At 59.4% G+C, this 52,296-nt stretch carries 61 protein-coding genes, 1 tRNA gene and 3 pseudogenes; 11 read left to right on the top strand and 54 right to left on the bottom strand.

The window, feature by feature from the left end:
- The first annotated feature begins 186 nt into the window (after positions 1-186).
- The 3 genes from ACR652_RS26185 (at position 187) to ACR652_RS26175 (ending at position 1,492) form a co-directional block, all read left to right on the top strand.
- On the top strand, positions 187-609 hold the full coding sequence (locus ACR652_RS26185; RefSeq protein WP_434509411.1) for a hypothetical protein: 423 nt from the start codon (positions 187-189) through the stop codon (positions 607-609).
- Positions 610-840: 231 nt separating this feature from the next.
- Entirely contained in the window at positions 841-1,092 is a 252-nt protein-coding gene (locus ACR652_RS26180) for a hypothetical protein (protein ID WP_434509410.1), read from the top strand.
- 79 nt (positions 1,093-1,171) lie between these two features.
- Positions 1,172-1,492, top strand: a complete 321-nt coding sequence (locus tag ACR652_RS26175; RefSeq protein WP_434509409.1) for a hypothetical protein — start codon at positions 1,172-1,174, stop codon at positions 1,490-1,492.
- 105 nt (positions 1,493-1,597) lie between these two features.
- Here ACR652_RS26175 and ACR652_RS26170 read toward each other — a convergent pair whose 3' ends face one another.
- Complete coding sequence (locus ACR652_RS26170; protein WP_434509408.1) at positions 1,598-2,626, bottom strand: tyrosine-type recombinase/integrase; 1,029 nt, start codon at positions 2,624-2,626, stop codon at positions 1,598-1,600.
- 587 nt (positions 2,627-3,213) lie between these two features.
- On the opposite strand from ACR652_RS26170, the gene ACR652_RS26165 reads away from it, so the two are divergent.
- Positions 3,214-4,056, top strand: a complete 843-nt coding sequence (locus tag ACR652_RS26165) for a Hint domain-containing protein (RefSeq protein ID WP_434509407.1) — start codon at positions 3,214-3,216, stop codon at positions 4,054-4,056.
- A gap of 253 nt (positions 4,057-4,309) precedes the next feature.
- On the opposite strand, the gene ACR652_RS26160 is transcribed toward ACR652_RS26165, so the two are convergent.
- Complete coding sequence (locus ACR652_RS26160; RefSeq protein ID WP_434509406.1) at positions 4,310-5,353, bottom strand: linear amide C-N hydrolase; 1,044 nt, start codon at positions 5,351-5,353, stop codon at positions 4,310-4,312.
- A gap of 380 nt (positions 5,354-5,733) precedes the next feature.
- Here ACR652_RS26160 and ACR652_RS26155 point away from each other — a divergent pair.
- A pseudogene (locus ACR652_RS26155) lies at positions 5,734-5,820 on the top strand (transposase); the annotation flags it as partial.
- A gap of 524 nt (positions 5,821-6,344) precedes the next feature.
- On the top strand, positions 6,345-6,533 hold the full coding sequence (locus tag ACR652_RS26150; RefSeq protein ID WP_434509405.1) for a hypothetical protein: 189 nt from the start codon (positions 6,345-6,347) through the stop codon (positions 6,531-6,533).
- Between the two features lie 829 nt (positions 6,534-7,362).
- Here the strand turns inward: ACR652_RS26150 and ACR652_RS26145 are convergent.
- The 7 genes from ACR652_RS26145 to ACR652_RS26115 form a co-directional block, all read right to left on the bottom strand.
- On the bottom strand, positions 7,363-7,584 hold the full coding sequence (locus ACR652_RS26145; protein WP_434509404.1) for a hypothetical protein: 222 nt from the start codon (positions 7,582-7,584) through the stop codon (positions 7,363-7,365).
- Entirely contained in the window at positions 7,581-7,949 is a 369-nt protein-coding gene (locus ACR652_RS26140; RefSeq protein WP_434509403.1) for a hypothetical protein, read from the bottom strand. The genes ACR652_RS26145 and ACR652_RS26140 overlap by 4 nt, the downstream gene beginning before the upstream one ends.
- 2,561 nt (positions 7,950-10,510) lie before the next feature.
- Positions 10,511-11,938, bottom strand: coding sequence for a PASTA domain-containing protein (locus ACR652_RS26135; RefSeq protein ID WP_434509402.1), 1,428 nt, complete (start codon positions 11,936-11,938; stop codon positions 10,511-10,513).
- A gap of 27 nt (positions 11,939-11,965) precedes the next feature.
- Positions 11,966-12,295 carry a hypothetical protein gene (locus tag ACR652_RS26130; protein ID WP_434509401.1) on the bottom strand — a complete coding sequence of 110 codons (330 nt, stop codon included), beginning with the start codon at positions 12,293-12,295 and terminating at the stop codon, positions 11,966-11,968.
- Positions 12,296-12,586: 291 nt separating this feature from the next.
- On the bottom strand, positions 12,587-13,081 hold the full coding sequence (locus tag ACR652_RS26125) for a nuclear transport factor 2 family protein (RefSeq protein ID WP_434509400.1): 495 nt from the start codon (positions 13,079-13,081) through the stop codon (positions 12,587-12,589).
- Between the two features lie 506 nt (positions 13,082-13,587).
- The gene (locus ACR652_RS26120; RefSeq protein ID WP_434509399.1) at positions 13,588-14,667 is read right to left on the bottom strand and encodes a GlxA family transcriptional regulator; all 1,080 of its coding nucleotides are present in this window, start codon (positions 14,665-14,667) and stop codon (positions 13,588-13,590) included.
- A 586-nt stretch (positions 14,668-15,253) separates the two neighbouring features.
- Positions 15,254-16,798, bottom strand: a complete 1,545-nt coding sequence (locus tag ACR652_RS26115) for a PAS domain-containing sensor histidine kinase (RefSeq protein WP_434509398.1) — start codon at positions 16,796-16,798, stop codon at positions 15,254-15,256.
- A gap of 820 nt (positions 16,799-17,618) precedes the next feature.
- Here ACR652_RS26115 and ACR652_RS26110 point away from each other — a divergent pair.
- On the top strand, positions 17,619-18,137 hold the full coding sequence (locus ACR652_RS26110) for a hypothetical protein (protein WP_434509397.1): 519 nt from the start codon (positions 17,619-17,621) through the stop codon (positions 18,135-18,137).
- 173 nt (positions 18,138-18,310) lie between these two features.
- Here ACR652_RS26110 and ACR652_RS26105 read toward each other — a convergent pair whose 3' ends face one another.
- Positions 18,311-19,348, bottom strand: a complete 1,038-nt coding sequence (locus ACR652_RS26105) for a medium chain dehydrogenase/reductase family protein (protein ID WP_434509396.1) — start codon at positions 19,346-19,348, stop codon at positions 18,311-18,313.
- Positions 19,349-19,787: 439 nt separating this feature from the next.
- Positions 19,788-20,411, bottom strand: coding sequence for a hypothetical protein (locus tag ACR652_RS26100; protein ID WP_434509395.1), 624 nt, complete (start codon positions 20,409-20,411; stop codon positions 19,788-19,790).
- Between the two features lie 330 nt (positions 20,412-20,741).
- Here ACR652_RS26100 and ACR652_RS26095 point away from each other — a divergent pair, with 330 nt between their 5' ends.
- Positions 20,742-20,951 (top strand): hypothetical protein, encoded by a 210-nt coding sequence (locus ACR652_RS26095; RefSeq protein WP_434509394.1) that lies wholly within the window; start codon positions 20,742-20,744, stop codon positions 20,949-20,951.
- A gap of 121 nt (positions 20,952-21,072) precedes the next feature.
- Here ACR652_RS26095 and ACR652_RS26090 read toward each other — a convergent pair whose 3' ends face one another.
- Together ACR652_RS26090 and ACR652_RS26085 are read right to left on the bottom strand one after the other, a co-directional pair.
- Positions 21,073-21,342 (bottom strand): hypothetical protein, encoded by a 270-nt coding sequence (locus tag ACR652_RS26090; protein WP_434509393.1) that lies wholly within the window; start codon positions 21,340-21,342, stop codon positions 21,073-21,075.
- A gap of 575 nt (positions 21,343-21,917) precedes the next feature.
- Positions 21,918-22,172, bottom strand: coding sequence for a hypothetical protein (locus ACR652_RS26085; RefSeq protein WP_434509392.1), 255 nt, complete (start codon positions 22,170-22,172; stop codon positions 21,918-21,920).
- A gap of 192 nt (positions 22,173-22,364) precedes the next feature.
- Between ACR652_RS26085 and ACR652_RS26080 the strand changes: the two genes are divergently transcribed.
- On the top strand, positions 22,365-23,309 hold the full coding sequence (locus tag ACR652_RS26080; protein WP_434509391.1) for a hypothetical protein: 945 nt from the start codon (positions 22,365-22,367) through the stop codon (positions 23,307-23,309).
- Positions 23,310-23,418: 109 nt separating this feature from the next.
- Here ACR652_RS26080 and tnpA read toward each other — a convergent pair.
- Both tnpA and ACR652_RS26070 read right to left on the bottom strand, forming a co-directional pair.
- Positions 23,419-23,852: pseudogene (gene tnpA, locus ACR652_RS26075) on the bottom strand (IS200/IS605 family transposase).
- A 293-nt stretch (positions 23,853-24,145) separates the two neighbouring features.
- Entirely contained in the window at positions 24,146-26,239 is a 2,094-nt protein-coding gene (locus ACR652_RS26070) for a DEAD/DEAH box helicase (protein WP_434509413.1), read from the bottom strand.
- Positions 26,240-26,465: 226 nt separating this feature from the next.
- On the opposite strand from ACR652_RS26070, the gene ACR652_RS26065 reads away from it, so the two are divergent.
- A complete protein-coding gene (locus ACR652_RS26065) occupies positions 26,466-26,684 on the top strand; it encodes a hypothetical protein (RefSeq protein ID WP_434509390.1) in 219 nt (72 codons plus the stop codon).
- 377 nt (positions 26,685-27,061) lie between these two features.
- On the opposite strand, the gene ACR652_RS26060 is transcribed toward ACR652_RS26065, so the two are convergent.
- Complete coding sequence (locus ACR652_RS26060; protein ID WP_434509389.1) at positions 27,062-28,423, bottom strand: hypothetical protein; 1,362 nt, start codon at positions 28,421-28,423, stop codon at positions 27,062-27,064.
- Between the two features lie 343 nt (positions 28,424-28,766).
- Between ACR652_RS26060 and ACR652_RS26055 the strand changes: the two genes are divergently transcribed.
- On the top strand, positions 28,767-29,357 hold the full coding sequence (locus ACR652_RS26055) for a tyrosine-type recombinase/integrase (RefSeq protein WP_434509388.1): 591 nt from the start codon (positions 28,767-28,769) through the stop codon (positions 29,355-29,357).
- 14 nt (positions 29,358-29,371) lie between these two features.
- On the opposite strand, the gene ACR652_RS26050 is transcribed toward ACR652_RS26055, so the two are convergent.
- The 38 genes and pseudogenes from ACR652_RS26050 to tuf all read right to left on the bottom strand — a co-directional run.
- A complete protein-coding gene (locus tag ACR652_RS26050) occupies positions 29,372-29,548 on the bottom strand; it encodes a hypothetical protein (protein ID WP_434509387.1) in 177 nt (58 codons plus the stop codon).
- Between the two features lie 45 nt (positions 29,549-29,593).
- Complete coding sequence (locus ACR652_RS26045) at positions 29,594-30,364, bottom strand: hypothetical protein (protein ID WP_434509386.1); 771 nt, start codon at positions 30,362-30,364, stop codon at positions 29,594-29,596.
- 19 nt (positions 30,365-30,383) lie between these two features.
- A complete protein-coding gene (locus ACR652_RS26040; protein ID WP_434509385.1) occupies positions 30,384-31,652 on the bottom strand; it encodes a tyrosine-type recombinase/integrase in 1,269 nt (422 codons plus the stop codon).
- 149 nt (positions 31,653-31,801) lie between these two features.
- Positions 31,802-31,877 (bottom strand) — tRNA-Thr (locus ACR652_RS26035).
- Between the two features lie 99 nt (positions 31,878-31,976).
- On the bottom strand, positions 31,977-32,324 hold the full coding sequence (locus tag ACR652_RS26030) for a LapA family protein (protein WP_434509384.1): 348 nt from the start codon (positions 32,322-32,324) through the stop codon (positions 31,977-31,979).
- Positions 32,325-32,439: 115 nt separating this feature from the next.
- A complete protein-coding gene (gene ihfB / locus ACR652_RS26025; RefSeq protein WP_434509412.1) occupies positions 32,440-32,730 on the bottom strand; it encodes an integration host factor subunit beta in 291 nt (96 codons plus the stop codon).
- 47 nt (positions 32,731-32,777) lie between these two features.
- Entirely contained in the window at positions 32,778-33,749 is a 972-nt protein-coding gene (gene sppA / locus ACR652_RS26020) for a signal peptide peptidase SppA (protein WP_434509383.1), read from the bottom strand.
- Between the two features lie 89 nt (positions 33,750-33,838).
- Positions 33,839-34,159 carry a divalent-cation tolerance protein CutA gene (cutA, locus tag ACR652_RS26015; RefSeq protein WP_434509382.1) on the bottom strand — a complete coding sequence of 107 codons (321 nt, stop codon included), beginning with the start codon at positions 34,157-34,159 and terminating at the stop codon, positions 33,839-33,841.
- 2 nt (positions 34,160-34,161) lie between these two features.
- Positions 34,162-35,625 (bottom strand): DegQ family serine endoprotease, encoded by a 1,464-nt coding sequence (locus ACR652_RS26010; protein WP_434509381.1) that lies wholly within the window; start codon positions 35,623-35,625, stop codon positions 34,162-34,164.
- Positions 35,626-35,752: 127 nt separating this feature from the next.
- Complete coding sequence (gene rplQ, locus ACR652_RS26005) at positions 35,753-36,166, bottom strand: 50S ribosomal protein L17 (protein ID WP_434509380.1); 414 nt, start codon at positions 36,164-36,166, stop codon at positions 35,753-35,755.
- Between the two features lie 261 nt (positions 36,167-36,427).
- Complete coding sequence (locus ACR652_RS26000; protein WP_434509379.1) at positions 36,428-37,447, bottom strand: DNA-directed RNA polymerase subunit alpha; 1,020 nt, start codon at positions 37,445-37,447, stop codon at positions 36,428-36,430.
- Positions 37,448-37,547: 100 nt separating this feature from the next.
- A complete protein-coding gene (gene rpsK, locus ACR652_RS25995; RefSeq protein ID WP_003609316.1) occupies positions 37,548-37,937 on the bottom strand; it encodes a 30S ribosomal protein S11 in 390 nt (129 codons plus the stop codon).
- 127 nt (positions 37,938-38,064) lie between these two features.
- Entirely contained in the window at positions 38,065-38,433 is a 369-nt protein-coding gene (gene rpsM, locus ACR652_RS25990; RefSeq protein WP_165055022.1) for a 30S ribosomal protein S13, read from the bottom strand.
- A gap of 223 nt (positions 38,434-38,656) precedes the next feature.
- A complete protein-coding gene (locus tag ACR652_RS25985; RefSeq protein ID WP_434509378.1) occupies positions 38,657-39,952 on the bottom strand; it encodes an Hsp70 family protein in 1,296 nt (431 codons plus the stop codon).
- Between the two features lie 75 nt (positions 39,953-40,027).
- Positions 40,028-40,609, bottom strand: coding sequence for an adenylate kinase (locus ACR652_RS25980; RefSeq protein ID WP_434509377.1), 582 nt, complete (start codon positions 40,607-40,609; stop codon positions 40,028-40,030).
- Positions 40,606-41,940, bottom strand: coding sequence for a preprotein translocase subunit SecY (gene secY, locus ACR652_RS25975; RefSeq protein WP_434509376.1), 1,335 nt, complete (start codon positions 41,938-41,940; stop codon positions 40,606-40,608). The genes ACR652_RS25980 and secY overlap by 4 nt, the downstream gene beginning before the upstream one ends.
- A gap of 158 nt (positions 41,941-42,098) precedes the next feature.
- Positions 42,099-42,578 carry a 50S ribosomal protein L15 gene (gene rplO, locus ACR652_RS25970; RefSeq protein ID WP_434509375.1) on the bottom strand — a complete coding sequence of 160 codons (480 nt, stop codon included), beginning with the start codon at positions 42,576-42,578 and terminating at the stop codon, positions 42,099-42,101.
- A 10-nt stretch (positions 42,579-42,588) separates the two neighbouring features.
- Entirely contained in the window at positions 42,589-42,780 is a 192-nt protein-coding gene (rpmD, locus tag ACR652_RS25965) for a 50S ribosomal protein L30 (RefSeq protein WP_434509374.1), read from the bottom strand.
- A gap of 14 nt (positions 42,781-42,794) precedes the next feature.
- A complete protein-coding gene (rpsE, locus tag ACR652_RS25960; RefSeq protein ID WP_434509373.1) occupies positions 42,795-43,367 on the bottom strand; it encodes a 30S ribosomal protein S5 in 573 nt (190 codons plus the stop codon).
- Between the two features lie 213 nt (positions 43,368-43,580).
- On the bottom strand, positions 43,581-43,943 hold the full coding sequence (gene rplR, locus ACR652_RS25955) for a 50S ribosomal protein L18 (protein WP_434509372.1): 363 nt from the start codon (positions 43,941-43,943) through the stop codon (positions 43,581-43,583).
- Between the two features lie 12 nt (positions 43,944-43,955).
- A complete protein-coding gene (rplF, locus tag ACR652_RS25950; RefSeq protein WP_434509371.1) occupies positions 43,956-44,489 on the bottom strand; it encodes a 50S ribosomal protein L6 in 534 nt (177 codons plus the stop codon).
- 39 nt (positions 44,490-44,528) lie between these two features.
- Entirely contained in the window at positions 44,529-44,927 is a 399-nt protein-coding gene (gene rpsH / locus ACR652_RS25945) for a 30S ribosomal protein S8 (protein ID WP_434509370.1), read from the bottom strand.
- A gap of 13 nt (positions 44,928-44,940) precedes the next feature.
- Entirely contained in the window at positions 44,941-45,246 is a 306-nt protein-coding gene (gene rpsN, locus ACR652_RS25940) for a 30S ribosomal protein S14 (RefSeq protein WP_434509369.1), read from the bottom strand.
- 47 nt (positions 45,247-45,293) lie between these two features.
- Positions 45,294-45,932, bottom strand: a complete 639-nt coding sequence (gene rplE, locus ACR652_RS25935) for a 50S ribosomal protein L5 (protein WP_434509368.1) — start codon at positions 45,930-45,932, stop codon at positions 45,294-45,296.
- The gene (gene rplX, locus ACR652_RS25930; RefSeq protein ID WP_434509367.1) at positions 45,925-46,242 is read right to left on the bottom strand and encodes a 50S ribosomal protein L24; all 318 of its coding nucleotides are present in this window, start codon (positions 46,240-46,242) and stop codon (positions 45,925-45,927) included. The genes rplE and rplX overlap by 8 nt, the downstream gene beginning before the upstream one ends.
- Complete coding sequence (gene rplN, locus ACR652_RS25925) at positions 46,242-46,610, bottom strand: 50S ribosomal protein L14 (protein ID WP_434509365.1); 369 nt, start codon at positions 46,608-46,610, stop codon at positions 46,242-46,244. Before rplN ends, rplX begins: the two co-directional genes overlap by 1 nt.
- A gap of 203 nt (positions 46,611-46,813) precedes the next feature.
- A complete protein-coding gene (gene rpsQ, locus ACR652_RS25920; RefSeq protein ID WP_434509363.1) occupies positions 46,814-47,056 on the bottom strand; it encodes a 30S ribosomal protein S17 in 243 nt (80 codons plus the stop codon).
- A gap of 13 nt (positions 47,057-47,069) precedes the next feature.
- Positions 47,070-47,276: a 50S ribosomal protein L29 gene (rpmC, locus tag ACR652_RS25915; RefSeq protein ID WP_434509361.1), complete on the bottom strand. Its 207-nt coding sequence runs from the start codon at positions 47,274-47,276 to the stop codon at positions 47,070-47,072.
- Between the two features lie 12 nt (positions 47,277-47,288).
- Complete coding sequence (gene rplP, locus ACR652_RS25910; RefSeq protein WP_434509359.1) at positions 47,289-47,702, bottom strand: 50S ribosomal protein L16; 414 nt, start codon at positions 47,700-47,702, stop codon at positions 47,289-47,291.
- Between the two features lie 34 nt (positions 47,703-47,736).
- Entirely contained in the window at positions 47,737-48,495 is a 759-nt protein-coding gene (rpsC, locus tag ACR652_RS25905; protein ID WP_434509357.1) for a 30S ribosomal protein S3, read from the bottom strand.
- A gap of 12 nt (positions 48,496-48,507) precedes the next feature.
- The gene (gene rplV, locus ACR652_RS25900) at positions 48,508-48,894 is read right to left on the bottom strand and encodes a 50S ribosomal protein L22 (protein WP_434509355.1); all 387 of its coding nucleotides are present in this window, start codon (positions 48,892-48,894) and stop codon (positions 48,508-48,510) included.
- Positions 48,895-48,900: 6 nt separating this feature from the next.
- Positions 48,901-49,179, bottom strand: coding sequence for a 30S ribosomal protein S19 (gene rpsS / locus ACR652_RS25895; RefSeq protein ID WP_332081193.1), 279 nt, complete (start codon positions 49,177-49,179; stop codon positions 48,901-48,903).
- Positions 49,180-49,182: 3 nt separating this feature from the next.
- The gene (rplB, locus tag ACR652_RS25890) at positions 49,183-50,022 is read right to left on the bottom strand and encodes a 50S ribosomal protein L2 (RefSeq protein WP_434509353.1); all 840 of its coding nucleotides are present in this window, start codon (positions 50,020-50,022) and stop codon (positions 49,183-49,185) included.
- Positions 50,023-50,044: 22 nt separating this feature from the next.
- Positions 50,045-50,341, bottom strand: coding sequence for a 50S ribosomal protein L23 (locus ACR652_RS25885; RefSeq protein WP_434509351.1), 297 nt, complete (start codon positions 50,339-50,341; stop codon positions 50,045-50,047).
- On the bottom strand, positions 50,338-50,958 hold the full coding sequence (rplD, locus tag ACR652_RS25880) for a 50S ribosomal protein L4 (protein WP_434509350.1): 621 nt from the start codon (positions 50,956-50,958) through the stop codon (positions 50,338-50,340). Before rplD ends, ACR652_RS25885 begins: the two co-directional genes overlap by 4 nt.
- Positions 50,959-50,961: 3 nt before the next feature.
- Positions 50,962-51,675, bottom strand: coding sequence for a 50S ribosomal protein L3 (rplC, locus tag ACR652_RS25875; protein ID WP_434509349.1), 714 nt, complete (start codon positions 51,673-51,675; stop codon positions 50,962-50,964).
- Between the two features lie 52 nt (positions 51,676-51,727).
- Positions 51,728-52,036 (bottom strand): 30S ribosomal protein S10, encoded by a 309-nt coding sequence (gene rpsJ / locus ACR652_RS25870; RefSeq protein WP_003613511.1) that lies wholly within the window; start codon positions 52,034-52,036, stop codon positions 51,728-51,730.
- A 119-nt stretch (positions 52,037-52,155) separates the two neighbouring features.
- Positions 52,156-52,296 (bottom strand): annotated as a pseudogene (tuf, locus tag ACR652_RS25865) (elongation factor Tu); the annotation flags it as partial.

Genomic DNA, 52,296 nt, shown 5'->3' with positions numbered 1-52,296 from the left:
TCCCTGCCGCCAAGGGGAGAAGCATCGGTGAGTCGGCGCGCCGACCGGGCTTCCAGGGCATGCCCTGGAAGCCCGGTCGTCACGAAAACTGGGGAATTTTCAAATGCCATAACTGGGGAGATTTAATCCGCCACTGACAGAGCGCGTACGCAACGCCCGCGACGGCCTGAACACGAGGTTCTGACGATGCCGACGCTCCTTCCCATCTTTTCCGGCCTCTGGTCGTTGGCGACGTCGACCCTCGGCATGATACTGATTGCGGCGGTCGTCGGCTTCTCCTCCGGCCATCACCGGGCGAGCGTCGCTTGCACCAAGAGGGAAGCCGAGGCGCGCGCGGCGGCGGTCGTCGCCCAGCAGGCCGAGGCGTCCCGTCAGGCCAAGGCCGCCGACGCCATCGCCGCCACCGACCGCGCGCGCCTCGCGGCCGGCGCCAAAGCCGACGCCGCCATGGCGGCGGAGATCGACCGCCTGCAATCCGAACTCGCCAAAAAGGAAGCCGACCATGTTCCTGCCCCAGCCGGGACGAAGACCGCTGTCGTGGATCGCTGCGACATCGACGCTGATTTCGCTGGGCGGGTGCGCCAGCACGACGCCGCTGGAGCCCGTTAGGCCCCATCTGCCCCCGCTGGCTGCGTCCTGCGCGCGAGCGGCCCTTCCTGCCCCGCAGATCGGCATGGACGCCCGGGTCTTCGCGCTGAAGAACCGATCCACGGCGATTAAAGCCAACCGGGCGGTCCTCGCCTGCCAGCAATTCTATTCCGACGTGCAACGGGAATTCAGCGCGGCGGAATAGCGACCCCGCGCCGGGGCGGATCCCCGGAAACCCAATGGAGGCGACAAATGGCTTGGTGGAATGTCTTCCGTCGTCTCTCCAGGCTCGAGCACAGAGAGGAAACGATCATGGCGCAAATTGACGATCTCAGGGCGGCGCAGGCACGCCTGATTGAAGCCAATAGGCGGTTGATCGCCAAGGTGGGCGAGTTGCAGGCAGAGCATATTGGACCAGCGGAATTGGAAAGTCTGATCAATGACGCGAACCGCGCCGCCGATAATGCCGAGGCGGCAGCGCCGCCCCCGGTGGCTGCGCCTTAAGTGAGCCCCGGTTGATCCTGAAAACGAAGAGGCGCGCTCGAAGTGCGCCTTTTGCCAATAAAGTCGGAGCCCGCGAAGGATGAGCGAGAACGATCTGACGAGGGAATGCGTCAAGGAAATCGTCGAGGGCGCATTGCGCGAATTCGCCATCCAAACCTTGCCAACAGCAATAAAGGAGGCGATGGCCGACAAGATTGAGGTGACATTCGGACTGGATTGCAAACGCGCTGAGGAGCGGGAAGCTATTCGCGCGGATATGAGCTTCCTTCGGACGCTGCGGGAGAAAGCAGCAAAGGGAGGGGAGAAAGTCTTCCTAGTCGCTGTTGGCTTCCTCGGAACCGGATTCCTCTATTGGACCATCTCCAAGATTTGGCCTGATGGGCAGAAATTTTTCCACTAAGGCGGACGCGCATCGGGATCCCGACGCTCGGAACCTGACGGGGGCTTGTTCAATGGGCACCCTGAAAAGTAGGCGAGAACCGCAGCGATACCCTTGTATTAAATTTCATCCAAACCCGTCCGGATGCGAGCACTCCGCGGCGTTCGAGGCGGACATGCACTCACAGTGCTGCGCCCATGCGTCCAAAAGCTCTCGCCGTCTTTGGAGAGCATTGTCGGGCTGGATGATTTGCTTTGTCTTATCGCCGACCCCCTGCGCCAAAACCGCATCTACATCCGCGCAGGCGAACCCGATCTCGTCCACCGCCCAGTCACGGAACGCGGAGCGAAAACCGAGGACCGTGGCGCCTTCAAACTCCAAACGACGCAGCAGCATATCCATTGCTGTGCTCGAGAGGGAGCGGCCGGAGCGATGCCCCGGAAACACATATTCGCAAGCCCGCGTCTCGGACAGCCGGTCAAGAATTTCTGCCGCTCGACGCGAAAGGGGTACGCGATGCTCTCGCCGTGCTCGCATGCGTTCTGCCGGGATTACCCACAGCTTCGCGGGTGTGTCGATTTCATCCCACCGCGCCCCGAGCGCCTCAGCCGAGCGCACTGCAGTCAGGATTGTGAACTCGAGCGCCAAGGCCGCGACCGCCTCTCTCTCTCTTAGCTGGGCGATGAAGGCTGGAATATCGCGGTATGACATACCGGCGCACTGCCCACGCGGCTGTAGGAGGCGTGCAGGCAAGAGCTTGTCGAGGTGGCCGCGCCAACGGGCAGGGTTATCCACATTCCTTGGAAAATCGCCCCGCACTCGCGCTGCCTCCAGCACGGCTTCAATCCGGCGGCGAAGCGTAGCCGCCGTAACCGGAGCCTCGTACCACAGTGGGGTGAGAACCGCTAGCAATGCAGCCGTATCTATCTCGTCAACCGGCTTGGAGCGGAGCGGCGCAGCTAATTTGATAAGCGATGTAACCCACTGCGTGCGGTTTTTCTTTATTTGCCATCCTTGGCTGCGAAAAAAGTCATCGACACAATCCCCAAAAGTCAGCCTGCGGTTCTTCTGCGGCTCTGCGCAGCGCGCCGCTGCCGGCGTCTCGTTCACTGGGCTCTTATCTGCGTTGACTGTCCGCAGCGCTTTCTTAGTCATGTTGCACGCTGTGGCAAGAGTTTAGCTTTTCGCCCATTTCGAAGACCTTGGACCGCGATTCGTTCGCCAGTTCAAAACTTAGCCAAGGCATTAGAGTTCGTCGGCCACATCTCGTCCTCCCTTGCCGGCACGGCCCAGCGTCTTCCAAAGCAAATCGCGCGCTCGCCAGCGCGGTACAAGGTTTTCCAGGCATCTCTCTTACGCATCGACATATCGTTCGCTTGCATCGGCCCTTGACAGAACTCAGGCCTTGGGTAAGTAAGATTAGCTACGTGGAAATACCTAGGCAAACGGAAGGAATACAAGAAACAGTAAGTAACGCAGAGTGTTACTGTTCGTTACGCTTAGCCTAATACTTCCATCCTGCCGCCTAATTCGATGGCCGAAGTCGGGCGCAGAGACTCCGCTCCGTCTCAGCGGAAGCAAAGGGGACCGCATCAGTGCGCTTCACAACTCAGGCTGCGCGCAGCTCTGAGAACGACGGCGTGCGGGCGCAGTTCTCATTTTCAATGTCGAGAAAGGAATCCATGAGTATGAGCGGTCATATACGTGAAGAATCGACGGACCCCCTACGTAGACGTCGCTTTTTGGCCATCGCAGGGCGCAACGCATTAGCGATTGGCGTTGTCGGAGCCTCTGCCGCGCTAGCGCGGGTCGATAAGGCCTTTGCAGATCATGGCGATAATGGAGAGGCTAACGGCTGCGATAACGGATTCGCCTTTGGCAACAAGCATTGCTCATCCGGCGGCGGCGTCACGCCCAACAGCCCCGGAAACTGCTTTCTGAAAGGCACGCGGATCCTCACGGTCGACGGCGAGCGGAACGTCGAAGACCTTTCGATCGGCGATCTGCTGCCGACCGAATTCGGCGGCGTTCAGCCGATCCAGTGGATCGGACATCATCGCTATCGGCGCAGCAATCCCGAGAAGCCGTGGGTCGAGGACGTGCGGCCCGTCCGCATCCGCCGCGGCGCCATCGCGGCTGGCGTCCCGCATCGCGATCTCTGGGTGACCGGCGGGCATGCGCTGCTTTTCGATGGCATGCTGGTCCGGGCAAGACAGCTCGTGAACGGAAAGACCATCGTCTCCGATGCGGCGGAGGGAGTCGACGAGCTCGAATATTTCCATATCAAGCTCGAAACGCACGACGTGATCTTCGCTGAGGGCGTCGCCTGCGAAAGCCTTCTCGACGTCAGCGAGACCTTCAACAATTTCGCCGATTATCTGCGTCTCTACGGCGCGCCCGAGGCCAATCCTCAGACGTGCGCGCCCGTTCTGTACAACGGCGCGCGCGCCGAGATGCGTGAGCGTCTGCGTGTTCTGGTGGCTCCATGGCGGGGGCCTTGCCGCCTCGACGTTATCCGGGATCGGCTCGCGGCGCGTGCCTTAGCGATTGACTGCGGTCTGGCTGAGGTTTCGCAACTTAGCTAATCACGTCGTCATAGTGGAAGCGGCGCCGTATCGGCACAACGGGGACGCGCGCCCAATTAGCCCTGCTCGCCGCCAAGCATCTAAGCTTGGCGGCGAGGTTTCAAGCCGGCCTTCTACCGGCAGCGGACACGAGTAATCGTATGCTCGCTAGACAGCCGCGATGCGTTCAAATCCAAAATGTCTCCCGATTTCACGAAGAGTTTTGGAACAAGGCAACCCGTGTGCTTTCTGTAGCGACTATCCCCCGCCTCCCTCACTGTCCGATGAACTTGAACGGCTCCGCCGGCGCGAATTTGTCGGAGGCCTCGCCGAAAATCGTCGGATGCCCCTTCAGATCCAGCTTCGCCGGCTTGCCGCCCGTCGCCGTCAGCACCTTGTCCAGGTCGACCCAGAAGATCGACGGGCTGTAGGACGACTCGAAGAAATACCGCTTCGCGTTGGCGTCTGAGACCGTGCGCCAGATGGTCGAGGCAATGTTGGGTTCCTTGGGGTCGGCGAGGCCGAGCGGGACGGAAAGCGCGCGCACCAGCGAGAAGACCTCCGCCGTCGCGAGCACTGGGTCCCCCTTCACCTTGGGGGCCGCGTCGAGGTTCCAGCTCATGCGGGCAAAACGGTCCGAGGCGCGCGCCGTGCCCGGCAGGAACTCCAATCCGCCGACGGTCTTCCAATAGGCGTTGATGGCGAGCTGCTGGGCATAGGGCGGTGAATTGGTCATCACCCTATATTGCGGCCCGTGATGGATGACGAGCTTGCCGCCGATATATTCGAAGATCGCGCTGTCGCCGGAAGCGTCGGCGAGCGAGAGGTGGCCTGCCGCCTTGTGGCCGCCCGGCAGGTCGGGCGCGACGAGAACGAAGGGCTCCTTCTCCAGCGCCTTCACCGCCTCGGCGACCGTGGCGAAATGGTCGAGCACATATTGCGCCCAGGCGCCTATCGAGAGCTTTGGTTTTTTCGAGACCGTCGCGTCGCCGTAATCCGCCTCGACCAGGTAGAGCACATTGGCGACGAGCCCGGCGTCATTAATCCCGTCGACCGACGCGAGATTGTAGAAGGAGCTGATCACCGAGCCGTGCTTGGCGGCCCATTTCAGCGGGGCGTCAGCGACGCCGCCGTCGCGACTCATGCCGCGCGGAAAGGCCCAGAGATCAGTGTGGGGATCCACCATCCAGTCCATCGTGCGGCCGACGATGTAGGACGGGTCGCCCGTCTCGTAGAGGATCCGCGTGCAGGCTTCCGCAGGCGCCCCCGCGAAGGCGAGGGAGGCCCCCAGAAGTAGGTTCAAAACAAGTTTTCTCATATTTCTTTTCTCCATAAGGCGCGCCGCCGCCTCGGAGGGTTGGCGGCCGCCAAGTTTTACAACCGCACTTATGTTGAGGCCAAGACGACGGCGCAGCGCCGTACCATCGACGAGCCGCCCAAGCAGCCGCGATCACGTTCCAAATCCAGCCCGTGATCCTTGGAGTTCGGGGGTGTTTTTCGGGCCAATTCCGACTGTAGAGAACTGACTTCAAAGGATAATTCACGGCCTGTCACGCCGGAGGTCGCGGGTTCGAGCCCCGTCTCTCTCGCCATAAAATCAGCCTCTTCTTGCAGAAAAAATCCTCAAATCGTAGGGCGCTGACTGAAAGGTCATCCGCGGCCTGGCGAACGAGGCGCTTGCCGCCCTGGCTGGGGAGCCGGCCGTCCATCCCGCCTGAGAAGCTTTTGCGAGCCATGCTGCTGCAAGCCTTCCACTCGATCCGTGCGGAGCGCCAACTCATGGAGGCCGCAATCGCTCCTGCATTCGAGGGTCCGCGATGACTGCGCAGACCCTCATCGGCACGGCGCAAACAGCCGGCCGCCGCCATCCTCTGCCGCCTTCGGGAGATCGCCTCGACCCCCTGTTCGAATTTCGCGGATTTGCGCGCGGTTGCCCGTATCCGGTTGACGCCCCCATCGGCTCCTGGGTTTAACCCCCACCGGGTCGCGGAGGCTTATGGGCAACCTATTTGCGGCGAGGGTTCGCCGATGACCGATAGTCCCACCCGCCTACGCCGCCTCGCCGACGGCAGGCGCGCAAGGACGCGCGGGGCTGGCGTGATCCACAGCGGGCCGATCCATCAGCTACAACGGCTCAGCAGCGCAGTCCGATGCGAACGCCTTTGGCGCGATCGAGTCCACAATCTACCTTGGCGGCAACAACGGGTCGAACATGCCGGCAGGGTGGTGTCAAATTCTTTCGATCTACGACAAGCGGCTTTCGGATTCGTCCCTACAGGCGAAATCAGTCGTCAATACAGGTCCATGACATGCAAGACATCATCTTCTCAGCCCCAAGCGCAGATTTCCTTGCTTCTGAGGCCCGGCGTCTGGGCTTTGTGGATAGCACCGGCGCCATGGTCGTCACCGGCTCATTTGAGAACGGAAGTGGCAGCTGGTTTCTCAACATCATTGGCGCCGACAATCTCCCCGCATTTAATGCGGAGATCACCCAATAGGTGTTCTCCGATGAACTTGGCGGATGGACTTCTGACGGTGTTACGCTGGCGCCGGCGTGGGTCGGTGACATCGGCATGATCGCCTAGCCAAAATGTTGAAGGCGGGGCGTGGCGCTGGCCATGGCGCAGGCGCCGGCCCTGGTCGCCGATGCGCAGCGGAGGCAGTCGTGACGCGCTACGCGGCACACCAACGAGGGGCAGGACGGATCGCGGTGCTGACCTAACGAGCCGCCCCTACAGGCCGCAAGATGACACATCATCCTCCGACTGCATTTCCCAACCGGCTGAACAAAGCGATATTCGTTGAAAGCAGCGGCGGGCGGGACATGGATTCTGGCGAGTGGGAGATTTTTGCTGAATTGTCACACGTATTTCCCACAGGTTGCTGGGCAGACAGGATGGCGCCAATTTTCGGTGCGCGCCGAAGCTTCCAGCCTCCGATGCGTCGCCTGGATTTCAGCACAGGCGTGCTGGCGGCCCTTTTTGGAGCCTCGGGCCGCCAGCGCTCTGAGAGTCTCGGAGGGGAAAAAGGAATGCGGCGCTCGTCGATCAAGAGCGGCGCGCTATCTGGCAGGAATGCGAAAACCGAGGCAAACCCCAGAAGAAGCCGAGGCCAAGCGTGCGTATCTGACGCGCGGCCAGCGGATCCGGGCCGGAACCGTTCAAGGCCTCTTCGAGACTGGAAGCAAGAAAGTGCGCCCCGACATCAGAGAGCTGATTGACGTGGCGGTCGAGAAGAAGCGATTGAGCTAAAGGCAGGCTCAAGACCGCCTAACCTTGCTTCCGTGAACCTTATTTTTGCCTCGTGCGGCCGAAGACCCGGTTTGCGCTAAAACGGCCTGCGGCCGCGGCGCGAGGATGATGGGCCAGCATCCTTGCCCAACAGGTCCAGCGCATCCTCGGCGATTTCACACGGCTCGTCCTGCCCGTTGCGATCTCCGGCGACGGCTACTATGGCCTGCCTCAGCACGGCTTCGTCTATCTGCATGCCGCGATCCCCGGCCAGGCGGGTTGCGACACGGAATGACTCCTCGATCAAATCCTGGTTCATTGCCCGTCCCCCTCGCTTAGGTCGGGCGCTGGTCCCGCGGGCTTCGCCTTCCTCAACCTCACCTCGGGCCCCTCGCCGTTTCCGAGAAGGAACTCAAAGTCCGCCACTTCGCGCGCCCGCTCATAATTTGCAGCGATACGCATGAGGATCGCGGCGGCGAGTAAACCGTCCTCGCCGAGATGCATGCCTGCAAGGCGCTCGCCCGTCTCCTTGAGCTTCGTGCGGAAAAGCAGCCAATAGACGTGCCCGGTTTTCATGCCGGTGGCGGCGCCGATCTCCGCCGCCGAGTGGCCTGCCCCAGCGAGATAGGCCGCTTTGGCGAGGCGCATGGACGCGTAGGGGATAGGCTTTTGTGATTTTGCCATGGCGCACCTCCGCCCCCACCATAGCGGCGCCCTTGTAATGCACAAGTTGCGGGCGTAAATTGCTCCCAGCATATCCCGATGCCGACGAAACGCCCGGACCTCGGATGGACAGGCCGGGCGTTTTTCTGCTGATTATCGGTTCAATGCGCCGGAGCCCGCGTTTTTACCGCCATTGAACGCAACGGCGATGGCCGAACCCGTGTCTAAAATTCCACCGGCGGGTCCATTTCATGCATCGAGCCCCCGCGGGGACGCCGTGCGAAATCTGCTGGATCGGCGGCGACATAGAAGCGCCGCCGTCACCGAGATCGGCCGCGCTGGAAAGGACTGCGGAATTCGACGGCATCGCCGCGAGAAGAATGGCGACTGCGCCGAACATGGGCGCCTTGATATTAAAACGCATCGATGTTCTCCCTTGAAATGCTCGCCTTCGTCGAGGCAGGCCTTAAGGCATTTAGGGCGCTTCGGCCAAGCTGGGAGGACCGGGAGGAAAGTGGCGCAGATCAGGAGAAACCTCTCCCGCAATCGACATATCGGCGGCGTTTTTTCGATCTGGAAAAGAAAAAGCCCGGTTGGGCCACCGGGCTAGAACGGGAAATCCCTGGGAATAGGTTACCCGAGGGAATACCTAAGGAGCCGCCCGGGATCGGCAAGGCCAGGCGGCGGATGCATCTGCGGGAAGATCTTCATCCAGGTCCCTTCAGCCGCCGTGTGGCTCTTGGATAGCAAAAGCTCGGTGTGTGGAAAACGCCCAGACGAGCAAATCCCGGCTCGCTTCATGTGCTTCAAGCCAAGTTAGGTGGTTGTCATCGCCCTGATCTTGGTCGAGGCGCCACCTCGAAATGCACATGTCCGCCAGCCTCTCGTCTGAGAAGTTAGCGAAAGCCTCCATCCTTGGGACGCAAACAGTCGAGCTGCATGCCGTCAACCAACGCTCGGCAATGTCCAAGCACCGTATGCATGCCATCGGGGATGTGTCGGGTTCCGGGGCACAGGTGGCCATTGGTCCCTCCCTTAAGGGCCGCGGACGATCGCGACGGGAGATGATGCCCTTTCTAGCACACTTCCATGTCGCATCCATGTCGCACGGAATCGCCGTCCGGCCCCCTGAAAGCTCCGCAAATGGGTCCGCGATTTTTCGTAGATTTTTTCGAATTGCTTGATTTTACTGGTGCCGCAAGAGGGATTCGAACCCCCGACCCCATCATTACGAACTAAGCCAAACCCTGACCGTTTCATCGCGAGACGTGGCGGGAGAGCATCGTGAGAGCGAATCCGGTTACGTTACGTTTATTTAGGGACGCGGTCAGGTTCGGTTTTTATAGCTTGAACTTCAGCTGACGCCGCATCGAAGTCTAGCATTTCGCAGATGAGGTGCAGTCTTTATCTTAGCAATTACAGCTTCACTCGCCGTCCCTCTAACCGAGTCAGCGAGTGCTCAGCCCTCAGCTAAGAGTCGGTCATCTGCCAAGCCCCTGATAAAGGAAACCGGCGGAGCGGGGAACGGTTAAGCCTCAGGGACCTTCATCAAAGAAGCCGGTGACGGCCGTCGCTGGAATAGAGGTTATTCCGGAGGGACTTTGGTGCGACGGCGGGAACCAATGTCGTGGTTCCATTTGGAACTTCTGGGAAGTCGGGGAAGTGAGAGAGATTGATGGGCCGACGAATAATAGTAACAGTGCGCTCGTTAGTGGCATTGAATGCAAGCGGTCTTGGCAGAGTCACCAGACAACAGGTCTATCGGGCTAATAATGACCGATTGAGCCCGCGCTGCATTCATATGCCACCGTAGCCTCACTGGCAGCCGTTGCACCGCCAGAAATCCTCCTCAGAATCGAGGCGCCAGGCGCAGAAGATGCAATCGCGCTGTTCCTTTGTAGGAAACTTCAGCGCCCCGCTGCTTGAATGGAATTACCTCGATTGCTGATCATTTCATCTGCGGGGGTTTTGGCGACTGAAAACACCTTTATTTACCTGCTCTCTTTATAAGAAAAAAGCCAACCGGATCGGATCGAATGGGAACACCGGCTAGGTCGAAATCTGGCTTCGCATCAGGCCCTCGAACAGCTCGCACTGTCCCCTTCACACACAAGACCCTAGCTGCGCCGGCGCTGATCGGAAGCTCCGGAAAAACCCAGCCGACGAGTTCGTAAACTACTCCCTTCGTGGCTCCCTCGCTACTGCACGCCGTCGCTTCGAACGTAAGGAGACTATCTCCCTTTCGAGCAGAACCTCTAGCGGAGACGGGCAGCTCAACTCCTGGACGAAATACGACGCGTCCATCTAAGCTGTACCCATCCGTCGCCTTGAATGCTTGACCGCAGAAGAACTCGCCTGTGGCCCAATCTTTCGCGGTAACTGTCGCTTCTGTTGACGCCGGACCTTCATCCGGCTGGGGAAGGATCAAGAAACTTTGATAGGCCCAGTCCTGAAACTCAAATAGGGGGAACCACGCTGTCTCATCGGTCATGACTGTTTTCCCTTTTCTCTATCAGTTCCTGATCGCTTAAAAAGGTCCGAGACATCGAGCTGGTTGCGAGGAAAGTTACGCCCCAGGTGTCCTAGATCGTTATGCGGCGGCGCGTTCCGCCATCTCTCGAGACGAGAGGTCCGTTATCTTGTTTAAGAGGACAAGTAGTGATGGTCACTATGCTCCCTTCCGAAACGGCTGTTCCGACCGGAGGAGATACGCTCAGCACTTTGAAATCTCCTGGGGTAACTGCTGCTTGAACTTGCTGCGAGTGCAAACCGTTGTTTGCCGCTAAGCTAGTACACTCGAGAAAACTTTTGCAATTTCCAAAATCCGGCACCAAGACTATTTTTGCCCCTCTGGGCGCGGGCATTGGGTCCGGCATGACCAGTTTGGGAAAGGCCTCTCCCCTCGCCTTTGCAAATTCAGCTGGCATCTTAGCCTCTTCAGGCGAGTTCATAGCCGCACCGGCGCAATCCGCGATCAACTGAAAATCCTCTTCGGCATCCCGCGTAGCTTTAATGATGCTTCCGGTATCTGGTCCCTTGGTGAAGTCAAACTTCGAAGAATTTTGTCTAATAAAATCCAGCAGATTAATCTGATCGAGAAGGACACTGCGTCGTTTCGCGCAAAAAACGATGATGTCCTGCGCCGTTTGTAGTTGGGCAGCATTGGGCGGAAGAGGGCCGCGGGCAACCTGGATTGGCGCAAGGGTAACGAAATAAGGAATCGCTACTGTATCCGGTGATGTGCGAAAGCTCTCTAGAAAACGATTGGCGTTATCCAAAAGCTCAAGCGGATTTGTAAGATCCTCTATCCTGAGATCAACCGGTCCTCCCTCGTGATACATCTGAACGAAAACTTCACTCCTGTATTTCTTTTGGATGCTTTCTAGCTTTGTCTTAGCTGAGGCTGAAAATAGCCCATAGGAACCTTCTAATTCTCCTGAAATGTCCTGCGATTCATCCGATGAACCGGTGTCAATACGCAAGACTCCGACGAACAAACCGCCGCGCCCGATGCCTCGGACAAACATATTTCCGTACCGAGATGCGAACAGATCTGACCGATTGACGATTTCCGCCGCAGGTGATGTCAAAACCGGGTCGTCGATTTGTAGGAAAGCAAGCTCCACGTTGACCGTAATGCACATGAAAAGGGAGTTAGTCTGAACCTTGGACTTCTTCGCGAAATTGAACCTTGCTGACACTCCTGCACCAAAAGCAGCGCATCCATAACTAGCGTCAACGTCGATACCTAAGGCTGTTTCTAGCTCGCCTGTAGAGTGGACACGCTGAATCTCGATATTCACTTTGGCGCCAGGGCTATCGCGCACGGGTGTGACAGCCCCTTCCACTGATAAGCCCATCGGGCTACCAGAAGAAAGGTCAGCTCCTATACCAAAGTCGTAACCGCGAAGATATGGGACTGTCACTTGTCTGATAGCCATTTTGGACCTCGCAAAAATGATTAGCACCTCTAGAAAAGTTCGCGGCGGCTGCGGCAACAACAAGTTCACCGGAACTGCTTCCAAGTCTCGCAATTACTAGTCTGAGGTACTTTGCACCTTAAAAGCAATATCATATCGGGCGCGACCCACCATGACCCCCACGATGCGGTCGGTATCCATTTCCTGCGTAAGATCGATTCTAATCAATTCATCGTCGGGATCGTAATCCTTTTCCACGATAGTCAGTTCCGTCACGCCGGGTAAAATAGGACGATTAACGTGCACATCTCGAGTCTCGCCGGTGCTGAACCGACCTATTTCAAATTGGTCATCACCCTTGATTCCCACTAGTTCGTCGGAACCTGTAAAATCTTCCTGAGCATTACATGTGACGATTCCAATTGCGAGAAAAGCCGGATGAGACATTAGTGCTCTCCTTCCCTAAGTATCGGTGTCCCGTGGTTATAAATTAGGAATCTTCGATTTGCGTTACCCGCAAACGCGGACCAAAGCTTGCCTGAAAATCCAATCTTCGCAAGGACAAGAATCCCACCTTTTCAGACAATCTTGCCGTACTATGGTCTGCTCTACCGCGGGTGTTTGGCATGTTCCCGATAGAAATAGAAGCGGCCGGCTTCTGGAAAGAGCAAATCAGCTGAAGATGTAGAGGCATTTAAGCCGATGCTTGAGCGCACGGCCACTCTCGTAAAGGTCCAGTTAGTTCGGCGTAAACGCATCCCGGAGATGGTTTTTGACCTTCCGCATCGCAATGAACCGGCGGATGAATTCAAAGCGACCGGCCAGAAATCCGGCAATGCCGCCCAGCGCCTGATTAGCCCAAGAAACCGCGTCGCAATGATCTTTTTGCCCTATTATCCGCCCATTGCTGAAAAGATATTCGGATGTGATGCGGTTATGAACTGGTCTGCGCCGTGAGCCTTTCCCATAAAAATAATGTTCTTCGACACAGCTCTGACCATTTAAGTCGTCAGCGGAAACGCTCACGATGTTCGCTCGCATGTTGCTGTCGACGCCCTGTTGATCTTTCGAACAAATCATGTGCCACATGGCGTAGATCTGCTTCTTGCCGGTCAACGTGAAAGCGATATCCTTGAAGTTCGCATGGTCATCATAATACGAGGCAACTCCATCGGCGTCATGGGCATTGAGCCGATCAAAGAGGTTGCGGAGGAGCTGTTCATTTGGATGCATGGGTGTCTTTCCAAAAGCTTTTGCTCTGAACTTTTTAGGACGCACCTACCAGCGCCGCCTTGGTAGCGACGCTAACGAATCACGTTTATTGGGGGCGGCTCTGGGATCTCCATTTCTACCTCAGTATGGGGCATGTGCTTATGAAGAATTGGTTCAACCAGCTCATCCCACCGGCGTTTGTAGTGCTCCCAGCTTTCTCCGCCTGGATCCGGACCAATCGTGGGGCCATCATATTGAGAGTCGGCCTCCCGGCGAACCTCTCGCCCACGTTCGAATCCCTGTCGGTAGTATGTCATCCATGGCTCGTCGAACGGGGTGCCCGGTTCTGCATCGGGCTGGGAGTATCCCAACTGATATCCGTCGCCAACGCACTTTATAATTCTCTCGTCCACCACGTACCTCCTGCAAAAGACTTCAATTTTAGCTTGGTATGCGCCTTTCCTTCTAGACCGCTTTCTCGGAATGCTCGGCCTAGTTTCTGATCCCCTGCTTGGGTAACGACAAGGTCAACCGATCTCAGTTGATCGGAAACGCGCCCGGTAGTCGGTCGGACTTATATCGTAAAGGCGTTGGAACGTACGCCGCATGCGCTCTGGATTGCCGAAACCGCATTCCTTTGCGATGGTTTCAACCTGCGAGAGGGTCTGTTCGAGCTTGTAACGCGCCGCTTCGGCCCGCGCCCTTTCGGCAAACTGCGCCGGCGTTTCTCCTGTCTCGCTATGGAAGAGACGCGAAAAGTTGCGCTCGCTCATCCCCATACGATTTGCCAGCGAAGTTACGCTCAAATCAGCTGCCGGGTTCGCGAGTATCCATGCCTGCAAATCGCTAAATTCCGGCCGCCGGTCTGACGGCAGTAGCGGCTTAAAGGGATCATGATTATGATTAAGCATTACGGAATGCCCGGAGAACTGTGATTGTCCCCCAGGGCGGCGCGGGAAGGCGACGATCGTCCGAGCAACTGCAAGCATAACTTCTCGCCCAACGTCTTCCTCTATTAGAGCAAGCGCCAGATCTATTCCCGCCGTAACCCCGCCAGAGGTGTAGATATTGTCATCACGTGCGAAAATCAAACTTGCTTCAACTTTTGTCGACGGGTAAGCCTTCGCAAGCAGGTCGGAGTACATCCAATGTGTGGTGACGCGGCGTTCGTGCAAAAGGCCAGCCGCTGCTAATACGAACGCCCCCGAGCAGATCGATGCAACCCGCCGCGCTCTTGCCGCAGTCGAACGAATCCACTCAACGATCGCTTCATCTTGGCTCGCCTGCTCGACGCCTATACCTCCGGCGACGACAAGCGTATCCAAGCCATCCTCTATTTCGCTGTAGCGATGAGTGGCGACAATTTCCACGCCAGACATCGTTCGTACGGCCCCCGGGGTGTCGGCTATGATGACGGGTTGGTAGCCCGGTTCTGCTGTCCGCCCAAGTCGTGTCAGCCAGTGGTCGGCAAAGAAAAACGTCTCGAAGGGGCCGAGCACATCGAGGACTTCGCAGTCCGGAAAAACTAAGAAGCCGATGCGGCGGAAGCGCCCCACCTCCTTCCTCGGCAGCGGTGCAACGTGCCCATTCATGCGGACGAAATCCATCTGGTATTGATTAGATCAATTCACCTCGGATGTTCGCGCGCGGACTCATTTCGCACAAGGACAAATTTCCCACCTTTTCGGCCAGGTGCTGGATATCGGCCAGCACCGCCGTAAAGCCCAGAAAGGCGGTTGAAACGCCTGCCCAAGCCTCAGCATCAGGGGGTGATGGGAGAGGGAAACAGCTTTGGAGAAAAGCAAAGCGTGTCTGTTATTTGATGCATCCGGAAGGTCCTGGAAGAATCAAAACCGGCCCCATTGGCGGTTCAATCCACTGGTTCCATTTTGAACTTCAGTGACACTGGAGGACGTGAGCTACCATCGCTTGGAAACCTTGCCCCATCATTACGAACTAAGCCAAACCATGACAGTTTCATCGCGAGACGCGGCGGGAGAAAATCGTGAGAGCGAATCCGGCTACGTTACGTTTATTTAGGGGCACGGCGAGGATTCGCAATGCAAAGATTTCGCTACGCTCTCAGTAAAAAACATCGCGTGCCAGCCAAGGCCACGACGAACGGGGACGGCCGGAGTTGAGACAATTAAGCCTACTGCAGGACCGCCTCAGACAAAGCCATTTGGAAGCCCGTTAAAAAGCTAAATTAGGCAGCTCGTGTAATGCGCCCACGGCGCACGTATCGTGATCATGGTCAAAGACTGGCAGACTAACCACGAAGGCACTGCCAAGACCAATCCCCTCGCTTTGAGCCTCTACCGCCCCACCGTGCAACTCCACCAAAGCCTTAACTAACGTGAGGCCGATCCCAAGTCCTTCGTGTGAGTCCTTAAGTCTGTTGTCCGCCTGCGAGAACGGCTCAAAAATGCGCAGTAGCATTCCTTCAGGTATTCCGACCCCGGTGTCTCGCACGGTGATGATCGCTTTGCCATGCCGACGCACTGCCGTGAGCCAGATTCGGCCTCCCGGGTTCGTATAGCTAGCGGCATTGTTGAGGAGATTGGTGAATATCTGTTCAAGACGTACCGCATCACCGTCCAGCAGGAGAGGCTCTTCCGGTACTTCCATTTCGAAGTCGTGTGCTCCGCAATCTATCGTTGACCGGACTGTTTCCGCGGAATGCCTTAGAATTTCCGTGAGATCAATGCGCCTTTTCTTGATCTCGAATTTTCCGTTCTTGATTCTGGAAACGTCTAATAGGTCATCGACTAGTCGAACTAGCTGATTAAGTTGTCGGTTGATGACCGGAAGCGCCCCGGATTCGAGCTTTGCAACCTTTCCTGACACAGCCTCGTTCCAGAGGACATAGGTCGCACTTCGTATAGCCGCCAAGGGATTACGAAGCTCGTGGGCCATCGTTGCAATAAACTGATCCTTGCGGCGGGCGCTTTCTTTCATGACTTCTTCAGCGCGCTTTCGGTCCGTGATATCCCGCACGAAGGCGCGCATTCCGAGCAATTCTCCGCATGGGCCGCGCTCTGGCCACGCTCTGATGCTGATTGGGATAACCGAGCCGTCTTTGCAGATATATTCCTTTTCATATTCGCCCGAGTCGCCGCCACCCAAAATTCGGTCTTCGACAATTGCGGCTTCCATTTGCCGCCATCGAAAGGGTGTAAGCTCCTGATAAGACATTGTTTGCAGCTCATCAAGGGAATAGCCAACCATGCATTGAAAGGCATCGTTAGCGTCAAGAAACTGGCCTCCCAAGTCTACCAGGGCAATCCCGTCTCGGCTTGTTTCGAATAACTTGCGGTATCGCTCCTCGGTCCGCTGAAGTTCTTTCATTGCGGCATCGCGCAACCGATCCGCTTCAGCCTGGGTTTTGGCCTGACGCTTTTGACGAATACGCTCTGCAACAAGGCTCATTGTGAGCCCAAGAGAGACAAAAATAACCCAACGAATTTGATCGTCGCGTACTGCTATCTCAAGCGAACCAGCAGGCTCCAAGAAGAAAAATGCTACCGCCAATGCAGAGCCGATCGTTGCGACCGCGCCTGGTCCGGGACCGGCAATAACTATGACAATTAAAATTGCCAGGAAAAAAGGGACGAATGGGCGAGGCGCGAGAAGGACATCTAGCCAATGCCTGATAAGGGCGGCTATCACTATGGCGAAAACTGCGGTTCCGTAATTCAGCAGCACGCGCAGCCCATTGGGTCTTCCCGAATCCGTCATGATCTACCTGCGACTTCGATCGTGCAGTTGGCGATTGACTGACCCTTTTACCGGATTTTTGAAGTCCGAGCCACAGCCTTGCTTGATCTTAACAAGGACGCAGATGGAGGCGTCTCGGGCGGGAGCCTTTCAACGGTCGCGCCAGGTGGGTCTGCGGGAAATCGATAACCATCCGCCGGCATCAGGGACTTCGGGTGTATCCGCCCCGACCGCAGCATAGAGAATTAAGCCAAGTTCCGGCCCCGCCCAGCAGCCCTCGATGAATAAGGTTGGGGAAGTGGAGGCGATTAAGCATCAGGAAGCCACGAAGGTCGCCGGTGACAGCTATAGCTGGAATGGTGCCTAAAATGCCGGAGGGAGCTTTGGGGCGAAGGCAAAAACCACGCCCAAGCCCCTTATGCTACTGGGAAATCAAATTGCGTCAGTAATTGTCTTCGATAAAGGGTTTGTAACGGTAGATGTAGACAGGGGGCTGTGTATGTGGTGCCCAAGGGGCTGCCCCCCATCCGGGAGGAATGACGATCACGCCCCCCTGCGGAAGCTGATATCGCGCCGGTGGAACTAGAACCGTAGGATTAAACTCAAACAGGGATGAGAGGTCCTGTGTTCGAGTGCTTAGGTCCGACAGACCAGCGCGGCTTATCGTAGCTCTGACAAGCGGCGTGATGAAACTCATCGCAGCCCCACCAGGGCGAGAAGCCGAGCCGTTTCAGAATCCTTGAGCTCGACGCCGCTACGAGTGCGATTTTATAATCAACGGACATGATTCTTCGCTCGCTCAACCATTGTCTTGCTTTCGTCAAGGCAGGAGCATACCGTTTTGACCGAAGATTTGGCCAACTTTCACGCGAGGGCGCTGCGTATGCCTGCCAATACTACAGCAGCTAAAAGTGGTGCTTGGTTTTCGTCATTGCCGTGGAAGGCTAAAATTCCCTTGATTTTTGGCCCGCCAATTGTGGTCTTTCTTGCAGTTACTGCCTTGCTGAATCTGTACAATTACTCGGTAGGGACACGGACCGGAGTTATCAGCAAGCTTTCCACAAAGGGGGTCGCCTGTTGGACAAACGAAGGCCAGCTCGCACTGCCCAATTTCACCTCTGGAGGGCCGCGCGGCAACGTCAACATAGACAACACATTCGCCTTTTCCGTGCCCGATCAGGCTGTGTGGAAAAAGTTGCAGGCGATGCCATCGGGAGGCCCGGTAACTCTTGAATACCGCCAGAAGCTTTTTTCGCTGGCTTGGCCTGTTCCTTTTTTCTGCCTCCGCAAAACAGAATATGAAATCGTTGGCGCGAGACCTGCGCCAGCTTTTGAAATGCAGGCGCCAGTTCGACCGTAATACCTGGTAGCGAGGTTCATTACTCGGCCGCACGGAGATTTTGCGGCTCTCGGTAGTGCTCCACCGGCGCGCTCGCGCCCGCACCTGAAGCTTAAACCAAACCCTGGAAAGCTCATCGCGATTCAAATACACCGGCCGTCTTCCCCACGGCCTTCCAGCCGCTTCCGTGCGCCTCAAGATGAATCGCAAATCAGAACAAGCTTGCCCTTCACTGATCCCTGTCCGAGCAATTCGTGTGCGCCGTGAGCCTCACTCAGGGGAATGCGCTCGGCGATCAGCGGCTTGATTTTCTCTTCACGGAGCAGATCGAGCAACGCACTCAAATCTTCGCGAAACCAATCAGGCTTCCACCGCTTGAGGACCTGTATGCTATAGGGAAGAACGCGTCGTCGGCCGGGTGAGAGGAAAGCGCGGAGCGCATGCCAAGCCGGTCTCAGCAAGCCACGAAAACGGTATCGCAAACCACCTGCCAGCTGGCCCGTTTTCAGAAATGAAGTAAAGCCGTAAACGACGACACGCCCACCCGGCCTCAGAGCGTTGAATGAGCGCCAAACATTCGCTTCGCCGACACCATCGAAAACGATATCCACGCCTTCGCCCGTCAAGCGGTGAATCTCAGCAACAAAGTCGATATTTTGATAATCGATAGGCGTCGCGCCCAGATCAGATACTGTCTGATGGGCTGCCAGAGATGCGGTGCCATACATTTCCAGACCCATCAGGCGGCCAAGTTGCAATAAAGCCGTGCCGACTCCTCCCGCGGCGCCATGAATGAGCACCCGCTGACCTGGCGAGACGTGCGCCACGCGATGCATCATCTGATAAGCCGTTACGTAATTTAGCACGAGGCTAACTACTTCGGCGGGATCAAGGCCATCTGGAACAGGAGTGAGTTCAGTCTGCGAAAGGCAGATGTGCTGGGCGTAGCCGCCATGGATCGGCAGAGCCGCAACCATCTGACCGATCCATGCTCTCGAAGCGTCCTCTCCAACCTTTTCCACCACACCCACGATGTCCCATCCAGGCGTGAATGGAAGGGGCGTCTTTTCCGGATGAAGCCCCTCCCGCATCAGCATTTCCGCGAAGGATACGCCGGCAAAGAGCACTCTCACCCGCACCTCGCCTCGCCCTGGCTCTGGTGCCTCTTCCTCTATGGTTTCTAAGACCTCTGGGCCTCCATGATGCCGAACGACGATCCGGAGAGATTTCATGGCTGGACCTGTCCCGGTTGAACCTGTCCTGTGCGATAGAGCCTCCCAACGGAAAAGAGGTATTTCCTAGAAAGTAGGAGGGGGCAGCTGTCGCTCATGAATAGCCGCCAGGCCGTAAAAACCAATGTGCGGCGTAGCGGTTGTCCCTCAGCGTAACACGAGCGTCGGTATAGTTCCTGGAAATCCTCCAAGGCCGAGACGAAGCCTTCAGCATCCCTCCGGTTTTGTCAAATTTTCAGGGATTTCCCTCCTCCCTTGATACTCGGCGCTCTCAATGGGCTCGAAAGGCTTTAGGTGAGCTATTTCTGGGCACCCCAGGGACTCGTTCGGTCGAATTGAAATTAAGCAATGGCGATATCAGCCGGAATAGTCCGCGGCATCGCCCACGCTTCCGAACGGTTGCACGTTTTCCTGGGTTCGAGGGATCCCATTCTTTCGACTAGGGCCCGCCTTTTTCCTTCTTCATGCGCCTTGCGGCTTCGCTTTTGAGCCAGCGCCACAAGTCGAGCGCGTGCGGCTTCGCCCATCCGAAGAAGGCTTTACCCAACCGGAATAGAAGGCTCCCTGTCGTTTTTCCCAACTCAACCGCTCGGTCGAACCAAGGCAGCAACGGGCTGTTCGGCGGGATCTTTGCTCTCACCCAAGCAACGCAATTTCTGACGATCTGTAAAGCAGCACGCCCAAACACGCTCCAGGGGGCCTCAACTGGCGCGCGCTCCATAGCATCGCGAAATCTGGCGAATTCCGCAGCGATTGCGGCGCTCTTGCGTCTCTCTTCCTCCAGCTGGCGTGAAAGCTCTGTGGCGTGGGCAGTTTCCTGTTCCGCGTGACGCTCGTTGTCCTCGGCTCTCTTGGCTTCGTAATGCTCATCCTGCCGGGCTTCGGCAACCTGTCGGCCCGACTCGTCAGTTTGAAATGCCATCGCCTCGAACTGGGAAAGCACTAGATCCCGTTGCTCAGTCACATCACGTAAGAGCGCCAGCAATTCATTGCGAGTCAAATTTTCGTGCTCAATGTCTGCCGACGCCTTCGGAGCGAAATCGTTGGTCAGCTTCGCCTCCATCGCTTGGAAAGCACGGCCTCAAGGTGTCGCCAAGGCCCTTAAATAAAGACGTAAGCGCCATTTGCCACCCCACTCGCCGCCAGCGGTTGAGATTTGGCGCTTGGAGTCAGGGAATTTCACGGTTTTCATATCCGAGCCCTACGGCGACAGTCTGCAGAAAATTGTCAAGGTTGCGGCAACGAGGAAACTCCCAAGCGGCTTGGCAATAGCCTACTGCGGCAAAATGCGGGATTGCCAAGCTTTGCGCCTAGATTAGCCTACGCAGGTCGATCCGCAAAAAGCGAAACGACATCACCCCGAACAAGGTGACTAAAGAGGAAGGGGAGAGCCATGGGAACGCAGGACTTTGTCGTCACCGATCAGGCGTGCGTATGGTTGTTCGAGCCCCTTACCGAAGCTGCCCAACGGTTCGTCCGCGAAAGGCTAAACCTCGATGAGTGGCTGTGGCTAGACCGACGCTTTGCCGTCGACTACCTCGCAGCAGGGGCGCTCACTGAAGACCTTGAGGATGAGGGATTTTTGGTCGTGACGAAACACTGAGCCGTTATTCGGCTATCCGCCACTGGCGACAACGAGTATGCGCCCCACGCCGAACAAATCTGCGCGGGGCGTTTGTCTTTTGAGTTAAGCCCTGGCGGAGAGCTTGGTCTCCGTGAGCCATTTAGTGGGCCGTTGCGTCCTTTACGCATTTTTTTACGAAGCTGTTTTTCGCAGCCCCGTGCAGCTTCTTTTCAGCTGCTGAAGCATCACAGGAGCCTTGAGCTGCGTCCCGCTCGCATTTCTTTATGAAGCTATTCTTCGCGGCTCCTGCCAGCTTTTTATCAACAGCCTTGGCGGAGCAGTCATCCGAAGAAGGAGCCGCCGCTTCCTGAGCGTAGACCGTGCCTGACAATAAAATTGAGCCTAGCAGGGCGATCGCAGCGGTTTTCATAGGCCACTCCTTCATAAAGATTTCGATCAATAAATGGGGCAAGCAAGAGCGCGGTCTACCATCGGGGAAGAAAGCCTTCTTAAGGGAGGGGAGGGCGATTTCCTGCGAGATTCATCAAGCGCTAAATTCCCCGAAGTCTTCCTTTATGCCTCAGTCTCAGTTGGACAGCATTTTCAGACAGGCCCCTGCGGCTTGCGCAGTCTTCTTTGCGCTGAAGATGCTAAGCTGACCCGAACTCACCATGCTTTCCGTTATCTCTGTTACGACTGCTCTGTTGTCGCCTCCCCGGTGCATTTTCCCCACAGCGGCGTCATAGATCGATTTTGCGTCCGGCGAGAGACTCGCAGAGCAAGCATCCGCAGATTGGCGGTCAGCGAATGCAGGGGAACTGAGAAACATAAGCGCAAATGCGAGGCCAATTTTCTGCATAGGGTTCTCCAGATGTCCAGGTAAACTCGATGCTACAGCTCAGCCTCGTCTGTTACAATATGCAGATTTGGGAGGCGTGTGCGAAATCTGCCTCCTCAGTTCGATTTTGAACGGACGACCCCGGTAGATCGCGGGGCGCTCATTTCTCAGAGCTGGTAGATGTAAGAGACACTGACGCCGTACTTTTTGGCGATCTCGGCGACAGGAACCCCAGCCTTCCTATCGTTCTTCAGTTGCTTTCTGAAGCTCGCTAATTCTGCGCCCGAGCGGCGGGTTCTCTGGGTAGCGCCCCTTTTGGCGCCATTGCCCCTACCATTTCCCTTTTCGGCCTGCTCGAGGAGCTCGCTCGCTATCTTGATAATTTTCTTCAGCTCGTTCTGTTGCTTTGCGGTAAGCGTCATCTGTATTCCCTTTTTCAAACGACCGCACACAATCTGGATACAGAGTGGGTTGAATAGCCGAGCCGTCAAGAGAAAAGGGCTTTGACCTCATCCTTATAAACCCGATTTCCATAAAAAATTCTTGATTTTTACGGCGCGGGATAGTGACCTGTCCCAAGAGCCAATTGGAATTCACGCAAGCAGGGTGACGTTTTGGACAACCGCATTCGCGCAAATGAAATTTGTATCGTCGGCCTTCCAAGCTGCGGGTACGTTTTTTCGTCTTCACCGAGCTGCTTTATTGCATACGGATTTAATCGTAGCAGCCTCGAAATGGAAGTACTTCGCTCCATACTCAAAGATCGAAGAATAGAGACTTATGAGGCGGGAGGCTCTCTCTCGCCTGCCCAGCAGGTCTTCTGCCAAAAAATCTGCTCTCGAATAATACAATCGCAGTTCTGTATCGTGCTTTTAAACGAAGATACCGTCGGGCAAATTCAACGACCGAACGCCAATGTTAACATGGAATATGGGCTGATGCTGGGATTTAACAAGTATATTATTCCCTTCCAGCACGATCAAGAGCAACTACCTTTCAACGTTGCGGCGCTTGATACTGTTAAATACAACAGTTCAACTTTTCGAGCAAAGGCTGAAGAAGCAATTGTTCTGGCTATAAGTCAAACAGCGCAAAAAGAAAGCCAGCCTAAGGCAGTTGATCCAGACATCGGTGCATATTTACTGCTGCACGGATGGATAATATCTCCGATTGAAACAGCCGGAGACCGGGCGGTTTACCAGTTAGGTGCGATCTGCGGCTTCAATCTCTGTAATGATTTCGCTGGCAACCGCTACATGTTTTTTGGAAACTTCTCCAGACTCAGCCCATCCGCAATTGCATGGCGAATAGCAAAGCTCGCCGAGATAGTGCGCCAACGTATTAACGGCCTGGACTTTAGGGTGGATATTGGGGTCATTTCCGAGACGCAGAGAGAATTGTTTCGCATCCTATGCGAGCAGCTGACAATATGGATTTTGGTTAGCAATGAAGACGATCGAAATGAGGTTCTTCGATTGGCCGATGGCTGCCCGATAATGTTGAATATTTTTACCGTCGCGGATGTCTCAACTGATGTTGCAGAATCCAAAATGCACTAAGTATCCCCCGGCAAAGCCGGGGGCTTTATGATGTGAGCCGCTCATAGCGGCTGTGGAGTCGCTTACGCGGCCCCGATTTTGTGGGCCGCCTAAAGGCGGCTGCACAGCGTCATCGCCACAGGTTCAACTGCTCCAGCCGGGCATCTTCGAATTCCTGGTTGCGAATTATATTCCCGGATCACCTGCTCGTCTCGCCCGACGGTCGAGACGAAATATCCCCGCGCCCAAAAATGCTGCCCCGCGAAATTGTGTCGCCGCTCCGCGTAAACTCGCGCCAAATGGATCGCACTCTTGCCCTTGATGTATTCCACGACCTGAGAAACTGGGTATTTGGGCGGGATCGCGATCATCATGTGCACGTGGTCGGGCATCAAATGCCCCTCCTCGATTCGGCTCTCCTTCTGCACGGCCAGCTTCTTGAACACCTCCCCAAGATGACGCCGCAGTTCACCATAAAGCGCCCTTCTGCGACATTTGGGAATAAACCCAACGATGGTATTTGCAGTCCCTCCGCGTGTGACTTAAGCTCTCATACTCGTCCATCGTCCGATTTCCTCATCGTGTGCTTGGCGGCTCCCGACTGGAAATTACGACGGTGGACTGCCGAAAACGTCAAACTTCTACTGCCACCCCGGCATAGCCGGGGGAACTCCCTTACGGTTTACGGGGCCAAATGTCATGACCACTGGGCACATGGTTGCATATAGGTAGCTGCGAGCGTTTCGGTCGCATTGGGGGACAAACAGCTTCTTCCACTTGCGATTGGCCCGGCCCGTCATGCATTGCCCCCATCAATCTCGACGACATTTCCCCATTGAAAGCGAGCCGCTTTTACCTCACCCCGCCAACCAACGATCAACATCAAGCGCATACCGTCCCTCCCCACTGAAATGGTGGAAGAAGGATGCGTCCTTATCCACACTCTGGCACGGCAGATACATGAAGTCGTTCGCATTCTTCTTTGAGCGATCGAATGGAAACTCCATGCCTTCGGCCAGACGGATCAGGTCCGAAGCGATGCTCAAGTATTCCTTTGCCAAGACTGAGCGGCTGAGAGGGATCACAACATGCCACCGCCTATGATCGGGTGCCGAAGAGAATGTTGAATGGATAACCATCTCAAGGCCAGAGAAAGCCGAAGCAAACTCAATGGGACAACAGTTCTTTTCCTTGCTGTCCATATCCAAAAAGATAATGTTCGAGTAAAGAATATCCTTCATCCGTCTTCCTCGAGGCTTATCTCCTTCCATCACGAACGCCGTGCCATTGAAGAGCTGGTTGTCTTCCTTACGCGCGAACCTTCGCTCATGCGCTGTTTGCAGCAGCGCCACAAGACTATGGAATCCTTCTTCATACGTTGTTACAAACTTATCCGAGTTCGGCTTGCCCAGTATAGATACGGGCCATCTCCTCTCTTCAGTAACGGGAGCAACAACTTCTCTTATTAAGGTCTTTCCGTTACGGGATCCGTGAAACTTTTCTTCTCCAGCGACTACTAGCCCCTGTAGAACTTCTAGTTTCCTTTCGTCCTCAAGGGACCTTTTCTTCTCCCGGCTTTTACGAGCTCTTTCGGGCCCAGTCTTTGCACTAGAACTCTTTGGGCGGCCCGTCGTTGGGACTGGCAGTGCGCCGATAGCTTCCGAAGCGAACCTGTGAACCCTAGAACCCGGAAACAGGCTCTGAAGCCAAAGAGCCATATCCTTATCCATCACAACGATTTTCTTAGGCGTGACTTCGAAGAGCGCCGAAGGCTCCTCGCGAAGCGAGGTTCTACAAATGAATTGATAATAGATATCCGCATTTCTGAGGTCCCAGACGTTCTCCCGTGTGAAGCCGAACTGGGAAACAAGAAACGCCGCCTGATCATTGCTCAGGTTGAAATGACCAAAAACCGCCGCACAGTCGATGTGCCGATAGCTGTTCTGCCCGTGGGCCTTTGGTTCAACATACTTTGCGTTTGCGAAACCCTCTAGCAGACGCAGGTTATCACTCGCATTTAGCGTGTAGATGAAATCCTCCCCTTTGAAGACCTCAGTGACGGCTCTCCTGAACTCGGTCTCAAGGATCCACATATGCTTCTTTTTGAATTGCGCCGAGTAGTCCTGGCAAAGGTAATGGATATTCAAAGCCTCGCCAACGGCTTGCGGATGCACAGATGGGAGGTCTAGCTGCTTTTCTAGGGTGTCTCTTCTCACAAATTGAACGCCCCAGTGGCTCCAAAGCTGATACAGCTCTGAGTGGGTGAAGTTCGCTCCCATGATCGTGACGCTCTTGAAGCCTTTGAAAATGGAAGGCGGCGTCACATGGTAGAAGGTAACTGAGTTCGACCTACCCGCGGAAAACTTCTCGAAAGGTTCCGTCGTCACGTAGGTCTTGTCTCCCAGATGGAGACGCTCGGCAGTCTTCGCGAGGCAGACGATAGCTGTATCAGTCTTACTCTCATCCCAAAGGGATTTTATCGCGGCTCCTGAGCCCTTACGGAGGCTCACCGTCGAGTAGCTACATTCAGAAATCGGAGTAACCTCTAGATGCGACAGGAGCCGATCCCTGATGCTTTTCGAGTCGACGAGCGTCACGCGGAAGATCTGCGGGCACTCGTCAACGATTGCGTGCCAGTCCTTCAAATCGCGCGCCTTTACCCATCGCCAGGCAACAGAGGTAATAATCAGAACTCCACGGGCTCCGGGGCTACCAAAGAAAGCATGAATTCTTTTTGCCACGCTGGCATCGTCGTTCTTCCCATGGATGACTTTTAGATTGTCGTCGTAACCGAGCTCCTTGAACCTCTTTGCTGTCTGCTCGATCAATACGGTCGTCGGCATCATCAGGACAAATTTATCATCCCACCTCACCCTATGGATGATGTGTCGAATGGCGGCTTCGGTCTTACCCGCCCCACAGATTGCATCGATGTAAGAGTAACGCATCATCAAGCCTCAGCACTTTTGTTCGCGTTCATTCCTTCAGCAAAAAGGGTGGTCGCGCCATTTCACACGTGAAACGAGCGCCACGCGGACGCCGTTCTGCAGTGCATCTCAAACGCTTCGCCTCGCGTTTTCGTTTTACCTAAATACCTTCGAGTGGGCGCTTCCCGCCCCTTCGCGATAAATCGAACACAGCGGACTTGCGTTCGCTGCAAGACCGAAAGGATTTCCAATGAGTGGACTAACAATTGCGGAAAAGATCGAGTGCCTCAAAAATCTTCTAGCCGACCCGGATGACTGGATTAGCTACGAGTTGCTGCTGCTGTCTAAGGCCGCTGAAGAAAGCGATGAGGCCAAGAAGGAAGGCGGGCGCGAAGCGAATAGCGGCACAACCCTCTGCGCGCGTAAAAGCACGAGCCCGAGTTCAGCGGCAAAAGAAATCACGGAATAGAAACAAGGGCGAGGCCAGAACATGGATACAACCAACTCAATAGTCGCTTTCCGATGCCCCGCTTGGTTAAAGGAACGAATGAAAGCCTGTGCCGAAGCCAAAGGCCAAAGGCTTTCGTCTTTCATCCGTTCCGTTTGCGCAGAGGCTCTACGCGGTCAGCTTCCCGTGAGCGGGCTTCCTAAGCAACCCACCGAAATCGGAGGCCGCCAATGAAGCCGTTGCGCGCAATCGTGCGACCTCCGACGGTTCCGACTCCCAGACCCATTAGGCCCATCAAGCCTATCCGGCCCCCGAGAAAGAGGCTGATGGGCTTCAAGGTGTCCAGCCAAGGTAAGAAGAAGAAGGATAGGATGCCTCTATGCGGCGATGCCAAACCGCTAAGCCGCTTTCCCGGAGTATACGATAAGCTTGACCTCCCCAGACGGCGAGTCAAGTTGCTGGACATCATCCTTGGCCGGCTGCGCTAGGAGCTTTTGGACCCGTTTTGAGAGCTCCGCTTCGCTTAGCCCTTGCAAGTGATCAGGGAGCAGATTCAAGAGTTCCTCGACGCGCGTCTTTGCTTCCAATCTCTTCTCCGCTGGAAAGACTGGCTCGAACATGGCCTTTCGGTTGCTCCGCAGTTCGTGCTCTAGCCTGGATGCTTCCTCGTATCTCTCACGGGCACGCGAATAGACCTGCTTCTTCTCGTCCCAAGGACCCTGACCGGTGGACCTATATATGAGGGACAAGAGGCGGCGAGCTCCAAACTGTTTGACATATTCTTTCATCACTGCCAGTTGGAGTTCGTCCTTAGTAGGGGAGACGATGACCGCTCTAATTCCAAGGTCCTTCTTTGTTTTCTTTTTCACCTGCCTTTCCTCGTATTGGATGAAGTTGAAGTGGTCGGTGATCTCGTAGTATCCGAACTTGAATTTCGCGTCCGAGCCGAAATCCAGGTAATCGTCCTTTTGCTTAATGAGCCACAAAAGGAAGTTTTCGAATTTCTTGTCGCTCCGGTTTTGCTTCTTTTCTTTCAGTTCATCTTCACCAAGGCTCGAACTCATTTCGTTATTCGTCTCGATGCTATTGATAGCGCGTATCTGGACGGGGAACTTTTCGGTTCTTGAGCCTTCAACTGTCTCTTGCAGAGCGCTCACGAGTTCCCGGACCAGCTTCTGAATCTCGGGGGGAATTGAGCCTGTTCCCGTCTTAAACGCGCCCCGATCAACTTCGATTCGCGCCAGTGTGATTGTGCTCTGTTGTTTAGCTGAAACTGGCTTGCGCCATTGTTGGCGCCAACGTCGTATTTCCTCCGCCGGGGTCGTTGGCGTAATGAGTGGCTTCGGCGCGGAGCCCCCCTTCCACTTCGAGCGATCCTCAGTGATCTCGTCGCGCGTGAAGGTGTCCTCAAAGCAAATTGCAAGCTCATCTGCTTTCAGCTGCGATACCTCATAGAGAGCGCGCAGCGAGGTTGGCAAGCGGCTTTCGTAATCGGGGTAGTCTTTGCGAATACGGAGGATCGTTCCGCCGGCCTCGGCATACTTCGTGAAGTTCGGAAGCGAGCCAAAAGTCTTGTCCATATGGTAAGTTCGCCAAAACTCTCGAAAGCTGGCGTTGTAGCCTTTGGTTCTGTGCGAATGGCTTCGCCGGACTTCCCAGGCGAGCTCTGCAAAGTCAAGGACAGAGCGCCGCGCTGAGGTCCACGAGGCGACGAGGCGATCAGCAAGGTCTTTGTTCAACGCGATAGGCGACGGGTCCATGGCACACTTTCCACTAGCAGTGTCGGGGAGATACTGCATCCAATTGACGGGTGAGGGTTCCCTTGCACGACAAGGTCCGAGAAATGTTGATCAGGTCGATCACCTTGGCAAGAGGGATGTTTTTTCGTCTGTCCCCTTATTCTAATTAAAAAGAAAAAGGATCGGATCTCTCACCCCTTCCCGTATTTACAAATGCCCTCCCCGATTTCATTTTAAAAGGTTCGTTTCACAACCAGTGCTCGCAAACCGCTGAAAAACGTCAGTGAGAAAAATTCCAGCTAGCCCATCCGGGAAAAATCCATTATGTTCCACTACTGTTCTCATCCTTTATAACGAGTTCGCCATGGCCCTCACCAAGCAAGCGAAGACCCTCTCGAAGGCCCAAATCAACGCGGTGCAATCGTTCCTGCAGAAGACGCGTCATCCCCTGCGCAATCGGCTCATCTTTCTGCTGTCAGTGAAGGCCGGACTGCGCGCAAAGGAGATCGCCTGCCTGACATGGGACATGGTGACGGATGCGGGAGGAAATCTCTCCGATGCAATCCACCTCACGGATCTCGCGGCGAAAGGAAACTCCGGTCGCGTTATTCCCATGAGCAAGGATTTGCAGGTCGCTTTCGCAGCCGTGAAGCGTGAAGCTGACAATGCAGTTCGGCCGAGCGCATTCGTCATCACGACGGAAAGAGCCGGTCGAACTTCTTCTTACACCATCGTCAATATGTTTGCGGACTGGTATCGCGCTCTCGGCTTCACAGGCGCATCAAGCCACAGTGGACGCAGAACCTTCATCACGAACGCCGCCCGGAAAATTTCCACGGTCGGAGGGAGTCTTCGTGACGTGCAGTTGCTCGCCGGTCACACGGCCCTTTCGACGACACAACGCTACATTGAGGCGGATGGTCTGGCGCAGCGCCGGATTGTTGATCTGGTTTGAGAGCCCTCCCGCCTTCACGCCAAAAAGTCTACAAGCCTACCGTTCTCGTCGATGGCCCGAACCCGCCTATCGGGGAACTGCCACTTGAGCTGCTCCATAGCGGTCTTGATGAGCAGCGGCTGGTTTTGCGTGATCGTGTAGGTGAGCCAACCGCCATCCAGGTCCTGTGCTTGAACTTCAACGCGATCCATTTCTCTTTCTCCTGTCTGTTATCACCGCTTCCGAGCACGTCTGGATTAGTAGATGCAACCGAGGTAGGTCGTCCCAAATCGCTGAACCGCAGCTTGTCGCAGGTCGGGGTCGCACGTCTCAGCTATATGCAAGCCTCGGCCGGTTACCACCCCTGTCATCGCCCTAACATAATTTCGACCAGGGCTTTCCTCGACAGGGGGCGGTTCCATGAAGAAGGAATAACGGAGGGATGCCCATAGCTCGAAGCCAAGCTCGATTTCGATGCCCTCTTCATACCCATTGAACGAATCGTTCTTGATGGTTTTTTGCAGCAACCCGATTTCCTCGAGAAGCATGCTGCCTAGGCAATGCGCCGCGTAATCGGCAATTTGAATCCCAGCGCATACCCTTGAGTCTTGATTGAGCACCACTTCGCACGATTGGAGAAGCTCGCTGGGCTGGGAGTCACAGAACGCTATTCCCTCATCAAAAAACGCCATATGCCGGGTCTCTAACAATCCGTTCCTTTTGATCAGCATTCCCAAACATCGTAGCGCCTCCCTGCCAAGCGACTCTCGCTCTGATCGAGGGAGCACAAGGACCCCAACCCGACAATGGGCGCGCAATAGATCAGCAAGGGCGCTGCGCAGCTGGAGTTGTTGGGGGCTTTTGGTCATTTGGGAGCTGCTTTTGAATTCATCCACCTTCGGTTGGAGCCCCACTCGCGTGATGGCTCCCAACACCAAAGGGGTCAGCTCTTCTTCCGAGTAGATGAAAGCCCCGACGATAAATCCGCCGTGGTCCCGTATGCTTTCGTCGAAATAAAAAAATCCCATTTTCTTGCCGTCGCTCCTGTTATGCGCTCTCGTCACCAATCAACCAGGCGAGGCCCTGAGCTGCACCTTCTCGACTCGACCAGCGCCCCTTCGTAAGCTCCTCAGCAGAGGCGACGTTGCTCGTGTGGCCGTAGTGCTTTTCCAGCATCTCCACCGAGGTGCCCATATTCCGCGCAAGGATGAATTGATGCACGCCCTCCTCCAGCCGGAAGGTCGCGTAGGTGTGCCTCAAGGAATAAATTGTCCGCTTGTTGCCGTGGCTGTCTGTCTCGACGCCAGCGGATTTCAGAAGGGCCGCAAAGGACTTCTTGAACGAGGCTATGGGGCTTCCGTCGCGGTTACAGAATATGAAGTCGTCGGCCGAAGGTGCTCGCTCCAGCTCCTCGGAACGCAGCTCGAAAATTCTCCGGAAATAGGTTTTCACATCAGCCGTGGCGGCGACAACCTCACGTGGTCCGGTCTTGCCTGTGACATACAGCACCACATCGGCAGGCCGGTCGCTTTGCCTTGAAGTTGGCAGCTCTCTCACGTCCCGCCATTTCAGCTGACGCGCCTCGCCCACTCGTATGCCCGTCTCCGCGAGGATTAGAACGTAGTTTGCGAGCATGGTCCGGTCACGAGCAACCCATGGGTGTCCATTCGTGAAGGCGCACAAATGCCCTGTCAGCTTCGCCCAGTCGTTCCGGTCGAAGTGGGGCCGACGATTGTTCTCGGATTTGATTTTGGGGAAAGTTGGGATGCGGTCGATGTAGGACCGTTCAACGCACCAGCCGAGGAACTGCTTCAGGTCCATCGAGTAACGCTTGATCGAGGTCGGAGACAGTCTCCCGTTCCTCGACCGTTGATGAAGCCACAGGTTCAAATCTAACAGCGTCGCTGTCGTGACGTCCTTAAGGCTCATGGTCCCGAAAAACGAATCGGTTCTCTTGAGAAACTGAAGCTGAAGCTTTCTTGAAAAGCTCGGTTCTCCAAGGAGGGAAGCCTCTCTGACATACTCCTTGATCGCCACTGAGACGCGCTTGGACGCGATGTCCTGTCCGCTGGCTACCCTCGCCAAGCAGCTAAGGAAAAGGTCATCAGCGACCTTGTATGCCGCGTGCTCATCGGTCGTCTTGGTGCTCTGCGAGATATAGCCCTTCGCTCCGGGCACCTTCACGCGGCAGAACCACGTCGGCTTCTTGTAGTCCGCTCGACGATATAAATAGATTTGACCGTCTCGGAAGCTCCGGCTGTCCAGTTCGGTCTTGGCTTTTCGCTGTTTCTGAGAAGAATCAGGCTCTTGGTGCAACGCTCGATCCCTTCGCCACGCTTGGCTAGGCATCGGCTAACGATAAAACGAAACGTGAACAGAAAAAACCGGTTATTTTCCGTTGACGCTTTTTGCGCCACGGCGACTGCACGGAGATTTCTTTAAGTTCTTGTTATTATTGAAGTATTTGGTGCCGCAAGAGGGATTCGAACCCCCGACCCCATCATTACGAATGATGTGCTCTACCAGCTGAGCTATTGCGGCATGCGCGCCTTGGCGGCGCGGCTTTCTCATATCCACGCGCGCGGCATTTTTCAAGCGGCTACGGCGGATTGTTTTGTCTCTCCAACCGCTTTTCCGCCGTCAGCGCTTTCCAGCCTTCGCCGTGGAGTCGGCCGGGAGCTGGGCAAGCGCCTGCTGACGCAGCTTCTCGACCTCCAGCCGCGTCTTCTTCGCTTCCGCACGGGCGATCTTCGCGTCGCGGCGCACGGAAAGATGCCCAAGCCAGGACGACACGCCCCCCGCCAAAACCCCGATCGCCATCGACGCCAGAACCACGAGGAACATCGGGGCCTCGACCGACGGACCAGAGCCGTCATTGGCCGCGAATGGATCGAGGCCGATTCGCACGGGCGTCCGGTTCGCCATGGAGAAAAACAGGATCAGCAGCGCCAGCGGGACAAAAATGACGATGCGCAACACAGCTTTCATGAGCTCTTCCCCGTTGGTCGGCAACGCGCCGGATGGGTTCGACGGCGCGTTGGCCTCGGGAGCCCGGCGTCATGTCTTCACTCCGCGCGCCACGGGGGCGCGCGGCCAGCGGCTCTCAGCCCTCATAATTCTCGTTGAGGCGCTCGCGCATTTCCTTGCCTGTCTTGAAGAAAGGCACGGATTTTTCCTCGACCGAAACCTGCGCGCCCGTGCGCGGATTGCGGCCCGTGCGCGCGTCTCGCTTCTTGACCGAAAAGGCGCCGAAACCGCGCAGCTCGACCCGGTCGCCCCGCGCCAGAGCCGCGGTGATCTCGTCCAGGATCGTGCTGACAATCGTTTCGACGTCACGCTGATAGAGGTGGCTGTTGCGACGCGCAATACGCTGGATGAGTTCCGACTTGATCATCACCTGGGTCCATTTATGTCGTTGCATCAAAACGCGTTGCGCCAATGTCAGCGCGCGTCGAAACCCTGCCAAATCGCCAGTAGACCGTCAAGACGGCTGCGCCGTTCCGTCGCGACGGCCTGATCGAGCGCGAGGGCGAGGGAGTCCAGCCCCACCGTTCTTGCCGCGCCCGCCGCGCCCTCCACGAGCCCGAGCTGCTCCATGCTGGTCTTCTTTTTCCAGTCGCGAACCGGGAGGTCTTTCGTGATGTTCTTGTTCTTCTCGAGCCAGGCGACCGCCTCCCGCTCGCCGCCGAGGATGTCGACGAGCTTCAGGGGGACGCCCTGCCGCGCCGTAAAGACCCGCCCATCCGCGACTTTCGCCAGTCCTGCGTCGTCGAGGCCGCGGCGCGCCTTCACAAGGTCCTTGAACCACGTATAGGAATCGGCCACCAGGCTGGCGATCGCCGCCCGCGCCGCCTCGCTCGTCGGCTCGAAGCCGTTGGGCGAGGCCTTGAGAGGCGAGGATTTCACCTCCTCCACCTTCACGCCGACATTCTCCAGCAGCTTGTAGAAGTTCGGATATTGAAACAGCACGCCGATCGAGCCGACGAGCGAATTGCCTTGCGCCACGATCGTGTCCGCGGCGATCGCGGCGATATAGGCGCCCGACGCCGCCACCGCCCCCACAACGGCGACGACCGGCTTCTTTTCATTCAGCCGCCGCAGCTCGTCATAGAGCTTTTCCGCGCCGGTCGTCGTGCCCCCGGGGCTGTCGATGGTCAGCAGGACGGCCTTGGCCTGGCTCGACTCGCCGATCTTCTTGATCAGCTCCAGCGTATCCTTGTCGCCGAGAATCATCCCCTGAAGGGAGAGGCGGGCGATATGCGGGGTCAGCTTGTCGGTCGAATCAGCGCCGGTGACGCGCGAAAGCATCACGACGAAAGCAAAACCCGCGGCGGCGATGGCGGCCATGCGCCACCAGCCAAGCTTGCGCCGAAGGCGGCGGCGGTCAATCAGATAGTCCGTAGGCGCCGACATGTCGCTCCTTCATGGGCTCGTGCTGTGCTGGCTTTTAAGTCCGCTTCACGGGTTTTGCAAAGCCGCGCCCTCGCCGCGCTCTCGCGGGCTCAGTCGCGTCGCACGGATTGGGCGACCCAGGCGGCATAGGCGGGATCGGCCTCCGCCACGTCGATTCGCAGGATCTCGGGCGTCTCATAGCTGTGCAGCCGGCGAACAAGCGCCGCCAGCGCCGCGTAGTCCTCGGCGCGATGCTTCATGTGAAGCAGATATTCCCCCGCCTCGCAAAGCTCGTCCTTCCAGACATAATGACTCGTCACTGGCGCGATCTGGATACAGGCCGCGAGCCGCGCATCGAGCGCGGCCCGCGCGAGCCCGCGCGCCGCCTCCTCGGAATCGACCGTCGTCACGAGGATAGCGAGCCCGGTCACCCTCAGCCGCCGACGACTGTGGTGAAGACCTGCCCGCCGCGGGCCAGCGTGATTTTCCAGTAATAGGCGCGCGACGCCGCCACCCGCTCCATGTCGCGCGTCGATTCGATCTTCTGGTCGTTCACCGCGATCAGCACGTCACCGCGCTGGAGATTAAGCTGCTGGGCGAAGGAGCCGTCCTCGATCTCGGCAACGGCGACGCCATTGGCGGCGCCCTGCAAGGACATTTCCTCGGTGACGGCGGGAGAAATGTTCACGACGGTCGCGCCGGCGAAGGGCGATTGCCCTTTCAGCTTGACCGCGTCGCGCGGCGGCGTCTCCGGCGCTGGCGAGAGCCGGATCGGGGCGACGATCTTCTTGCCGCCGCGCAAGACGCCGAGGCTCGCCTGCCCGCCCAGTGGCTTGGTGCCGAGCCGATAGCCCACGGCCTCCGGATCATCCACCGGCTGGCCATCGACGGAGGTGATGACGTCGCCGCGCTTCAGCCCGGCTTCCGCTGCCGGGCCTTTGGGATCGACGTCGGCGAGGAGCGCGCCCGTGGGCCGTTCGAGACCAAGGCCTTCCGCGATCTCCTGAGAGAGCGCCTGCAAGGTCGCGCCGAGCCAGGGGCGCTTCACCATCTTGCCGCCGCCCTTGGCCGTCGCCAGCACGCTTTTCACCATATTGACGGGAATCGCGAAGCCAATGCCGACGGAACCGCCGGATTTGGAGAAGATCGCGGAATTGATCCCGACCACCCGGGCGTTCATGTCGACGAGCGGACCGCCGGAATTGCCGGGATTGATGGCCGCGTCGGTCTGGATGAAAAAGCCATAGTCGGAAATGCCGACATGGGTGCGCGCCAGCGCGGAGACGATGCCCTGCGTCACCGTCTGGCCGACACCGAAGGGGTTGCCGATCGCGAGCGTCAGATCACCGACCTCGAGCGCATCCGAATCGCCGAGCTCCATGGTGGGAAAGTTGGACCCGTCCGTCAGTTTCAGCACCGCGAGATCGGTGCGCGGATCGCGCAGAAGGATCTTCGCCGGAAACTCGCGCTTGTCGGCCAGGGCGACCTTCACGTCCGTCATGCCTTCGATGACGTGATTATTGGTGACGACAAGGCCGCTCGGATCGACGATCACGCCCGAGCCCAGCGACTGCGCGGTGTTCGGCCGCCCCGGCATGCCGCCGCCGCCGCCCTCGCCGAAGAAGCGGCGGAAGATCGGATCATCGAGAAAGGGGTTGGCCGGCATGCGCTCGACGCGCGAGGCGAAGACGTTGACGACCGCCGGCTGCGCCTTTTTGACCACAGGGGCGAAAGAGAAGGCGATTTCGGCGCGGCTCTTCGGCACGGCGGGGCCGTCGGCGGCGGGGGCTTGCGCGAAAGCCGCGGACGGCTCCGCCCGGCGCGCCAGGACGGCGGCAGACACGCCGACGGCACCGATGAGGACAGCAAAGACAATCTTGCGCAAATCGAGGCGCATCGGCCGCTCCGTCAGAGAATCGATTCCGCCGCGAATATAGGCGCGAAATCAGCTCCCGGCGAGAATCGCGGCGCAAATGAAAAAGGCGGCCCTGCGGCCGCCTTTTCCGAAAGAACGGGAGAAAGGCTTACGCCTCTTCTTCCTGAACCTGCACCGGGCCGGCGTCCTGGCCACGGGCGTCGACGTCGCGATCGACGAATTCGATGACCGCCATCGGCGCGTTGTCGCCATAGCGGAAGCCCGCCTTGAGGACGCGCGTATAACCGCCGTTGCGGTCCTTGTAGCGCGGGCCGAGCACCTCGAAGAGCTTGCCGACGAGCTTGACGTCCTTGATCTGGGCGATGGCCTGACGGCGGGCGTGGAGATCGCCGCGCTTGCCGAGGGTCACGAGCTTCTCGACGACCGGGCGCAGATCCTTCGCCTTCGGGAGCGTCGTGATGATCTGCTCATGCTTGATGAGCGCCTGCGCCATATTCGCGAACATGGCCTTGCGGTGCTCGTGCGTGCGGCCGAAACGGCGCTTCTTGTGACCGTGATACATGTGGCTCTCCGTTGGTTATGACGGCCGCCGTGCCAAGGAACGGCCATCCTGTTATTCCCCGCCCTGCTGGCGGGCATTCGAATGCGGCAAACACCGCGCTTGCCGTTGATCCCATACCTCCCCCTTGCGGGGAGGTCGGCGGTCGAAGACCGCCGGGTGGGGGTCCGCGCCGTTCCGATAGCGATGGGGCCCTCCCCCCCCCGACCCGGCTTCGCCGGGCCCCCCTCCCCGTAAAGGGGAGGGAGAGGTCACGCGAAAGCGTCAGTAATGCTCTTCGAACCGCTTCGCCAGATCGTCGATGTTCTCCGGCGGCCAGCCGGGCACTTCCATGCCCAGATGCAGGCCCATCTGCGCGAGAACTTCCTTGATCTCGTTGAGGGACTTGCGGCCGAAGTTCGGCGTGCGGAGCATTTCGGCTTCCGACTTCTGGATCAGATCGCCGATGTAGACGATATTGTCGTTCTTCAGGCAGTTCGCCGAGCGCACCGACAGCTCCAGCTCGTCGACCTTCTTGAGCAGCGCCGGATTGAAGGCGAGCTGCGGAATCGAGGGGGCGGCCTCTTCGCGGCGCGGCTCCTCGAAATTGACGAAGACGTTGAGCTGATCCTGCAGGATGCGCGCCGCGAAGGCGAGCGAGTCCTCCGGCGTGAGCGCGCCATTCGTCTCGATGGTCATGGTCAGCTTGTCGTAGTCGAGAACCTGTCCCTCGCGGGTGTTCTCGACGCGATAGCTCACCTTCTTGACCGGCGAATAGAGGCTGTCGACCGGAATGAGGCCGATCGGCGCGTCCTCGGCGCGGTTGCGGTCGGCCGGCACATAGCCCTTGCCGGTCGAAACCGTGAATTCGATGCGGATCTCAGCGCCTTCGTCCAGCGTGCAGATGGCGAGGTCGGGATTGAGAATCTGGACGTCGCCCGTGGCCTGGATGTCGCCGGCGGTGACGGCGCCGGGGCCGGTTTTCTTCAGGGTCAGGCGCTTGACGCCCTCGCCCTGATACTTGATCGCGATTTCCTTGATGTTGAGGACGATGTCGGTCACGTCCTCGCGCACGCCGGGGATCGACGAGAATTCGTGCAGCACGCCGTCGATATGGATCGAGGTGATCGCCGCGCCCTGAAGCGACGAGAGAAGAATACGGCGCAGGGCGTTGCCGAGCGTCACGCCGAAGCCGCGCTCCAGCGGCTCGGCGACAGCCGTCGCCACGCGGCGCGGATCGTCGCCGGGCGAGACCTCGAGCTTGTTCGGCTTAATGAGTTCCTGCCAGTTCTTCTGGATGCTCACTGGGACGCCTTTCCTTGAAGCTCCTGTGCGCGGCCCGGCGGGGAGGAGCCGGAACCGCGCGCGAAATATGCTCGATGAAAGTAGGCTTCGCGCCCTGGCGTCAGACGCGGCGGCGCTTGCGCGGGCGGCAGCCGTTGTGCGGGATCGGCGTCACGTCGCGGATCGAGGTGACGGTGAAGCCCGCCGCCTGCAGCGCGCGCAGCGCCGATTCGCGACCCGAACCCGGACCCGAAACCTCGACTTCCAGCGTGCGGACGCCATGCTCGCCAGCCTTGCGGGCGGCGTCCTCGGCGGCCATCTGCGCGGCGTAGGGGGTCGACTTGCGGGAGCCCTTGAAGCCCATCGAGCCGGCCGACGACCAGGACACGGTGTTGCCCTGCGCGTCGGTGATGGTGATCATGGTGTTGTTGAACGTCGAGTTCACATGCGCGACGCCGGAGACGATGTTCTTGCGCTCACGGCGGCGAACGCGGGTGGTTTCCTTGGCCATTCTTTTGGTCCTTCAGGCGCGCCCGTAACGCCAGGCGCTGGGGATTGAGGTTGTCATGGCCGGGGCGCGCCCGGCCACTCGCGACGGATCGCCCCGGCGGAGCGCCGGGCGCGAATCCTGGCGCCGATTACTTCTTCTTGCCGGCGATCGGCTTGGCCTTGCCCTTGCGGGTGCGGGCGTTGGTATGGGTGCGCTGGCCGCGAACCGGAAGCTGGCGGCGATGACGCAGGCCGCGGTAGCAGCCAAGGTCCATCAGGCGCTTGATGTTGATCGCGACCTCGCGGCGCAGATCGCCTTCCACCAGATAGTCGCGGTCGATCGTCTCGCGGATCTGAAGGACTTCGGCGTCCGTGAGCTGGGCGACGCGGCGCTCGGCCGGGATGTTCACCTTCTCGCAGATCTCCTCGGCCTTCTTCGCGCCGATGCCGTGAATATACTGGAGCGCGATGACGACGCGCTTGTTCGTCGGGATGTTGACGCCTGCAATACGAGCCACGATTTTCTCCATGTCGGGCGGCGCGGGCGGCGCCGCCGGAGTGACCCCGCGTCCGGTGGAGGCCGGCCCCTGCGGGGAAGTCAGTTAGGGTTTCCCAGAACGCAAAAACGGAAGCCCTCCGAAGAGAACTTCCTGGAATTTCGCTCGGTGAACAGGCGATAACCAGCCCTCAGGGGCGGAGTCAAGAAAAAACGAACAAATCAGCCAAGAATCGACGGCGGCCTCACGCCGCACGCATGGCGTTATCAGACCCGAATTTGCGCGCGGCGTCCAGCCCCAGTCCGAGACCCACGGCCCCGAACATGTCGCCTTCGACGATCGTCGCCTGCGGCGTCAGCCCCGTCACCGCCGCCCGCACGGCCGGGATTGCGGTCGAGCCGCCGGTGAGAAACACGGCGTCGATTCGCTCGCCGGAAAGTCCGGATGCGGCGAGCGTCTCCTGCAATGTCCGGGACAGCGCGCCAAGCTGGTCGACGATCGCCCCATGGAGCGTCTCCTCACTGACCGCGACCGAAAGCCCGCTCTCGACTTCGGAGAGGTCGATCGTCGCCGCGCCCGCCGACGAGAGCGCGATCTTCGCGTCTTCCACGGCGAGCGCGACCGAATGGCCGCGTCGGCTCTCGATTACTTCCGCGAGGCGGGCGATCCGTTCCGGGGCGAGGGCGTAGCGCGCCAGCTCGGCGAGATCGCGCGCGACCTTGGGCGTGTACAGCAGATTGATCCGGTGCCAGGTCGCGAGATCGACGAAGAAGCCGTTCGGGACGCTGATCGCCTTGTCGCTGAACGGCAGCCGCATGTCGCCGCCGAGGCCCAGCAGAGGCATCACCGACTTCATGCTGAACAGCCGGTCGATATCCGTGCCGCCGATATGGACGCCCTTGCTGGCGAGCACGTCGCTCGCCCGGTCCGCGCGCGCGCGGCCCTCCGGAGAGACGCGCACCACCGAGAAATCCGAGGTGCCGCCGCCAATATCCGCGATCAGCGCATATTCCTCCCGCCGCACCTTCTGCTCATAGGCGAGAGCGGCGGCGATCGGCTCATATTGGAAAGCGATTTCGGTAAAGCCCTGGGCGCGCGCGATCTCTTCGAGCGCGTCCTGCGCCCGGCGATCCGCCGCCGGGTCGTCGTCCACGAAATGGACGGGCCGGCCGAGCACGACTTGCGTCACGTCGCGCCCGGACGCCTCGTCCGCCGCCCGCTTCAGGCGCGCGACGATCAGGCCGATGATGTCCTTGAACGAATAGGTTTTGGTCTTGATGCGCGTGGTTTCATCCATCAGCGCCGTGCCGAGGACGGATTTCAGGCTGCGCATCAACCGGCCGTCGACGCCCTGGACATAGGCGTCGATGGCGGCGCGACCGAACACCGGCGCGCCGTTGGCGAAATCAAAGAAGATCGAGCTCGGCAGCGTGCGGCTTCCGCCTTCGAGCGGCGCCAATTCGACGCCGTCACGGCCCGGAACCGCGACCGTGGAGTTCGACGTGCCGAAATCGAGGCCGCAAAAGGATTTTGCTTCCATGCGCCTGTCTCTGTTCGAAATTGCGGGGTCCAGAAGCAGATTGGCCCGGCGTGCGCCGGGCCATCCGTCCTTCATTCAGTGACCGATCGACCGGTTGATCGCCGTGGTCACCTCGTCGATGGCCATCATGCCATCGACCTGCTTGAGTTCGCCCCGCTGGGCGTAATGCTCGGAGACCGGGGCGGTCTGGGCGCGATAGGCGTCCAGCCGGGTCTTGAAGCTTTCCGGATTGTCGTCGGCGCGAACCGGCTTGCCGGCCGCCAGCGTCTCCGCGACGCGCTTGCGCATGCGGTCGACGAGCGCGGTCTCGTCCACGACGAGCTCGACCACGGCGTCGACGGTTTGCCCCTTGCGGGCGAGCAGCGCGCTAAGCGCCTCCGCCTGCGCGACCGTGCGCGGGAAACCGTCGAGAATGAAGCCGTTGGCGCAGTCGGGCTCGTCGATGCGCTGGTCGATGATGCCGATCACCACATCGTCCGGGACGAGCTGGCCGGCGTCCATCAGCGCCTTGGCCTTCAGGCCAATCGGCGAACCGGCGGCGACGGCCGCGCGCAACATGTCGCCGGTCGAAAGCTGCGGGATCGCGAGCTTCTCGACGAGACGAGCCGACTGCGTGCCCTTGCCGGCGCCCGGAGGGCCGAGAAGGACCAGCCTCATTTCCGGCGTCCCTTCAGCTTGGTCTTCCGGATCAGCCCTTCATACTGCTGGGCCTGCATGTGGCCGTGGATCTGGGAGACGGTGTCCATCGTCACGCTCACCACGATGAGCAGCGAGGTGCCGCCGAAGTAGAAGGGCAGATTCGCATAGGCGATGAGACCTTCCGGCAGCAGACAGATGATCGCGAGATAGCCCGCGCCCAGAACGGTGATGCGCATGAGCACGTCGTCGATGAACTTCGCCGTGCGCTCGCCGGGGCGAATGCCGGGGATGAAGCCGCCATGCTTCTTGAGATTGTCCGCCGTCTCCGTCGGATTGAAGACGATGGCCGTATAGAAGAAGGCGAAGAAGACGATGAGGCCCACATAGGCGAGCATGTAGAGCGGACGGCCGTGACCGAAATAGGCCGAGATCGTCGCGAAGACGCTTTCGGAGCCGGTCGACTGGTAGAAATTCGCGACCGTCGTCGGCAGCAGCAGCAGCGAGGACGCGAAGATCGGCGGAATCACGCCGGCCGTGTTCAGCTTCAGCGGCAGGAAGGACGTCTGGCCCTCATAGACGCGGTTGCCGTGCTGGCGCTTCGGATAAGTGATCAGCAGGCGGCGCTGGGCGCGCTCCATGAACACAATGAAGCCGATCACCGCGAAGGACATGCCGATCACGCCGAGAATCACGCCCGTCGAAATCGCGCCCTGTCGGCCGAGTTCGAGCGTCGAGACGATCGCCGAGGGGAAAGCCGCGACGATACCGGCGAAGATGATGAGCGAGGAGCCGTTGCCGATGCCGCGCGAGGTGATCTGTTCGCCGAGCCACATCAGGAACATGGTGCCGCCGACCAGCGTCACGACCGTCGTGATGCGGAAGAAGAGTCCGGGCTCCGTCACCACGCCCTGCTGTCCCTCGAGGCCGATCGCCATGGCGTAGGCCTGGAAGGTCGCGAGCGCGACGGTGAGATAGCGCGTATATTGGTTGAGGACCTTGCGGCCCTGCTCGCCCTCTTTCTTCAGCGTCTCGAGCGTCGGGAACACCGAGGTGAGGAGCTGAATGATGATCGACGCCGAAATATACGGCATGATGTTGAGGGCGAAGATCGCGCGGCGCTGCACGGCGCCGCCGGCGAACATGTTGAAGAGCTCGAGCATGCCCTTGGATTGGCCGAAGAAGCTCTTCGCGAAAGCCTCCGGATCGATACCGGGCAGCGGCACATAGGTGCCGAGGCGATAGACAATCAGCGCGCCCAGCGTGAACCAGATCCGCTTCTTGAGTTCCTCGGACTTGCCGAAGGCGGAGAGATTGACGTTGGCCGCGAGCTGCTCGGCTGCCGATGCCATGGAGGAACTCCCCTTTGTCGCGCCGCTTCTTGACCGGCGCCTTTTTGTTGGCGGGCGCGGGGAGCGAATGCCCGTCCTGTCGCGCCCGGCGATTGCGTTGACAGTTCTATAAGACAAAGCGGCCGCCCATGCGAGAGCGGCCGCTTAAAAAGCTTTCGTCAGGAGGCCGTTGCGGCGTCGCCCGCGAGGAGCTTCACCGAGCCGCCCGCGCCCTCGATCGCCGCGACGGCGCCCTTGGACGCGGCCGCGACTTCGAAAGCGAGCTTGGTCTTGATCTCGCCATTGCCGAGGATCTTGACGCCGTCGCGGGGCTTGGAGATCAGGCCGGCCGCGATCAGCGCGTCGACCGTCACCGGCGCCTTCGCGTCGAGCTTGCCCGCCTCGACCGCCTGCTGAATGCGGCCGATGTTGACCTCATTGTAGTCGGTCGAGAAGGGGTTGAAGAAGCCGCGCTTCGGCAGACGCCGATGCAGCGGCATCTGACCGCCCTCGAAGCCCTTGATCGCGACGCCGGTGCGGGCCTTCTGACCCTTGACGCCGCGTCCGCCCGTCTTGCCCTTGCCGGAGCCAATGCCGCGGCCAACGCGCATCCGGTTCTTGCTGGAGCCCGGATTGTCGGAGAGTTCGTTGAGTTTCATTGCCGCGTCCTCACTTCTCGCCGATGATTTTGACGAGATGCGCCACCTTGGCGATCATGCCGCGCACAGCCGGGGTGTCTTCCAGCTGGCGCTTGCGGCCGATGCGGGTCAGGCCGAGGCCGAGCAGCGTCCTGCGCTGACGCTCCGGACGGCCGATCGCGCTGCCCGTCTGCTCGACGGTGATCTGCTTGGTATTCGCCATGTCAGATCCCTCCCTTACGCGTCGACGGCGTCGGCGTCGACGCCCTGGCGACGAGCCTGAAGCGCCGACACCTTGAGGGAGCGGCGCGCGGCGACGGCGCGCGGCGAATCCTCACGGGCGAGCGCGTCGAAGGTCGCGCGAATCATGTTGTAGGGGTTGGACGAGCCCTGGCTCTTCGCCACGACGTCATGCATCCCGAGCGTCTCGAAGACGGCGCGCATCGGGCCGCCGGCGATGATGCCGGTGCCGGCGGGGGCGGCGCGCAACAGAACGCGGCCCGCGCCATGACGGCCATAAACGTCATGATGCAGGGTGCGGCCTTCGCGCAGCGGGACGCGAATCAGCGCGCGCTTGGCGGCTTCCGTCGCCTTGCGGATCGCTTCCGGAACCTCGCGGGCCTTGCCGTGGCCATAGCCCACGCGGCCCTTCTGGTCTCCGACGACAACGAGAGCGGCGAAACCGAAACGACGGCCGCCCTTCACGACTTTCGCGACGCGATTGATGTGGACCAGACGATCCACGAATTCGCTGTCGCGCTCTTCTCTATCCCGGTCGCGACCGCGACCGCCTTCAGCTTCACGCGCCATTCTTTTCTTCCGTCACTTACGCGGCGCAGTGCGCCGCTCGCTTCGTTTTGCCCCCTCTCCCCGCGCGGGGGGAGAGGGCTGGCGTGAGGGCCAAAGCCGCGCTCGAAGAGCGGGTCTTGCACTCACGCCTCGTGCCGCTCGCGACACTCGGCCTTGCCCCTCACCCCGGCCCTCTCCCCGCGAGCGGCGAGAGGCGATGAGGGGCGCGCGCCCTTAGAACTGAAGGCCGCCCTCGCGGGCGCCGTCGGCCAGCGCCTTGACGCGGCCGTGATACATGTAGGAGCCGCGGTCGAAGACGACTTCCTTGACGCCCTTGGCGGCGGCGCGCTCGGCGATGAGCTTGCCCACCACCTTCGCCGCGTCGATATTGGCGCCGGTCTTCAGGGCCTCGCGGTTCGCCTTTTCGATCGACGAAGCGGCGACGAGGGTCTGACCCTTCTCGTCGTCGATGATCTGGGCGTAGATCTGCTTCGACGAGCGGAACACGGAGAGACGCGGGCGGCCATAGGCGCGCTCGCGGATCGCCTTGCGGACACGCGCCTTGCGGCGCTGTTCGATGCTGACATCCTTGGCCATGGCGGCTGGTCCTTACTTCTTCTTGCCTTCCTTGCGGAAGATGAATTCGTTGGCGTATTTGACGCCCTTGCCCTTGTAGGGCTCGGGACCGCGGATGGCGCGGATTTCCGCCGCCACCTGGCCAACCTGCTGCTTGTCGATGCCGGTGATCGTGATTTCCGTCGGCTTCGGCGTCACGATGGTGATGCCGGCCGGGATCGGATAGTTCACGTCATGCGAATAGCCGAGCGCGAGCTGCAGGACCTTGCCCTGCACCGCCGCGCGATAGCCCACGCCGGTGATTTCGAGCTTCTTCTCGAAGCCGGAGGTCACGCCGATGACGAGGTTGTTGACGCGGGCGCGCGACGTGCCCCACAGCGCGCGGGCGCGCTTGGAGTCGTTGCGCGGATCCACCTTGATCGCATTGTCCTGATGCGTCACCGACACGTCGTCGGGCACCAGGAATTCAAGCTGACCCTTCGCGCCCTTCACGGACACGAGCTGGCCGTCGACCTTGGCGGTGACGCCGGCCGGAACGGCTACAGGCTTCTTGCCGATACGAGACATTGTTGCAATTCCTGTTCAGTCTGAGCGCGCGCGACGGTCTTAGAAGACCTTGCACAGCACCTCGCCGCCGACATTGTTCTCGCGGGCCGCATGATCGGCCATCACGCCCTTGGGCGTCGACATGATCGTGACGCCGAGGCCATTGGCCACGCGCGGCACGGCGTCGACAGCCGCGTAGACGCGACGGCCCGGACGGGAGACGCGCTCGATCTGCTTGATGACCGGCTGGCCGTCAAAATATTTCAGCTCGATCTCGAACTCGGTCCGGCCGTTGCCGAAATCCGTGGTCGAATAGCCGCGGATATAGCCCTCGTCCTTGAGCACGTCGAGCACATGGGCGCGAAGCTTCGAGCCCGGCGTCGTCACTTTGTCCTTACGGCGCATCTGCGCATTGCGGATGCGGGTGAGGAGATCTCCCAACGGATCGTTGATCGCCATCTTTCGGGTCTCCTTACCAGCTCGACTTCACCAGGCCCGGGATCAGGCCACGGGACCCGAGCTCACGCAGCGCAATGCGCGACATTTTCAGCTTGCGATAAAAGGCGCGGGGGCGTCCGGAAATTTCGCAGCGGTTGCGAATGCGGATTTTCGCCGAGTTGCGCGGAAGCTCGGCCAGCTTGAGACGAGCCTCGAACTGCTCCTCGATGGAGAGCGACTTGTCCTTCGCCTGCGCCTTCAGCCGCTCGCGGCGGCCGGCGTAAGACTTGACCAGCTTCGCCCTCTTTTTATTGTTCTCGATCGCGCTTTTCTTCGCCATGAGTAGTCTTGCCTTTCGGTATCCGCGTTTGAGGGGGTGTTAACCCCTCACTGCCGGAACGGGAAATTGAACGCCTTGAGCAGGGCGCGCGCCTCTTCGTCGGTCTTCGCCGTCGTGCAGACGATCACGTCCATGCCGAGGATCGACTCGGCCTTGTCGTAGTCGATCTCGGGGAACACGATGTGCTCCTTGATCCCGAGCGCGTAATTGCCGCGCCCGTCGAAGGACTTCGGGTTGAGGCCGCGGAAGTCGCGCACGCGCGGCAGAGCCACGGTGATCAGACGGTCGAGGAACTCGTACATGCGCGTCTTGCGAAGGGTCACCTTCGTGCCGATTGGCATGTTCTCGCGCACCTTGAAGGTCGAAATCGCCTTGCGGGCGCGGGTGATGACCGGCTTCTGACCAGCGATCAGGCTGAGGTCGCCAGCGGCCGAGGTCACCTTCTTGGTGTCGTTGACGGCTTCGCCGACGCCCATGTTGAGAACGATCTTCTCGATGGTGGGCACTTCGAGCGCGTTCTTGTAGCCGAACTGCTCGATGAGCTGGGAGCGAACGACTTCCTCATAGTGCTTGCGCATGCGCGGCGTGTAGCCGGCGATGCTCGCCTGGGCGACGGCGGCCGTCGCGGGGGCTTCCTTGGCCTTCGGAGCCTTGGCGGAAGCCTTGGCCTTCTTTTCCTCAGCCATCGATCAATTCTCCGGAACGCTTGGCGACGCGGACCTTGCGGCCGTCGTCGAGAATCTTGAAGCCGACGCGGGTCGCCTTGCCGTCCTTGGGATCGGCGACCGCGAGGTTGGACAGGTCGATCGCCGCGGCCTTGTTGACGATGCCCGCCTCGCGGTCCTTCGTCTGGCGCTGATGGCGCTTGACCATGTTGACGCCGTCGACGACGGCGCGGCCCTCGTCGGGAATCACGCGCACGACTTCGCCGGTCTTGCCCTTGTCGCGGCCCGTTAGCACCACGACCTTGTCGCCCTTCTTGATCTTGGCGGCCATTACAGCTCCTCCGGGGCGAGCGAAATGATCTTCATGTGGTTCTTGGCGCGCAGCTCGCGCGGCACCGGCCCGAAGATGCGGGTGCCGATCGGCTCCTTCTGATTGTTGATCAGAACCGCGGCGTTCGAATCGAAACGGATCACCGAACCGTCCGACCGCTTGATGTCCTTCGAGGTGCGCACGACGACGGCCTTCAGGACGTCGCCCTTCTTCACGCGGCCGCGCGGAATCGCTTCCTTGATCGACACGACGATAATGTCGCCGACCCCGGCGTATTTCCGCTTCGAGCCGCCCAGCACCTTGATGCACATCACACGGCGGGCGCCGGAATTATCGGCGACGTCGAGATTTGTTTGCATCTGAATCATGGCTTACCCGCCTTTCAATCCGGTCTGGTTTCGGCCCCGCCCGATCGCGACGGCCGACTTCGTCCGGAAAACCTTCATGTCCAACTTCAGCGCGCTTCCCCATCGCATGGGTCATGCGATGGGGAAGCGCGCCGGATTTTGATGGGCTCGAGCGGCTCTATAAGGGTCTTGGACCCTTTTGTATAGCGGCTCGAACAGGGTTTTTACGCGTTCGGGCCGTTTTCGACAACCCGCCAGCGCTTCAGTTTCGAGATCGGGGCCGTTTCCTCGATCGTGACCTGATCGCCGACCTTCACCGCGCCATTCTCGTCATGCGCATGATAATGCTTGGTGCGGCGGACCGTCTTCTGAAACAGCGGATGCGTGAAACGGCGCTCGACCTTCACGACAACAGTCTTGTTCTGCTTGTCGCTGATGACGACGCCCTGGAGAATTCGCTTCGGCATGGCGCTCTAAACCTTACTTTTCCGTGCTTTTCTGCGCGGCGATGGTCTTGGCCCGCGCAATGTCGCGACGGATGACGCGGACGCGGGCGGTGTTCTCGAGCTGGCCGGTCGCCCGCTGGAAACGAAGGTTGAACTGCTCCTTCTTGAGCTTCAGCACTTCGTCGTTGAGCTGGTCCTCGGTCATCGCCTTGATGTCGGAGAGGCGCTGCTTGGCTTTCATGTCGTCCTCCTCTTATTCGGCGATGCGTTCGATGAAACGGGTCTTGATCGGCAGCTTGGCCGCCGCGAGGCTCAGGGCCTCCCGGGCCAGCGCCGCCGGCACGCCGTCGACCTCGAACATGATGCGGCCGGGCGCGACGCGCACCGCCCACAATTCAGGTGAGCCCTTGCCCTTACCCATGCGGACTTCGGTCGGCTTCTTGGAGACCGGCACGTCCGGGAAGATGCGGATCCAGACGCGGCCGGCGCGCTTCATATGGCGCGTCATGGCGCGGCGGGCCGCTTCGATCTGGCGCGCGGTGACGCGCTCGGGCTCCAGCGCCTTCAGGCCGAACTGACCGAAGTTCAGCGAAAAGCCGCCTTTCGCCACGCCACGGATGCGGCCCTTGAAGGCCTTGCGGAACTTGGTGCGCTTGGGTGACAGCATGATGGGTGCTCTTTAACCTTTAAGGCTGTGCGCGTTACGCGTTGTCGCGGGGTTCGCGCGGCTCGCGGCGGCGGCGATCACGATCGCCACGGTCGCCACGTTCACGCTCGCCGTGATCGCCGGCGGCCGCTTCAGCAGCGCGACGCTCCTGCGCCATGGGATCGTGCTCGAGGATTTCGCCCTTGAAGATCCACACCTTGATGCCACAGGCGCCATAGGCGGTGTGGGCGGTCGCGGTGCCGTAATCGACGTCCGCGCGCAGCGTATGCAGCGGCACGCGGCCTTCACGATACCATTCGAGGCGAGCGATTTCGGCGCCGCCGAGACGGCCCGAGCAGTTGATGCGGATGCCCTGGGCGCCGAGGCGGATCGCCGACTGCACGGCGCGCTTCATGGCGCGGCGGAAGGCCACGCGGCGCTCGAGCTGCTGCGCGATCGACTCGGCGACGAGCGCGGCTTCCGTTTCCGGCTTGCGCACCTCGACGATGTTGATCACCACCTCGGAGCCGGTGAGCTTGGCGACGAGCTTGCGGATCTTGTCGATGTCCGCGCCCTTCTTGCCGATCACCACGCCCGGACGGGCCGAGTGGATGGTGACGCGGCACTTCTTGTGCGGGCGCTCGATGACGATCTTCGAAACGGCGGCCTGCTTGAGGGTCTTCGCGACCGCTTCGCGGATCGCCATGTCCTCGTGCAGGAGCTTCGCATATTCGCCCTTGCCGGCGAACCAGCGCGAATCCCAGGTGCGGTTGACGCCGAGGCGCAGCCCGATCGGATTAACCTTCTGACCCATGGTCTTGATCCTTTAGGCGTTCGCTTGCGCTTCGACTTCGCGCACGATGATCGTGAGGTTCGAGAAGGGCTTCTCGATCCGGCTCGCACGGCCGCGGGCGCGGGCGTGGAAGCGCTTCATGACCAGCGCCTTGCCGACGAAGGCCTGGGCGACGATCAGATCGTCGACGTCGAGCCCGTGATTGTTCTCGGCGTTGGCGATGGCGCTTTCCAGCGTCTTCTTCACCTCATGCGCGATGCGCTTGCGGGAAAACTCCAGATCGGCCAGCGCGCGATCGACCTTCTTGCCGCGAATGAGCTGGGCGAGAAGATTGAGCTTCTGCGGCGAGACGCGGATCATGCGGGCGACGGCCTTGGCCTCGTTCTCCGCGATCCGGGGCGGATTGGCTTGCTTGGACATTTTCGCTTAGCCCCTCTTCGCCTTCTTGTCCGCCGCATGGCCATGGAAGGTCCGCGTCGGCGCGAACTCGCCGAACTTGTGACCGATCATGTCCTCGGAGACGGACACCGGAATGTGCTTCTGGCCATTGTGCACGCCGAAGGTCAGACCGACGAACTGCGGCAGAATGGTGGAGCGGCGGCTCCAGATCTTGATGACTTCGGAGCGGCCGGAGGCGCGCGAGGTCTCTGCCTTCTTCAGCAGATAGCCGTCGACGAACGGGCCTTTCCAAATCGAGCGAGCCATGGATTAGCCCTTCTTCTTGCGATTGTGCCGCGACGACACAATGAAACGATCGGTGGACTTGTTGCTGCGGGTCTTCTTGCCCTTGGTCGGCTTGCCCCACGGGGTCACCGGATGACGGCCGCCCGAGGTGCGGCCCTCGCCGCCGCCGTGCGGATGGTCGATCGGGTTCATGGTGACGCCGCGGTTGTGCGGGCGACGGCCGAGCCAGCGCGAACGACCGGCCTTGCCGATCGAGGTGTTCATGTGATCCGGATTAGAGACCGCGCCGATGGTGGCGAAGCACTGGCCGTGGACCAGACGCTGCTCGCCCGAGTTCAGGCGGATGATGACATAGCCCTGGTCGCGGCCGACGATCTGGGCGTAGGTGCCCGCCGAACGCGCGATCGCGCCGCCCTTGCCGATCTTCATCTCCACATTGTGGACGATGGTGCCGACCGGAATATTGGCGATCGGCATGGCGTTGCCAGGCTTCACGTCGACCTGCTGCCCCGCGATCACCTCGTCGCCGACAGACAGACGCTGCGGGGCGAGGATATAGGCCAGCGTGTCGTCCGCGTAGCGGATGAGCGCGATGAAGGCCGTGCGGTTCGGGTCATATTCCAGACGCTCGACCTTGCCGACGACGTCGAGCTTGCGACGCTTGAAGTCGACGAGGCGATAGGCCTGCTTGTGGCCGCCGCCGCGGAAGCGGACGGTGATGCGACCCATGTTGTTGCGGCCGCCCTTCGAGGTCTTGCCCTCGGTGAGGGTCTTGACCGGCTTGCCCTTGTATAGATCGGAGCGGTCGACGATGACGAGCTGGCGAAGGCTCGGCGTGACCGGCTTGAATGTCTTCAGCGCCATTTTCTAGTCCTCACGCCTTCTCTTACAGACCGGTCGTCACGTCGATCTTGTGGCCTTCGGCAAGCGTCACGACGGCTTTCTTGACGTCGCTCTGCTGGCCGCGGACGCCGCGGAACGTCTTGACCTTGCCCTTGCGGACGAGGGTGTTCACGGACTCCACCTTCACGTCGAAGAGACCCTCGACCGCCGCCTTGATCTGCGGCTTGGTGGCGGTCCTGGCGACCTTGAAGACCACCTTGTTGTTCTCGGAAGCGAGCGTCGCCTTCTCGGTGATGACCGGGGCGACGATCACGTCGTAATGGCGCACGTCCTTGCTCATTTCAGGCGCGCCTCCAGCGCGTCCACCGCGGCGCGGGTCAGAACCAGCTTCTCGCGACGGATGATGTCGTAAACATTGACGCCCTCGACCGGCAACACGTCGATCTGCGGGATGTTGCGGGCGGCGAGCGCGAAATTGTTCTGCAACTCCCCGCCGACGATGATGATCGCGCTCGACAGGCCCGACTTCGCGAAGCCGCCGGCGAGGATCTTCGTCTTCGGCTCGGCGAGTTCCGCCTTCTCCCAGACGATGATGCCGCCGTCCTTGGCCTTGGCCGAGAGGGCATGCTTCAGGGCGAGCTGACGCACCTTCTTGGGCAGGTCATGCGCATGGCTGCGAACCTGCGGACCGAAGGCGCGGCCGCCGCCGCGGAACTGCGGGACGCGGGCGGAGCCGTGGCGGGCGCCGCCGGTGCCCTTCTGCTTGTACATCTTCTTGCCGGTTCGGGCGATGTCCGCGCGGTTCTTGACCGCATGGGTGCCGGCGCGGCGCTTGGCGAGCTGCCAGCGGATCTTCCGGTGGATGAGGTCCGCGCGCGGCTCCAGGCCGAAAATGTCGTCGGAAAGCTCGATCGAACCGGCCGCCTGGCCGTCGAACGACGTGACGTCGATCTTCACGGCTCAGTCCTCCTTCTTTTCTTCTTGAGCGGGGGCCGCGTCGCCGAGGCGGAACTTGCCCGGCTGCGGCGCGTCCTTCGGCAGCGCGCGCTTCACGGCGTCGCGAACGAAAATCCAGCCGCCGGCGACGCCGGGGACGGCGCCTTCGACGAGCAGCAGGCCGCGCTCGACGTCGGTCTGCACGACGCGCAAATTCTGCGTGGTCACGCGGTCGACGCCCATATGACCGGCCATCTTCTTGTTCTTGAAGGTCTTGCCCGGGTCCTGACGGCCGCCGGTCGAACCATGCGAGCGGTGCGAGACCGACACGCCGTGCGAGGCGCGCAGACCGCCGAAGCCCCAACGCTTCATCGGGCCGGCGAAGCCCTTGCCCGTCGAGGTGCCCGTCACGTCGACGAACTGGCCCACGACGAAGTGATCGGCGGTGATTTCCGCGCCGACCGGGAGCAGCTCTTCCTCGTTCACACGGAACTCGGCAAGCTTCAGTTTCGGCTCGACCTTCGCCGCGGCGAAGCGCGTGCGCTCCGCCTTGGAGACATTCTTCACCTTGGCGCGGCCGATGCCGAGCTGAACGGCGGTGTAGCCGTTCTTCTCCCTGGTCCGCTGAGCGACGACTTGGCAGCCGTCCAGCTTCAGCACCGTGACCGGCACATGCTCGCCCGCCTCTGTGAAGACGCGGGTCATTCCGACCTTTTGCGCGATGACGCCCGACCGCATGTTCAATATTCCTTCGCGAGGCGGCTGCCTTCAGGCGCCGCCCAATCCGTCCTTAGAGCTTGATCTCGACATCCACGCCAGCGGCGAGATCGAGCTTCATCAGCGCGTCCACCGTCTGCGGGGTGGGGTCGACGATGTCGAGAACACGCTTGTGCGTCCTGATCTCAAACTGCTCGCGCGACTTCTTGTCGATGTGGGGCGACCGGTTCACCGTGAACTTCTCGATCTTGGTCGGCAGCGGAATCGGGCCGCGGACCTGAGCGCCGGTGCGCTTCGCCGTGGAGACGATTTCCTTCGTCGACGTGTCGAGGATCCGGTGATCGAACGCCTTCAAGCGAATCCGGATGTTTTGACCGTTCATTGTCTCGTCCTTTGGGACCGCGAGCTCCTACGCCCGCCATCATGCGCCGCGCGCCGATGACAGCGCGCGGCCTTGTTCACAAGAGCGAGCCGTAAAGACCCGCGGTCCAGATCCGCTTCTTACTCGATGATCGAGGCGACGACGCCGGCGCCGACGGTGCGGCCGCCTTCACGGATGGCGAAGCGCAGCTTCTCCTCCATCGCGATCGGAACGATCAGCGCGACTTCCATCGTCACATTGTCGCCCGGCATCACCATCTC

The organism is Methylocystis sp., from assembly GCF_051061225.1.
In the GTDB taxonomy this organism is placed as follows: Bacteria; Pseudomonadota; Alphaproteobacteria; order Rhizobiales; family Beijerinckiaceae; genus Methylocystis.
This window is presented reverse-complemented; position numbering and strand designations above follow the sequence as displayed.

Coding starts and splice junctions, on each gene's coding strand:
- ACR652_RS26185 (WP_434509411.1), top strand. CDS start 187: ATGCCGACGCTCCTTCCCATCTTTTCCGGCCTCTGGTCGTTGGCGACG.
- ACR652_RS26180 (WP_434509410.1), top strand. CDS start 841: ATGGCTTGGTGGAATGTCTTCCGTCGTCTCTCCAGGCTCGAGCACAGA.
- ACR652_RS26175 (WP_434509409.1), top strand. CDS start 1,172: ATGAGCGAGAACGATCTGACGAGGGAATGCGTCAAGGAAATCGTCGAG.
- ACR652_RS26170 (WP_434509408.1), bottom strand. CDS start 2,626: ATGACTAAGAAAGCGCTGCGGACAGTCAACGCAGATAAGAGCCCAGTG.
- ACR652_RS26160 (WP_434509406.1), bottom strand. CDS start 5,353: ATGAGAAAACTTGTTTTGAACCTACTTCTGGGGGCCTCCCTCGCCTTC.
- ACR652_RS26150 (WP_434509405.1), top strand. CDS start 6,345: ATGCAAGACATCATCTTCTCAGCCCCAAGCGCAGATTTCCTTGCTTCT.
- ACR652_RS26145 (WP_434509404.1), bottom strand. CDS start 7,584: ATGAACCAGGATTTGATCGAGGAGTCATTCCGTGTCGCAACCCGCCTG.
- ACR652_RS26140 (WP_434509403.1), bottom strand. CDS start 7,949: ATGGCAAAATCACAAAAGCCTATCCCCTACGCGTCCATGCGCCTCGCC.
- ACR652_RS26130 (WP_434509401.1), bottom strand. CDS start 12,295: ATGTCTCATCCGGCTTTTCTCGCAATTGGAATCGTCACATGTAATGCT.
- ACR652_RS26125 (WP_434509400.1), bottom strand. CDS start 13,081: ATGCATCCAAATGAACAGCTCCTCCGCAACCTCTTTGATCGGCTCAAT.
- ACR652_RS26120 (WP_434509399.1), bottom strand. CDS start 14,667: ATGGATTTCGTCCGCATGAATGGGCACGTTGCACCGCTGCCGAGGAAG.
- ACR652_RS26115 (WP_434509398.1), bottom strand. CDS start 16,798: ATGACGGATTCGGGAAGACCCAATGGGCTGCGCGTGCTGCTGAATTAC.
- ACR652_RS26105 (WP_434509396.1), bottom strand. CDS start 19,348: ATGAAATCTCTCCGGATCGTCGTTCGGCATCATGGAGGCCCAGAGGTC.
- ACR652_RS26100 (WP_434509395.1), bottom strand. CDS start 20,411: ATGGAGGCGAAGCTGACCAACGATTTCGCTCCGAAGGCGTCGGCAGAC.
- ACR652_RS26095 (WP_434509394.1), top strand. CDS start 20,742: ATGGGAACGCAGGACTTTGTCGTCACCGATCAGGCGTGCGTATGGTTG.
- ACR652_RS26090 (WP_434509393.1), bottom strand. CDS start 21,342: ATGAAAACCGCTGCGATCGCCCTGCTAGGCTCAATTTTATTGTCAGGC.
- ACR652_RS26085 (WP_434509392.1), bottom strand. CDS start 22,172: ATGACGCTTACCGCAAAGCAACAGAACGAGCTGAAGAAAATTATCAAG.
- ACR652_RS26070 (WP_434509413.1), bottom strand. CDS start 26,239: ATGATGCGTTACTCTTACATCGATGCAATCTGTGGGGCGGGTAAGACC.
- ACR652_RS26065 (WP_434509390.1), top strand. CDS start 26,466: ATGAGTGGACTAACAATTGCGGAAAAGATCGAGTGCCTCAAAAATCTT.
- ACR652_RS26060 (WP_434509389.1), bottom strand. CDS start 28,423: ATGGACCCGTCGCCTATCGCGTTGAACAAAGACCTTGCTGATCGCCTC.
- ACR652_RS26055 (WP_434509388.1), top strand. CDS start 28,767: ATGGCCCTCACCAAGCAAGCGAAGACCCTCTCGAAGGCCCAAATCAAC.
- ACR652_RS26050 (WP_434509387.1), bottom strand. CDS start 29,548: ATGGATCGCGTTGAAGTTCAAGCACAGGACCTGGATGGCGGTTGGCTC.
- ACR652_RS26045 (WP_434509386.1), bottom strand. CDS start 30,364: ATGGGATTTTTTTATTTCGACGAAAGCATACGGGACCACGGCGGATTT.
- ACR652_RS26030 (WP_434509384.1), bottom strand. CDS start 32,324: ATGAAAGCTGTGTTGCGCATCGTCATTTTTGTCCCGCTGGCGCTGCTG.
- ihfB (WP_434509412.1), bottom strand. CDS start 32,730: ATGATCAAGTCGGAACTCATCCAGCGTATTGCGCGTCGCAACAGCCAC.
- sppA (WP_434509383.1), bottom strand. CDS start 33,749: ATGTCGGCGCCTACGGACTATCTGATTGACCGCCGCCGCCTTCGGCGC.
- ACR652_RS26010 (WP_434509381.1), bottom strand. CDS start 35,625: ATGCGCCTCGATTTGCGCAAGATTGTCTTTGCTGTCCTCATCGGTGCC.
- rplQ (WP_434509380.1), bottom strand. CDS start 36,166: ATGTATCACGGTCACAAGAAGCGCCGTTTCGGCCGCACGCACGAGCAC.
- rpsK (WP_003609316.1), bottom strand. CDS start 37,937: ATGGCCAAGGAAACCACCCGCGTTCGCCGCCGTGAGCGCAAGAACATC.
- ACR652_RS25985 (WP_434509378.1), bottom strand. CDS start 39,952: ATGGAAGCAAAATCCTTTTGCGGCCTCGATTTCGGCACGTCGAACTCC.
- ACR652_RS25980 (WP_434509377.1), bottom strand. CDS start 40,609: ATGAGGCTGGTCCTTCTCGGCCCTCCGGGCGCCGGCAAGGGCACGCAG.
- secY (WP_434509376.1), bottom strand. CDS start 41,940: ATGGCATCGGCAGCCGAGCAGCTCGCGGCCAACGTCAATCTCTCCGCC.
- rplO (WP_434509375.1), bottom strand. CDS start 42,578: ATGAAACTCAACGAACTCTCCGACAATCCGGGCTCCAGCAAGAACCGG.
- rpmD (WP_434509374.1), bottom strand. CDS start 42,780: ATGGCGAATACCAAGCAGATCACCGTCGAGCAGACGGGCAGCGCGATC.
- rpsE (WP_434509373.1), bottom strand. CDS start 43,367: ATGGCGCGTGAAGCTGAAGGCGGTCGCGGTCGCGACCGGGATAGAGAA.
- rplR (WP_434509372.1), bottom strand. CDS start 43,943: ATGGCCAAGGATGTCAGCATCGAACAGCGCCGCAAGGCGCGTGTCCGC.
- rplF (WP_434509371.1), bottom strand. CDS start 44,489: ATGTCTCGTATCGGCAAGAAGCCTGTAGCCGTTCCGGCCGGCGTCACC.
- rpsH (WP_434509370.1), bottom strand. CDS start 44,927: ATGGCGATCAACGATCCGTTGGGAGATCTCCTCACCCGCATCCGCAAT.
- rpsN (WP_434509369.1), bottom strand. CDS start 45,246: ATGGCGAAGAAAAGCGCGATCGAGAACAATAAAAAGAGGGCGAAGCTG.
- rplE (WP_434509368.1), bottom strand. CDS start 45,932: ATGGCTGAGGAAAAGAAGGCCAAGGCTTCCGCCAAGGCTCCGAAGGCC.
- rplX (WP_434509367.1), bottom strand. CDS start 46,242: ATGGCCGCCAAGATCAAGAAGGGCGACAAGGTCGTGGTGCTAACGGGC.
- rplN (WP_434509365.1), bottom strand. CDS start 46,610: ATGATTCAGATGCAAACAAATCTCGACGTCGCCGATAATTCCGGCGCC.
- rpsQ (WP_434509363.1), bottom strand. CDS start 47,056: ATGCCGAAGCGAATTCTCCAGGGCGTCGTCATCAGCGACAAGCAGAAC.
- rpmC (WP_434509361.1), bottom strand. CDS start 47,276: ATGAAAGCCAAGCAGCGCCTCTCCGACATCAAGGCGATGACCGAGGAC.
- rplP (WP_434509359.1), bottom strand. CDS start 47,702: ATGCTGTCACCCAAGCGCACCAAGTTCCGCAAGGCCTTCAAGGGCCGC.
- rpsC (WP_434509357.1), bottom strand. CDS start 48,495: ATGGGTCAGAAGGTTAATCCGATCGGGCTGCGCCTCGGCGTCAACCGC.
- rplV (WP_434509355.1), bottom strand. CDS start 48,894: ATGTCCAAGCAAGCCAATCCGCCCCGGATCGCGGAGAACGAGGCCAAG.
- rpsS (WP_332081193.1), bottom strand. CDS start 49,179: ATGGCTCGCTCGATTTGGAAAGGCCCGTTCGTCGACGGCTATCTGCTG.
- rplB (WP_434509353.1), bottom strand. CDS start 50,022: ATGGCGCTGAAGACATTCAAGCCGGTCACGCCGAGCCTTCGCCAGCTC.
- ACR652_RS25885 (WP_434509351.1), bottom strand. CDS start 50,341: ATGAGCAAGGACGTGCGCCATTACGACGTGATCGTCGCCCCGGTCATC.
- rplC (WP_434509349.1), bottom strand. CDS start 51,675: ATGCGGTCGGGCGTCATCGCGCAAAAGGTCGGAATGACCCGCGTCTTC.
- rpsJ (WP_003613511.1), bottom strand. CDS start 52,036: ATGAACGGTCAAAACATCCGGATTCGCTTGAAGGCGTTCGATCACCGG.